At 71.5% G+C, this 56,173-nt stretch carries 49 protein-coding genes and 2 pseudogenes; 22 read left to right on the top strand and 29 right to left on the bottom strand.

The window, feature by feature from the left end:
* The first annotated feature begins 35 nt into the window (after positions 1-35).
* Positions 36-209: a hypothetical protein gene (locus ACFZBP_RS11000; protein WP_391411914.1), complete on the top strand. Its 174-nt coding sequence runs from the start codon at positions 36-38 to the stop codon at positions 207-209.
* Positions 210-254: 45 nt separating this feature from the next.
* On the opposite strand, the pseudogene ACFZBP_RS10995 reads toward ACFZBP_RS11000, so the two are convergent.
* A pseudogene (locus ACFZBP_RS10995) lies at positions 255-1,267 on the bottom strand (zinc-binding dehydrogenase).
* Positions 1,268-1,320: 53 nt separating this feature from the next.
* The gene (locus ACFZBP_RS10990) at positions 1,321-2,145 is read right to left on the bottom strand and encodes an IclR family transcriptional regulator C-terminal domain-containing protein (protein WP_391411912.1); all 825 of its coding nucleotides are present in this window, start codon (positions 2,143-2,145) and stop codon (positions 1,321-1,323) included.
* A 47-nt stretch (positions 2,146-2,192) separates the two neighbouring features.
* On the opposite strand from ACFZBP_RS10990, the gene ACFZBP_RS10985 reads away from it, so the two are divergent.
* Positions 2,193-3,908: a dihydroxy-acid dehydratase gene (locus tag ACFZBP_RS10985; protein WP_391411909.1), complete on the top strand. Its 1,716-nt coding sequence runs from the start codon at positions 2,193-2,195 to the stop codon at positions 3,906-3,908.
* A 105-nt stretch (positions 3,909-4,013) separates the two neighbouring features.
* Here the strand turns inward: ACFZBP_RS10985 and ACFZBP_RS10980 are convergent, their stop codons facing one another.
* The 3 genes from ACFZBP_RS10980 to ACFZBP_RS10970 all read right to left on the bottom strand — a co-directional run bounded on the left by ACFZBP_RS10980 (position 4,014) and on the right by ACFZBP_RS10970 (position 6,664).
* The gene (locus ACFZBP_RS10980) at positions 4,014-4,508 is read right to left on the bottom strand and encodes a peptidylprolyl isomerase (RefSeq protein WP_383443816.1); all 495 of its coding nucleotides are present in this window, start codon (positions 4,506-4,508) and stop codon (positions 4,014-4,016) included.
* Positions 4,509-4,590: 82 nt separating this feature from the next.
* Positions 4,591-5,580 (bottom strand): esterase/lipase family protein, encoded by a 990-nt coding sequence (locus tag ACFZBP_RS10975; protein ID WP_383443819.1) that lies wholly within the window; start codon positions 5,578-5,580, stop codon positions 4,591-4,593.
* Positions 5,581-5,920: 340 nt separating this feature from the next.
* On the bottom strand, positions 5,921-6,664 hold the full coding sequence (locus ACFZBP_RS10970; protein ID WP_391411906.1) for an HAD-IA family hydrolase: 744 nt from the start codon (positions 6,662-6,664) through the stop codon (positions 5,921-5,923).
* Between the two features lie 246 nt (positions 6,665-6,910).
* On the opposite strand from ACFZBP_RS10970, the gene ACFZBP_RS10965 reads away from it, so the two are divergent.
* On the top strand, positions 6,911-7,858 hold the full coding sequence (locus ACFZBP_RS10965; protein ID WP_391411904.1) for a HEAT repeat domain-containing protein: 948 nt from the start codon (positions 6,911-6,913) through the stop codon (positions 7,856-7,858).
* 16 nt (positions 7,859-7,874) lie between these two features.
* Here the strand turns inward: ACFZBP_RS10965 and ACFZBP_RS10960 are convergent, their stop codons facing one another.
* The 4 genes from ACFZBP_RS10960 to ACFZBP_RS10945 all read right to left on the bottom strand — a co-directional run bounded on the left by ACFZBP_RS10960 (position 7,875) and on the right by ACFZBP_RS10945 (position 13,511).
* Positions 7,875-9,341, bottom strand: a complete 1,467-nt coding sequence (locus tag ACFZBP_RS10960; protein ID WP_391411902.1) for an amino acid permease — start codon at positions 9,339-9,341, stop codon at positions 7,875-7,877.
* Positions 9,338-10,909 carry a GMC oxidoreductase gene (locus ACFZBP_RS10955; protein WP_391411900.1) on the bottom strand — a complete coding sequence of 524 codons (1,572 nt, stop codon included), beginning with the start codon at positions 10,907-10,909 and terminating at the stop codon, positions 9,338-9,340. The genes ACFZBP_RS10960 and ACFZBP_RS10955 overlap by 4 nt, the downstream gene beginning before the upstream one ends.
* Positions 10,910-10,983: 74 nt before the next feature.
* Positions 10,984-12,450: an aldehyde dehydrogenase family protein gene (locus ACFZBP_RS10950; RefSeq protein ID WP_391411897.1), complete on the bottom strand. Its 1,467-nt coding sequence runs from the start codon at positions 12,448-12,450 to the stop codon at positions 10,984-10,986.
* Between the two features lie 164 nt (positions 12,451-12,614).
* Entirely contained in the window at positions 12,615-13,511 is an 897-nt protein-coding gene (locus ACFZBP_RS10945) for a DMT family transporter (protein ID WP_391411896.1), read from the bottom strand.
* A 212-nt stretch (positions 13,512-13,723) separates the two neighbouring features.
* Between ACFZBP_RS10945 and ACFZBP_RS10940 the strand changes: the two genes are divergently transcribed.
* Positions 13,724-15,886 (top strand): FUSC family protein, encoded by a 2,163-nt coding sequence (locus tag ACFZBP_RS10940; RefSeq protein WP_391411894.1) that lies wholly within the window; start codon positions 13,724-13,726, stop codon positions 15,884-15,886.
* Positions 15,887-15,897: 11 nt separating this feature from the next.
* On the opposite strand, the gene ACFZBP_RS10935 is transcribed toward ACFZBP_RS10940, so the two are convergent.
* The 3 genes from ACFZBP_RS10935 to ACFZBP_RS10925 form a co-directional block, all read right to left on the bottom strand.
* Positions 15,898-16,356 carry a nuclear transport factor 2 family protein gene (locus tag ACFZBP_RS10935; protein ID WP_383443842.1) on the bottom strand — a complete coding sequence of 153 codons (459 nt, stop codon included), beginning with the start codon at positions 16,354-16,356 and terminating at the stop codon, positions 15,898-15,900.
* Between the two features lie 151 nt (positions 16,357-16,507).
* Positions 16,508-17,101 carry a DUF4291 family protein gene (locus ACFZBP_RS10930; protein WP_391411892.1) on the bottom strand — a complete coding sequence of 198 codons (594 nt, stop codon included), beginning with the start codon at positions 17,099-17,101 and terminating at the stop codon, positions 16,508-16,510.
* A 180-nt stretch (positions 17,102-17,281) separates the two neighbouring features.
* Positions 17,282-17,641: a hypothetical protein gene (locus ACFZBP_RS10925; RefSeq protein WP_383443848.1), complete on the bottom strand. Its 360-nt coding sequence runs from the start codon at positions 17,639-17,641 to the stop codon at positions 17,282-17,284.
* Positions 17,642-17,940: 299 nt separating this feature from the next.
* Here ACFZBP_RS10925 and ACFZBP_RS10920 point away from each other — a divergent pair, with 299 nt between their 5' ends.
* Entirely contained in the window at positions 17,941-19,122 is a 1,182-nt protein-coding gene (locus tag ACFZBP_RS10920; protein WP_391411889.1) for a SpoIIE family protein phosphatase, read from the top strand.
* 211 nt (positions 19,123-19,333) lie between these two features.
* Here ACFZBP_RS10920 and ACFZBP_RS10915 read toward each other — a convergent pair whose 3' ends face one another.
* Positions 19,334-20,017, bottom strand: coding sequence for an AraC family transcriptional regulator (locus ACFZBP_RS10915; protein ID WP_391411888.1), 684 nt, complete (start codon positions 20,015-20,017; stop codon positions 19,334-19,336).
* A gap of 145 nt (positions 20,018-20,162) precedes the next feature.
* On the opposite strand from ACFZBP_RS10915, the gene ACFZBP_RS10910 reads away from it, so the two are divergent.
* Entirely contained in the window at positions 20,163-21,488 is a 1,326-nt protein-coding gene (locus ACFZBP_RS10910; protein WP_391411886.1) for a DUF418 domain-containing protein, read from the top strand.
* Between the two features lie 55 nt (positions 21,489-21,543).
* On the opposite strand, the gene ACFZBP_RS10905 is transcribed toward ACFZBP_RS10910, so the two are convergent.
* The 3 genes from ACFZBP_RS10905 to ACFZBP_RS10895 all read right to left on the bottom strand — a co-directional run bounded on the left by ACFZBP_RS10905 (position 21,544) and on the right by ACFZBP_RS10895 (position 24,914).
* On the bottom strand, positions 21,544-21,993 hold the full coding sequence (locus tag ACFZBP_RS10905) for a hypothetical protein (protein WP_391411884.1): 450 nt from the start codon (positions 21,991-21,993) through the stop codon (positions 21,544-21,546).
* Positions 21,994-22,110: 117 nt separating this feature from the next.
* A complete protein-coding gene (locus tag ACFZBP_RS10900) occupies positions 22,111-24,156 on the bottom strand; it encodes a spermidine synthase (RefSeq protein WP_391411883.1) in 2,046 nt (681 codons plus the stop codon).
* A 140-nt stretch (positions 24,157-24,296) separates the two neighbouring features.
* Positions 24,297-24,914, bottom strand: coding sequence for a TOPRIM nucleotidyl transferase/hydrolase domain-containing protein (locus tag ACFZBP_RS10895; protein ID WP_383443862.1), 618 nt, complete (start codon positions 24,912-24,914; stop codon positions 24,297-24,299).
* 323 nt (positions 24,915-25,237) lie between these two features.
* Here ACFZBP_RS10895 and ACFZBP_RS10890 point away from each other — a divergent pair, with 323 nt between their 5' ends.
* From ACFZBP_RS10890 to ACFZBP_RS10875, 4 genes are all read left to right on the top strand, one after another.
* Positions 25,238-25,906 (top strand): hypothetical protein, encoded by a 669-nt coding sequence (locus ACFZBP_RS10890; RefSeq protein WP_391411880.1) that lies wholly within the window; start codon positions 25,238-25,240, stop codon positions 25,904-25,906.
* Positions 25,907-26,038: 132 nt separating this feature from the next.
* Entirely contained in the window at positions 26,039-26,833 is a 795-nt protein-coding gene (locus ACFZBP_RS10885; protein WP_391411878.1) for an SDR family oxidoreductase, read from the top strand.
* A gap of 123 nt (positions 26,834-26,956) precedes the next feature.
* On the top strand, positions 26,957-28,051 hold the full coding sequence (locus tag ACFZBP_RS10880; protein WP_391411876.1) for a glutamate--cysteine ligase: 1,095 nt from the start codon (positions 26,957-26,959) through the stop codon (positions 28,049-28,051).
* A 130-nt stretch (positions 28,052-28,181) separates the two neighbouring features.
* Positions 28,182-29,300 carry an AI-2E family transporter gene (locus tag ACFZBP_RS10875; protein WP_391411874.1) on the top strand — a complete coding sequence of 373 codons (1,119 nt, stop codon included), beginning with the start codon at positions 28,182-28,184 and terminating at the stop codon, positions 29,298-29,300.
* Between the two features lie 47 nt (positions 29,301-29,347).
* Here ACFZBP_RS10875 and ACFZBP_RS10870 read toward each other — a convergent pair whose 3' ends face one another.
* Together ACFZBP_RS10870 and ACFZBP_RS10865 are read right to left on the bottom strand one after the other, a co-directional pair.
* A complete protein-coding gene (locus tag ACFZBP_RS10870) occupies positions 29,348-29,740 on the bottom strand; it encodes a VOC family protein (protein ID WP_383443877.1) in 393 nt (130 codons plus the stop codon).
* Positions 29,737-30,084 (bottom strand): ArsR/SmtB family transcription factor, encoded by a 348-nt coding sequence (locus ACFZBP_RS10865; protein WP_383443881.1) that lies wholly within the window; start codon positions 30,082-30,084, stop codon positions 29,737-29,739. The genes ACFZBP_RS10870 and ACFZBP_RS10865 overlap by 4 nt, the downstream gene beginning before the upstream one ends.
* Before the next feature lie 219 nt (positions 30,085-30,303).
* On the opposite strand from ACFZBP_RS10865, the gene ACFZBP_RS10860 reads away from it, so the two are divergent.
* From ACFZBP_RS10860 to ACFZBP_RS10835, 6 genes are all read left to right on the top strand, one after another.
* Positions 30,304-31,011, top strand: a complete 708-nt coding sequence (locus ACFZBP_RS10860) for an FAD binding domain-containing protein (protein ID WP_391412987.1) — start codon at positions 30,304-30,306, stop codon at positions 31,009-31,011.
* A 145-nt stretch (positions 31,012-31,156) separates the two neighbouring features.
* The gene (locus ACFZBP_RS10855; protein ID WP_391411871.1) at positions 31,157-31,666 is read left to right on the top strand and encodes an SRPBCC family protein; all 510 of its coding nucleotides are present in this window, start codon (positions 31,157-31,159) and stop codon (positions 31,664-31,666) included.
* Positions 31,659-33,278, top strand: a complete 1,620-nt coding sequence (locus ACFZBP_RS10850) for an FAD-dependent oxidoreductase (RefSeq protein ID WP_391411869.1) — start codon at positions 31,659-31,661, stop codon at positions 33,276-33,278. Before ACFZBP_RS10855 ends, ACFZBP_RS10850 begins: the two co-directional genes overlap by 8 nt.
* An 83-nt stretch (positions 33,279-33,361) precedes the next feature.
* Complete coding sequence (locus tag ACFZBP_RS10845; protein WP_391411867.1) at positions 33,362-34,243, top strand: short-chain dehydrogenase/reductase; 882 nt, start codon at positions 33,362-33,364, stop codon at positions 34,241-34,243.
* Between the two features lie 28 nt (positions 34,244-34,271).
* Positions 34,272-34,760, top strand: coding sequence for an MSMEG_6728 family protein (locus ACFZBP_RS10840; protein WP_391411865.1), 489 nt, complete (start codon positions 34,272-34,274; stop codon positions 34,758-34,760).
* A gap of 33 nt (positions 34,761-34,793) precedes the next feature.
* Positions 34,794-35,669, top strand: a complete 876-nt coding sequence (locus tag ACFZBP_RS10835) for an oxygenase MpaB family protein (RefSeq protein WP_391411863.1) — start codon at positions 34,794-34,796, stop codon at positions 35,667-35,669.
* 60 nt (positions 35,670-35,729) lie between these two features.
* Here ACFZBP_RS10835 and katG read toward each other — a convergent pair whose 3' ends face one another.
* The 4 genes from katG to ACFZBP_RS10815 form a co-directional block, all read right to left on the bottom strand.
* Positions 35,730-37,919, bottom strand: coding sequence for a catalase/peroxidase HPI (gene katG / locus ACFZBP_RS10830; protein WP_391411861.1), 2,190 nt, complete (start codon positions 37,917-37,919; stop codon positions 35,730-35,732).
* 326 nt (positions 37,920-38,245) lie between these two features.
* On the bottom strand, positions 38,246-38,692 hold the full coding sequence (locus ACFZBP_RS10825) for a DUF2267 domain-containing protein (RefSeq protein ID WP_391411859.1): 447 nt from the start codon (positions 38,690-38,692) through the stop codon (positions 38,246-38,248).
* A gap of 94 nt (positions 38,693-38,786) precedes the next feature.
* The gene (locus tag ACFZBP_RS10820) at positions 38,787-39,182 is read right to left on the bottom strand and encodes a DUF2267 domain-containing protein (RefSeq protein WP_383443907.1); all 396 of its coding nucleotides are present in this window, start codon (positions 39,180-39,182) and stop codon (positions 38,787-38,789) included.
* A 105-nt stretch (positions 39,183-39,287) separates the two neighbouring features.
* On the bottom strand, positions 39,288-39,719 hold the full coding sequence (locus ACFZBP_RS10815) for an Hsp20/alpha crystallin family protein (protein WP_383443910.1): 432 nt from the start codon (positions 39,717-39,719) through the stop codon (positions 39,288-39,290).
* A gap of 128 nt (positions 39,720-39,847) precedes the next feature.
* Between ACFZBP_RS10815 and ACFZBP_RS10810 the strand changes: the two genes are divergently transcribed.
* The 3 genes from ACFZBP_RS10810 to ACFZBP_RS10800 all read left to right on the top strand — a co-directional run bounded on the left by ACFZBP_RS10810 (position 39,848) and on the right by ACFZBP_RS10800 (position 42,385).
* Positions 39,848-40,492, top strand: a complete 645-nt coding sequence (locus tag ACFZBP_RS10810) for a type III effector protein (protein WP_391411856.1) — start codon at positions 39,848-39,850, stop codon at positions 40,490-40,492.
* A 94-nt stretch (positions 40,493-40,586) separates the two neighbouring features.
* A complete protein-coding gene (locus ACFZBP_RS10805; RefSeq protein WP_383443916.1) occupies positions 40,587-41,045 on the top strand; it encodes an SRPBCC family protein in 459 nt (152 codons plus the stop codon).
* Positions 41,046-41,278: 233 nt separating this feature from the next.
* Entirely contained in the window at positions 41,279-42,385 is a 1,107-nt protein-coding gene (locus ACFZBP_RS10800; RefSeq protein WP_391411854.1) for a hypothetical protein, read from the top strand.
* A gap of 168 nt (positions 42,386-42,553) precedes the next feature.
* Here the strand turns inward: ACFZBP_RS10800 and ACFZBP_RS10795 are convergent, their stop codons facing one another.
* Positions 42,554-44,320 (bottom strand): NlpC/P60 family protein, encoded by a 1,767-nt coding sequence (locus tag ACFZBP_RS10795; protein ID WP_391411852.1) that lies wholly within the window; start codon positions 44,318-44,320, stop codon positions 42,554-42,556.
* A 434-nt stretch (positions 44,321-44,754) separates the two neighbouring features.
* Between ACFZBP_RS10795 and ACFZBP_RS10790 the strand changes: the two genes are divergently transcribed.
* A complete protein-coding gene (locus tag ACFZBP_RS10790; protein WP_383443925.1) occupies positions 44,755-45,138 on the top strand; it encodes a hypothetical protein in 384 nt (127 codons plus the stop codon).
* Between the two features lie 309 nt (positions 45,139-45,447).
* Here the strand turns inward: ACFZBP_RS10790 and ACFZBP_RS10785 are convergent, their stop codons facing one another.
* Together ACFZBP_RS10785 and ACFZBP_RS10780 are read right to left on the bottom strand one after the other, a co-directional pair.
* Positions 45,448-46,674: an FAD-dependent oxidoreductase gene (locus ACFZBP_RS10785; protein ID WP_391411849.1), complete on the bottom strand. Its 1,227-nt coding sequence runs from the start codon at positions 46,672-46,674 to the stop codon at positions 45,448-45,450.
* A 226-nt stretch (positions 46,675-46,900) separates the two neighbouring features.
* Positions 46,901-47,845, bottom strand: a complete 945-nt coding sequence (locus tag ACFZBP_RS10780; protein ID WP_391411847.1) for an RNA polymerase sigma-70 factor — start codon at positions 47,843-47,845, stop codon at positions 46,901-46,903.
* 94 nt (positions 47,846-47,939) lie between these two features.
* Between ACFZBP_RS10780 and ACFZBP_RS10775 the strand changes: the two genes are divergently transcribed.
* The gene (locus tag ACFZBP_RS10775) at positions 47,940-48,503 is read left to right on the top strand and encodes a hypothetical protein (RefSeq protein WP_391411845.1); all 564 of its coding nucleotides are present in this window, start codon (positions 47,940-47,942) and stop codon (positions 48,501-48,503) included.
* Between the two features lie 430 nt (positions 48,504-48,933).
* Here ACFZBP_RS10775 and ACFZBP_RS10770 read toward each other — a convergent pair whose 3' ends face one another.
* The 4 genes and pseudogenes from ACFZBP_RS10770 to ACFZBP_RS10755 form a co-directional block, all read right to left on the bottom strand.
* The gene (locus ACFZBP_RS10770; RefSeq protein ID WP_391411843.1) at positions 48,934-51,954 is read right to left on the bottom strand and encodes an NACHT domain-containing protein; all 3,021 of its coding nucleotides are present in this window, start codon (positions 51,952-51,954) and stop codon (positions 48,934-48,936) included.
* Positions 51,955-52,199: 245 nt separating this feature from the next.
* Positions 52,200-52,769 (bottom strand): annotated as a pseudogene (locus ACFZBP_RS10765) (hypothetical protein); the annotation flags it as partial.
* 112 nt (positions 52,770-52,881) lie between these two features.
* Positions 52,882-53,664 carry a phosphotransferase gene (locus tag ACFZBP_RS10760; protein ID WP_391411841.1) on the bottom strand — a complete coding sequence of 261 codons (783 nt, stop codon included), beginning with the start codon at positions 53,662-53,664 and terminating at the stop codon, positions 52,882-52,884.
* 581 nt (positions 53,665-54,245) lie between these two features.
* Positions 54,246-55,520 (bottom strand): ArgE/DapE family deacylase, encoded by a 1,275-nt coding sequence (locus ACFZBP_RS10755; protein ID WP_391411839.1) that lies wholly within the window; start codon positions 55,518-55,520, stop codon positions 54,246-54,248.
* 169 nt (positions 55,521-55,689) lie between these two features.
* On the opposite strand from ACFZBP_RS10755, the gene ACFZBP_RS10750 reads away from it, so the two are divergent.
* Positions 55,690-56,127, top strand: coding sequence for an Lrp/AsnC ligand binding domain-containing protein (locus tag ACFZBP_RS10750; protein WP_391411837.1), 438 nt, complete (start codon positions 55,690-55,692; stop codon positions 56,125-56,127).
* The last annotated feature ends 46 nt before the right edge of the window (positions 56,128-56,173 follow it).

Below are 56,173 nucleotides of genomic sequence, written 5' to 3'. Positions count from 1 at the left end.
GCCCGCTGGTCCGCCCGCTGCCCTCGTACGGAGCCATGCAGACCGGCACCGCCGCGGGCTTCTCCACCACCGTTCCGCTCCAGGACCTGGCGGTCCAGCTGACCTGGTTCGCGGGCGCGACCCTCGCCGGCCTGCTCGTGTTCCGCCACCGCGTCCGCTCCCGGGTGGGGCCGGGGGCGCTGCGGACGCCCGCTGAGTCCGTCCGCTGACGTCCACCGCCACGTACCGGACTCCCGGCGGCGGGAGGCGGGCCTTCACAGCCGGGGGTCCACGTGGATCTTGGGCCCGGGACCGGCGCCTCGTGGCCGCGCGCCCGCGAGGACGGGGCCGACCTCGTCGAGGCCGACGGTGGCCGCGACGAGAGGCCGGGGGTCGACCGTTGCGGAGGCGTAGGCCTGGATGGTGGCGTCCAGACCGGGGGAGGCGGAGAGGACACCCACCGCCGTCATGTCCTTCAACACGAGCGTACGGGTGTCGAGACGGCTCGGCTCGCCGGCCAGCCCGATGTAGACGAGACGGCCGCACGGCTCGACCAACTCCAGGGCCCGCTCCGGCAGATGGGCCGCGTTCGAGGCGTCGACGACGGCGTCGAAGGGCAACTCCGGAAGGGAACGCTCGTCCCACACGCGCTCGAAGCCGAGTGCCCGGGCGAACGCCGGGGAGGCGTTGGCACGGTCCAGGAGGTGGACCTCCGCGCCCGCGGCCCGCAGGAACATCGCGACCAGGAGGCCGATGGTCCCCGGCCCCAGGACGAGAGCACGGTCCCCGGCCCCGGCGGCGGCCGCCCGCGCCGCACGCAGGGCGTTGCCGCCCGGCTCCACGAGCGCCCCGAGCACGGCGTCGACCGAGTCGGGCAGGGCGTGCAACGACCAAGCCGGTACGGCGAGTTGCTCCGCGAGAGCCCCGGCCCGCGCCCCGCGGATCCCGACCTCCTCGCGCTGCTCGCACACGTGCTGACGGCCCCGGACGCAGCGTCGGCAGCCGCCGCAGCCCAGCATCGTGTCACCCATGACACGGCGTCCGATCCAGCCGGGGTCGACACCGTCACCGACGGCCGCCACCCGCCCGGCCCACTCGTGCCCCGGCCGCATCGGATAGTGGGAGTGCCCCTGACGGAGGTAGGCCATGGCACCGGTGAAGAACTCCATGTCGGTGCCGCACACGCCGACCCGCTCGCGTCGACGACGACCTCACCGGGCGCGGCCACCGGCGCCGGAAGCTCCTGGACCTCGTACGTGCCGGGGGCGGTCAGGACGAACGCGCGCATGAGACGACCTCCGCGGTACGGCGTATGAAGGACACGACGGCAGCTCCCCGACGTCAGGAATCGGGTGCGCCGAGCGGGCCGAGTACGGCCCGTATCTCGTCACGGGCGTCGACGAGAACGTCCAGCGGGGTCCGGTACGCCAGCGCGCTGACGCTCACGGCGCCCGCCGGGACGGTGGGCGAGGTCGGATAGACGGCGAGCGCGAGGCAGTTGACGCCGGTCTCGTTCTCCTGGTCGTCGATGCCGTAGCCCCGCTCGCGCGTGGCCGTCAGCTCGTGGTGCAGCGCGGCGGCCGTGCCCAGGGAGCGTGCCGTACGACGCTCCAGCGGGCAGTCGCCGATCCACGCCTCGACCTCCGCCACGGTGCCGAGCCGCCGGGCGAGCAGCAGTTTGCCGACGGCTGTGGTGTGCGCCGGGTTGCGCCCGCCGATCGTCGACGTCAGCCGGACGGCACCGGTGGGCGGGTCGACCTTGGCGCGGTAGACGACCTCGCGGCCGTCGAGCACCGCGTAGTGCGCGGTCTCGCCGAACCGCCGTGCCAGCGCGTCGAGTACGGGCCGCAGCCGGACCTGCTCGGGGCGCGCCTCGTGGTGGGCGAACGCCATCCGCAGGAACTCGTCCCCCAGCACATAGCGGCCCCGGGCGTCCTGCTCGGCCAGCCCGGCCCGGCGCAGCGCGCCCAGCGCCCGGTGCACGGTCGGCTTGGGGCTGGCGACGGCCCGCGTCAGCTCCTCCAGCCCCACACCGGCGGGATACCGGGCGAGCACCTTGAGGACGGCGAGCACCCGGTCCGAGCCCACGAGACGGTTGCCGCCCACGGCAGTTGGCGGGTCGGCGCCGGGGTCTGTCGAACCGCCGCGCGGCTGCGTATGCTCCATGGCGTTCCAGACTGTAGACCTCCGTACCGACTGTTGGAAGAGGTCCCATGGTGAGGCTGCGCAGCGCACACTGGTACGAGGGTCAGGACCGCAATGCCTACATCCACCGCGCGTGGATGCGCAGAGGCGTTCCGGGCGACGCCTTCACCGGCCGGCCGCAGATCGCCATCGCCAACACGGCCTCGGACCTGACCCCTTGCAACGCCCATCTCGACGAGGTCGCCTCCTCGGTCCGCGACGGCGTGTACGAGGCGGGCGGCATCCCGCTGGACCTGCCCGTGGTCTCGCTCGGCGAGACGAACGTGCGGCCCACCGCCATGCTCTGGCGCAACATGGCCGCGATGGCCACGGAGGAGATGCTGCGGGCCAACCCCATCGACGGTGTCGTCCTGCTGGGCGGCTGCGACAAGACCATTCCGTCGCTGCTGATGGCCGCCGCGTCGGTCGACCTGCCGGCCGTGGTCGTGCCCGGCGGGCCGATGCTGACCGGGACGTTCCGCGGAACGCCCCTCGGGTGCGGCACCGACGTGTGGCGGCTGTCGGAGGAGGTCCGCGCGGGCACCCTCTCGCAGGAGCAGTTCACCCGCTCCGAGTCGGCGATGATCCGCAGCCGCGGCCACTGCAACACCATGGGCACCGCCTCCACGATGGCCCTGGTCGCCGAGGCCCTCGGTACGGTCGTCCCCGGCGTGGCCGGGACCCCGGCCCCCGACAGCCGGCTGCTGGAGGCGGCGCACCACACCGGCCGTCTGGCCGTCGACATGGTGGGCGCGGACCGGCGGCCCGGCTCCTTCCTCACCAAGGCGTCCTTCCACAACGCGATCGTCGCCCTGGCGGCCGTCGGCGGCTCCACCAACGCCGTCGTCCACCTCCTGGCCATCGCCGGCCGGCTCGGCATCGACCTCTGCCTCGACGACTTCGACCGCATCGGCTCCCGCGTCCCGGTCCTGGTCGACCTCCAGCCGGCCGGCCGCTTCCTGATGGAGGACTTCCACCGTGCCGGAGGCCTCCTCGCCGTCCTGCGCGAGGTCCGCGACCTGCTCGACCCCGACGCCCTCACCGTCACCGGCAAACCCCTGGTCGACGCGCTCGACGACGCCCCGATCTGGGACACCGACGTCATCCGCACCTGCGCCGAACCCCTGGTCGCCGAGGGCGGTATCGCCGTCCTGCGCGGCAACCTCGCCCCCGACGGCGCGATCGTCAAACCGGCCGCCGCCTCCCCGCACCTGCTGCGCCACCGGGGCCGGGCCGTCGTCTTCGACTCCATCGAGGACTTCCACGCCCGCATCGACGACCCGGACCTGGACGTCGACGCCGACTCCGTCCTCGTCCTGCGCGGCTGCGGCCCCAAGGGCTACCCGGGCATGCCCGAGGTCTCCAACATGCCCCTGCCGAAGAAGCTCCTCGAACAGGGCGTCCGCGACATGGTCCGCGTCTGCGACGGCCGGATGAGCGGCACGGCGTACGGCACGGTCGTCCTGCACGTGGCGCCGGAAGCGGCGGCGGGCGGGCCGCTGGCCCTCGTCCGCACCGGGGACTTCGTCGCCCTGGACGTCGCGGCCCGCCGTATCGACGTCGACGTACCCGCCGACGAACTCGCCCGCAGAAGCCCGAGCGCGGCCACGGTCGACGCCTACGCCCACCCGCGGCGCGGCTGGGAGCGCCTCTACGTCGACCACGTCCTCCAGGCCGACACCGGCGCCGACCTCGACTTCCTGCTCGGATCCAGCGGTTCGGAGGTGAGCCGCGAGTCGCACTGACCGCGGACGGCCCGCTGACGGCCGGGAAACGGAACAGGTCCATCAGGCCCCGTGGTGCGGGCCTGATGGACCTGAGTGGAATCCGGATATGCGGTTACGGTCGGGTCAGGCGACGATGCCGCAGTCGTCGATGACGATCTTCTCGCTCGTCGAGCCGGAGCGGCTGCCCAGCGCCTCGACGGCCTTGACCACGTCCTCGCCCTCGACGACCTCGCCGAAGACGACGTGCTTGCCGTCCAGCCACGGCGTCACCACGGTGGTGATGAAGAACTGCGAGCCGTTGGTGCCCGGGCCCGCGTTGGCCATGCTGAGCAGGAACGGCCGGTCGTGCTTCAGCTGGAAGTTCTCGTCCGCGAACTTCTCACCGTAGATGCTCTTGCCACCGGTGCCGTTGCCGTTGGTGAAGTCACCGCCCTGCAGCATGAACTCGGGGATGACCCGGTGGAAGGGGGAACCCTTGTACCCGAAGCCGTGCTGACCGGTCGCCAGCTCGCGGAAGTTGCGTGCCGTCTTGGGCACCACGTCGTCGAACAGCCGGAAGACAATGCGGCCGAGATCCTTGCCACCAGCCGAAACCTTGAAGAACACGTTCTCGCTCATGACCTTGATTCTCCACAAGAGGGGGGCCCAGGTCGAACCGGCGGGGTGTCGCGCGTCGCGAACCGGGCCATCGGCCGACGTTTCAGCCGCCGAGCAGCGGCGCCGAGACACGGCAGTCCACGGGCTCGGCGTGCGCGGGGTCCAGGGCGTTGAGGACGAGCTGCATGGCGTTGGAGTCGTAGGCGATCGAGATGTGCTCGGAGAGGTCCAGAGGACAGACGTCCTGGACGGTGATGTTGCGCACCTTCGCACCCTTCCCCGCCGTGAGGAACTGGTTGGTGTACGGCGTGACCACCTCGTCGTACCGGGTCGCGATGACCGTGTAGTCGACGCCCGGCTGGGTGTCGCCGCCCCGGTCCAGTCTCCTGTTCACCTCGGACCCCACCATCTGGTCCGCGTACGCCTGCCCCGCCAGGGCGGACACGGTCTGGTTGAGGCCGAGCGCGGTGGTGAGGGTGCCCAGGCCGGACACGGAGGCGCCGTGGTTGGAGGGGGCCAGTCCGACGAGTCTGCGCACCTTGTTGCGCGACGGCTTCGCCGGGTTCGTGCCCCCTTCGAAGCGCAGGTACCAGCGGGGCAGCACACCGCCGCCCTGGGAGTGCCCCACCAGGTCGACCTTCCGGGCACCGGTCGCCTTGAGTACCCGGTCGACGAAGCGGGAGACCTCGCGGGCCGAGTCGGGGATATGGCCGGTCGCCTTGAACGGGACTCCTGGCTTCCCGCCGTAGTTCGGCGCGAAGACGCAGTACCCCTCGTCCTTCAGCCGGGGTGACAGCATGCCCCAGTTCATGTGGGCGTTCGTCAGGGTCGCGTGCAGCAGGACGACGGGGCGGGGGTGCGCGGCGGTCGGCCGGCACGTCCAGTCGTTGGCTCCCGGCGGCGGGGCGTCCGGCTGGAGGGTTCCGCGGATCAGGGCCGCGGGGGCGGCGACGGCCCCCGCTGGCGGGGGTGGGCCGTCGGCCGCGCTCGCGGGGGCCGGTAGGCCGAGTGCCAGGGCCGTGACGGTGCCGATCGTCGCCCACCAGGTGAACAGGCGGGAACGCGGCACGGGCCGGGCAGGGCGATGGGACATACTTTCCGCTCCTCGTCAGGGTCGGTCACGAAGGACGACCAAGATCTTCGAGGAGCGACAGCCGACGCCGTGGCCGAACCGCACCCGAGACCCCCGTCCGAGTAGCGGCTTTCATTCGTGCGGCTCTGCCGCGGGCGTCGTCAGCGGCCATCCGCGGGCAATGCCTCGCCCGGCCCGCGTGAAACCCTTGAGGCTGGGGACTTGGCGGGTAGGCCGGGCCGAGCTGCGTTCCCCTTGGGGGCCGGCCCGACCAGGCTCCTCTGGTTCAGACCACGAGCCGGGGGAGCCGCTCGCCGAGGGTCAGGACAGGCTGCCGTCCTGACAGATCTGCCGGGCGACCTCACGGAGCTTGACGTGGGGTTCCTGCGAGTACCGGCGCAGATGTCACGCAAGCCTCCGACCGGCGCCCGAGCGGCCCAGCCCCTTCGCCCAGCCCCTTCGCCCAGGCCAGCAGCTCGGGCTCGGCCAGGTCGGTGCCCAGCCAGTCGTGGTCGAGGTCCGTGCCGGGGAGGGAGGGGACTACGGCCACATGGAGGCCGGCGGCTCGGGCGGAGGCGATGCCGGTGGCCGAGTCCTCGAAGGCGACGGAGCGATTCGGGGCGGCGCCGAGTGCGGCACATGCCGTGAGGTAGAGGTCCGGTGCGGGCTTGGGGGAGCGCACCTCGTCGGCGGCGAAGGTGCGGGTGAAGCAGTCGCCGAGCCCGGCCGATTCCAGGGCGATGTCCAGGAGTTCGCGTGGGCTGTTGCTGGCCACGGCCATGGGGACGCGCGCTCGGCAGGCGCGCACCAACTCCACTGCTCCGGGGAGGGCCGTGGCTCCCCGGGCCAGTTCGCCGCGGACCGTTTCGAGGAGTTCGGCACAGAGTTCGGCGGCGGCGCCGGGCCGCCCGAAGTGCTCGGCCATGGCCTGTCCCGCGGCTTCCAAGGTGCGGCCGATGACCAGGGCCTTCTGCGCGGGGCCGAAGGGCAGGCCGTGTGCGGCGAAGAGTGCCGTTTCCGCCACGGTCCAGCTGTCTTCGGTGTTGACCAGGAGCCCGTCACAGTCGAAGACCACGGCCTCCGCGTCAGTCGGAAGCGAGCGCATGTCCTGCCCCTTTCACCGGGCGATACCGAAGCGGCCCACCCGGACGACGGGGCGCCGGAGCGGGATGATCACGCGCGATCACCCTAGGTCTCCGCGACAAGGAGAATCCACATTCCTGCCCGAAATCGGGCAGGAACCTCGAGTTCAAGGCCCAGTTCTCAGGTCGACGTGCCCACGGCTGGGCCCCGTTCGCCGTCGGCCGTACAACCTCCGGCCGACTCGCCGGTCCAACTCATCGGGGTGTGCATGGGATCGGAACAGCAGATCGCCTTCTTCCTGCGGGAGTTGAAGGACGGCGACGCCTGGCGGCGGGCGGCCGCGACGAAAGGCCTCGGCGGGGTCGGCCGGGACGAGCACGCGTGGATGCTCGTCGCAGCGGCCGGCGACCGTGCGCCCGAGGTGCGGGGAGCCGTGGCCGCGGGACTCGGCCGACTCGGGGTCGCCGAGGCGGGCCGTACGGTGCTGCCCGCCCTCATGGGCGACGACGATCCCTGGGTACGGAGCCGGGCCTCGCGCGCCGCGATCCGGCTCGGGCTCGACGGCCCCGCGGCCGTGGACGCCTACGCACGCCTGCTCCGCGACCCTGACCGGCACCTGCGGATCAACGCCCTCGACGGCCTGGGTGCCCTGGGCGTGCCGGGGCACGCTCCCGCGCTGGTGGCCCTGCTGCGCGACCCGGACCCAGCCGTGTGGGGACGCGCCCGCGCCCTGCTGTACCGCCTCCGGCGCGACCCGGCCGTCAGCGCCGAGGTGGTGCGTACGGCCGAGCAGGGCGCGGACGACGCTCGCGTACGGGCGCTCCAACTGCTGCCCGGGGAATGGACCGAGCGCCTCCGCGACGCGCTGGTCACGGGGCTGCGGGATGCGTCCGCCGAGGTGCGGATCGCGGTGGCCGCCCGGTTGTCCGACGTCGAGGCCACGCGGACGCGGGACGCCCTGGTCGGGGCGCTGGAGACGGAACGGGACGCCGACGTCGCCGCCTCACTGCTGCGCGGGCTCGGCCGGCGCAGCGAGGAACGCGTCACCGGGCCCGCGACACGATGGCTCGGCGATGCCGTCGCCGGGCCCTCGGCCGCGTACGCGCTGGAGCCGCCGGGGCACCGGCCGCCACCGTGGTACTGCGCACCGCCGTCAACGACCCCGCGCGCGGCGGCCGACGACGCCCTGCGGGCGCTGGACGGGGGCCGGCCCTGAGCAAGGGGCGTGACTCTCAGCTCTCCGGCACGGCGTCGCCCGACGGCGCGTTGCCACGGCCGTAGTGGTGCGTGGTGAACATGTAGAGCAGGCCCGTGCCCAGCACCACCGCGCCGCACAGCAGGACGATCCAGTTCTCCCACCACGGCTTCTCCGGGGTGCGGGCCCAGCAGATGTTGACGATCGCGAAGATGCCGTAGGCCAGCGCCCCGATGTTCACCGCGAGCCCCCAGCGGCCCAGCGTGAACTCCCCTGCCGGACGCCAGCCCTTGAGCCGGGCCCGCAGCGCCGCCAGGACCACCATCTGGAACGAGGCGTAGATGCCGAGGATCGCGAACGACACGATGTTGGTCAGGGCGTCCTCGGAGAACAGTGAGGCGAACGCGATGAGCAGCGGCACCGCGGCGGCCACCAGCAGCGCGTAGCCGGGGACCGCGCGGGCGTGCGCGAACCTCCGCAGCAACTGGTGCCCGACGATCATCTCGTCCCGGGCGTACGAGTAGATGAGCCGCCCCGCCGCCGCCTGGAGGCTGATCGTGCAGGACAGGAAGGAGATCAGCACCACCGCCATCACCAGCCGGGCCCCGGTCTCGCCCATGGCGTCGTAGAGCACGTCCACCACCGGGTCGGCCTGCTCGCCCGAGATGACCGCGCCGTAGTCCGTGACCGACAGCAGCAGCGACATACAGGTGAACGTGGCCGCCGCGCCGCCGATGTAGATGGTGCGGCGCATCGCCCTCGGGATGACACGGCCCGGGTGGGCGACCTCCTCGGCGGTGTCGCCGCAGGCCTCGAAACCGTAGTACTGGTAGAAGCCGATGATGGCCGCGGCGAGGAACACCGGCAGGTAGGAGCCGTCACCCTCGGTGCCGTAGGTGTCGAAGATGACGCCGAGGCCGTGGTGGCGGTGGGTGGACAGCAGGTAGATGCCGACGACCAGGGCGCCGATGAGTTCGCCGACGAAGCCGATCACGGCCGCCGCCGACAGCGCCTTGGTGCCCATGTAGTTGATGAGGACGGCGACGACGATGAGCACCGCCGTGCACAGCACGGTGTTGTGCACGGAGGTCTTGAAGCCGAAGAGGATGGCGATGTAGGGGCCGGCGCCGTACGCGACGGAGGTGATGGTCACCAGCAGCGCCCACATGTACACCCAACCGGTCATCCACGCCCAGCGTTTGCCCCACAGCCGCCGGGCCCACGGGTAGACGCCACCGGCGATGGGGTACTGCGCGACGACCTCGCCGAAGATGAGCGCGACCAGGAACTGGCCGCAGCCCGCGAGCACGAACGCCCAGATCATCGGAGGTCCGCCCTCGGCGAGCGCGGTCCCGAAGAGCGTGTAGGTGCTCACCACCGGGGAGAGGTAGGTGAAACCGAGGGCGAAGTTCGCCCACGGCCCCATGTCCTTGCGGAACTCCGAGCCGGGCTCGCCACCGGGGGCGTCGGACGACGCGGCGGGCGGCCGCTCCGGGCCCGTCACTGCCCGGCCCCGCGTGCCGTCGGTCCGGGACGGCCGGTGATCAGGTCGGCGGCGCGTTCCGCGGCGAGCAGGACCGTCACCATCGGGTTGATGGTGGGCATCGTCGGGAACACCGACGCGTCCACGATGCGTACGCCCTCGAAGCCGCGCAGTCTCAGCTCCGGGTCGCAGACGGCCCAACGGTCGTCCGGGGCGCCCATACGGCACGTGCCCGCCGGATGGTAGACCGTGTGCGCGGCGCGACGCCCGTACTCCGACAGGTCGGCGTCGGAGACGACGTCCGGGCCGGGCGCGACCTCCCGGACCAGCCAGTCGCGCAACGGGTCGGTCGCGGCGACATCGCGGGCCACGCGCAGACCGTCCACGATCGTGCGCTCGTCGTGGCCCTCGGGATCGGTGAAGTACCGGAAGTCCAGGGCGGGTTGCTCGTCCGGGTCGGCGCTGCGCAGCCACATCCGGCCGGTGGAGCGGGCCCGCGGCACGTTCGGCGTCATACACACGCCGTACCGCGGCACGGGGTAGCCCAGCCGTTCGGTGTTGACGGTGAACGGCACCTGGTAGAAGTGGAACATCAGGTCCGGGCGCGGCTGGCCCTTGTCGCGGCGCAGGAACAGGCCGGCGTCCGAGTCCATCGCGGAGTTGGGCGGCAGCGGACCCGCGGTCTCCCAGACGATCACGGACTCGGGGTGGTCCAGCAGGTTCTCGCCCACGCCGGGCAGGTCGGCGCGTACGTCGATGTCCAGGGCGCGCAGCTCGTCGGCCGGACCGATGCCGGAGAGCAGCAGCAGACGCGGGGTGTCCACGGCCCCCGCGCACAGCAGGAGTTCCCGCTCGGCCCGCACGGTGGCCGGCCGGCCGTCGGCGTCGCGGACGGCGACCCGGGTGAGCCGCCCCGCCTCGTCCGTGAGCAACCGGTGCGCCCAGGTCTCCAGCAGCAGCGTCAGGTTGGGCCGGTCCAGGACGGGGTGGAGGTAGGCGACCGACGCGGAGGACCGCAGATTGCCCTCCGGCTGGTAGGCCAGCGAGAAGAAGCCGGCGCCGTCGGCGAAGGGTTCGGCGTTGAAGTCGTCGACGACGGGCACGTCGAGCGCGCGGGCGGCCGCGGTGACGAAGTCCTTGGCGATGGGGTTACGGTCCGCCTCGGCGACCGGGACGATGTCGGTGAGCAGCCGGTCGCGGTAGGGCAGGATCGTCGCCGGGTCCCAGCCGGAGCAGCCCCGGCCCACCCAGTCGTCGAGGTCCTGCGGCAGCGGCAGAAAGCTGATCAGCGTGTTGTGCGAGGAGCAGCCGCCCAGCACGCGCGCGCGTGAGTGCAGGATGTGGGAGTTGCCGCGCGGCTGCTCGACGGTGGTGTAGCCGTAGTCGAACTCCGAGCCCAGCAGGTTGATCCAGTTGCGCAGACGCAGGATGCGTTCGTCGCCGACATCGCTGGGGCCGCCCTCGACGACACAGACGCGGCAGTCGGGGTCCTCGCTCAGCCGGGCGGCGAGCACACAGCCGGCGGTGCCGCCGCCGACGACGACGTAGTCGTAGGCGGACTCTGCGCCGTGCGCGGGAGTGGTGGCCATGCGGTGCCTTTCTTCGGTGGCCGGTGCGCCACGGGTTCGTCCGCGCCGCCGCGGCGGACGGCGGGGTTGTCCGGTCAGCCCTTGAACCAGCCGGAGGGGGCGGGGGAGAGGTTCTGGTAGATGTGCTTGGCCTCCTGGTACTCCCGCAGCCCCGTCGGGCCGAGCTCGCGCCCGACGCCGGAGCGGCCGAAGCCGCCCCACTCGGCCTGCGGGACGTAGGGGTGGAAGTCGTTGATCCACACGGTGCCGTGCCGCAGCCGCTGGGCGACCCGCTGGGCACGGCCCGCGTCGGACGTCCACACGCCGCCCGCCAGGCCGTAACGGGTGTCGTTGGCCAGCTCCACCGCCTCGTCCTCGGAGCGGAAACGCTCGACGGTGACCACCGGCCCGAAGACCTCCTCCTGGACGATGCGCATGGACCGGTCGCAGTCGGCGAAGATCGTCGGCAGCAGGAAGAAGCCACGGCTGAGCGCCGGGTCGTCGGGCCGGGCGCCGCCGGTGACGAGCCGGGCGCCCTCCTCCCGGCCGATGGCGATGTACCGCTCGACCTTCTCGCGGTGCTCGGCGGAGCTGAGCGGACCGCTCTCCGTGCCCTCCTCCAGACCGTTGCCGAGCCGGATCGCCCGGGCGCGGTCGGCGTACGCCTCGACGAACCGGTCGTGCAGCGAGTCCTCGACGAGCAGCCGCGAACCGGCCGAGCAGACCTGCCCCGAATGCAGGAACGCGGCGTCCAGCGCGTAGTCCACGGCGGCCTCGAAGTCGGCGTCCGCGAACACGATGTTGGGGTTCTTCCCGCCGAGTTCCAGGGCGATGTTCCGCGGCCCCTCCGCGGCGCTGGCCATGATGGCGCGACCGGTGTTCAGACCGCCGGTGAACGACACCAGGTCGACGTCGGGGTGAGCGGTCAGGGCCGCGCCGACGGTCGCCCCGGAGCCCAGCACCAGGTTGGCGACGCCGGGCGGCGCGCCGGCCTCCTCGATCAGCCGGATCATGGCGATCGTGGTGAGCGGGGTGGTCTCGCTCGGCTTGAGGACGAAGGTGTTGCCGGCCGCGAGCGCCGGGGCGACCTTCCAGGAGGCCTGCAGCAGCGGGTAGTTCCAGGGCGCGATGAGCGCGCAGACGCCGACCGGCTGGTAGACGACCCGGCTGAGCACGTCCGGCCCGACGTCCACGACCCGGCCGCCGTCCTTGCCCGCGAGCTCGGCGAAGTAGCGGAAGGCGTTCGCCACGTCCTCCACGTCGATACGCGCCTCGGTCAGCGTCTTGCCGGTGTCGAGGGTCTCGGTGCGGGCGATGTCCTCCTTGTCCCGCAGCAGCAGGTCCCGGACGCGCAGCAGAAGGTCGGCACGGCGACGGGAAGGGGCGTTCGCCCAGTCCTCCTCGACGAACGCACGCCGGGCGGCGCGCACCGCGCGGTCCACGTCGGCGGCGTCGGCCTCGTCGACGCCGGTGACCACCGAAGCGTCGTACGGGTTGACCACCTCCCGCCGCCCACCCGCCGCCGCCTGCGTCCACTCGCCGTCGATGTACAGCTCACCCACCGCGGGGCCTCCTTCGCATCCGCCCGGTGCCGATCGGCTCGACGGTCAGCAACATGGCCCATCGAACGGGCAGCGGCCACGGGACGCACCGCCGCAACGGTGTCCGGGCGGTGCAGAGGACCCGGGTGGGCTAGGGACGTCGCGTCACGCCACTTCGGGATCCGCTACCCGGTCCGGGGCTCCTCCTCCGGCGCCACCAGCGACCGGGTCAGCGGGATCCGCGCCAGGGCCAGCAACCCGGCGGCGATCAGCGCGACACCGAACAGCTGGGGCAGCAGCCACCACCCCGAGCGGATCTCCTCCTCGTACAGGCTGATGCCGAGGGCGAGGCTCACCAGCGCGTCGCCCAGGGTGAGCGCGGGCTGCGAGGCGACCAGCGGGCCGGCCTGCATCGCGTTCTCCAGCAGGAACAGCGCGCACACCCCGGTCGCGGCGAACGCGTACGTCTGCCACGCGGAGAAGAAGCCCGCGACTCCCTGCTCCTCCAGGATGTGCGTGGCGGCCTTCATCAGCGCCGCGGTCACCGCGTAACTGATCGCCGTCGCGGCACCCAGACACGCCGCCCGGGCGCGTCCCTCCGGTCGCCGCAGGGCGGCCACGGCGAGGGCTACGACGAGCCCCATGCACACGGCGAGCGCGGGGACCCAGCGGTCCAGCGCCACATGGGTGCGGTTACCGGTGGGGGAGGCGGCGAAGAGCGCGACCGCCAGCCCCGCCACCACCACCGCCACGGCCAGCCAGCCCTTGCCCGGCAGCCGCCGGTTCATCAGCAGCGAGGCGACGACGAGGGTGAGCGGCAGCTCCAGCACGAACAGCGGCTGCACGATCGTCAGCGGCCCGTTGGCGAGCGCCAGCGCCTGGCAGACGGCGGCGGCGATCACCGCGAGGATGCCGGCCAGCCAGACGGGCCGGCGCAGCAGGTCGAGCATCAGCCCGGCCCGCAGTCCCTCCGAGCGCGGCACGGTGAGCGCCGCCTTGCGCTGGAGCACCGTCGCGACGGCGTTGCTGAGGGCCGCGCAGAGCGCGAAGACGACGGAGAGCGGGGTGTGCAGCGGGGCCACCTCCCCGGGCGGCGGACGGGTGCGAAGGGACGCGGGTGCGCCAGAGGAGCCGGGCAGCGCTCCCTGTCACCGTACGGCCAGGCCACGCACGACGCCGCCATGGCTCGCGGAGCTGCCGCAGGCCTGCGGAGCTGCCACCGCCCTGCGGCTGCGGACAATGGAAGGACGGCCGTGGGATGCTCCCCGGGGCGGGGCCGCGGGAGAGGAGCACCATGCCGCACCGGCCCTCGTCACCGGACCATGTGCAGGCCGCGCGCCGTGCGGTACGGATCACCGTGGCGGCCGGCGTCGGCTTCTACCCGGCCGTGTACGTCCTGGACGAGCCCGCCGTGGCGTTGTACGCCCTCTTCACCCCGATCTCGCTCGGCATCCTCTCCCCGCTGCCCGGCTCGGGCCGGGACCGCGCACGCGTCGTCCTGCGCGCCCTTCCGGTCGCCATGGCCCTGACCGCGCTCGGCACCGCCCTCGCCGTGGCCACCGCGCCCGCGGTCGCCGGGATGGTCCTGGTGGGCTTCGTGATGTCCTTCGGCGCGGCCTGCGGCCCGGCCCCGGCCGGCGCCGCCCCCGGACTCCAGCTGTTCTACATCCTGGCCTGCTTCCCGCCGTACGCGCCCGACACCCTCCACGAACGGCTGGCCGGCCTGCTCGTCGGGGGCACGCTCCTGATGCTCTGCGAACTGCTGGTGCTGCCCGCGCCCGAGGACGTCTCCTACCGCGAGCGGCTCGCCTCGGCCCTGGAGGTGGCGGCCCGCGCGGCGCGCGCCGCGGTGCACGGCCACCCGGCCGACCCCGGTCGCGCCCGCGAACTGCGGGCCGCCGGCCAGTCCCTGCGACTGTCGCGGCTGCCGCCCGCCGTACGCCCCGCCGGAGCGGGCCGCACCGACCGCGCCCTGGCACACACGGGCGGCGCCACCCGACGCCTCCTCGACCAGCTGGCCCGCGCAGCAGAACACTCCGCGAGCGCATCCGAGGCCGCGCCCACGAAGTCCCCCGTGGATCCCGTGTCGGCGCCACTGCTGGCCGCGATCGCGGCGGAGTGCCTCACCATGGCGGAGAACCTGCGCGGCCGGCGCCCCGTCGCGGGCCCCGAGGCACTGGAGGAGATGGTCGAGCAGTTCCTCACCACTCGCACTCGCGCCACGCTCGCCCGCGATCCACCGTCGTCCCGCACCCTGCGCCGCCAGTCGGCCGTCCTCGCCGAGGCGGCCTCGGCCGTGACCGCGCGGGCGGCCCTGTCCATCGCGATCGGCGGCAGACGCGCCGTCCGCGGCCTGCCGAGCGAACAGCTCTGGTACGCCGAGCCGCCGGCCGTCGTCCTGTGGCTGCGGCGGCTCACCGGGAACCTGACGCTGCGCTCGGTCGTGTTCCAGAACGCCGTCCGCACGGCCCTCGGACTGGGCGTCGCACGCCTCGTCGCCGGCTCGCTGGACCTCTCCCACGGCTTCTGGGTGCTGCTCGCCGTGCTGACACTCGGACGTACCACGGCCGGGGCCACCCTGTCCGCGGTGCGCCTCGCGGTGATCGGCACGTTGGCGGGAGCACTGGCAGCGGGAGCCCTGATCCTCTGGGCGGGCGAGACGACCGACGTCTACGCCGCGCTCCTGGCCCCCCTCATGCTGCTGGCCTTCACCGTGGGACCGATCGCCGGCATCGCCTGGGCCCAAGGGCTGTTCACACTCGTCGTCTCCACCGCCTTCGCCCAGCTCGCGCCGGTCACCTGGCGGATCGGCGAGGTCCGGGTCGTGGACGTCCTCACCGGCTCCTGCATCGGCCTGCTCTGCGGCGTCCTGGCCTGGCCGGCCGGAGCGGCCACCGAGGTCCGGCGCGGCATGACCGCCCTGCTCCAGGAGGCCGCGCCTCTCATCCCGGCCACGGTGGCGGCCACGCTGCCCGCCTGCGCCCCGCAGGCTTCATCGGCGCACCCGGAGGGCCCCGAGGACGGCGAGCGGACCCGTTGGGAGACACGGCACCGGTTGCGGCTCGCCGAGGCGGCGTACGCCCAGTACCGCAGCGAACCGGCGACCCGTCACGAGCACGCCCCCGACTGGCCGGCCGCCCTCAACTTCGCGATCCACACCCTGGTCGGCGCCAACTGGCTGCCCCGCCTCGCGGCGCGCGACCCCGACCGCCAGGTGCCCGACGCCCTGGTCGGCTGGGCCCGCGAGGCGGCCGAGTCGACGGCCACCGCAGCCACCCGCGCGGCGGACTTCCCGGCCGGCGGCACCCGGGTGCCGCCACCGCCCATCCCGTACCCGTCCGCCACCTCCCCGGACGCCCCGGCCCCGCCGCTGCCGCCCGCCCTCGCGGACGTCGAGAACTGGCTCGTCACCCTGCGGGCGGACCTGCGAGCGATGAACGACGGCACGTCACCCTGAGCCGCGCGCCGTCACGGGGCGCAGGCCTGGGCGATCGACAGGCTGTTCTCGTACAGATGATGCCGGGTGATCCGGCCGTCCTCGACGGTGAGGTGCAGCGCGAACGGCCCCTCGAAGCCCTTGCCCGTGGCCCGTACGGTCCCGGACAGGTGCCCCATCAGCACGGCGTCGGTGCCGTCGACGACAAAGGTGTCCACGCAGGCGCGCGCGTCCTCGGGGACGGTGTGTTCCGTCAACTCCGTGAACTGGGCGGCGCATTCAGCGGCGGTGGAACGTGGCCGGATCCACGGGACGCCGGGGTTCTCCGCGAGCAGCCAGTCGACCTCGTCGGCGAAGAGCGCGACGAGCCGCCCGGTGTCACCGGCCAGTCGGGCGGCGACGAACTCCTGCACGACGGACCGCGTGACCTCGGCGACGGACGTCGTCGCGGAAGCCGAACCGGCCGTGGACGGGGTGGACTTGACGGGCATGGCGCTCTCCTCGGGGCTGCGGGCGGATTCCGGGGCATTCCGTACCGCTTCGGTGTCGGGTCCGGCGTCGGTGCGGTGTGCTCGATCCTGCCCGGGAGAGGGGAGAGGCGTCGATTACCTCCGAGGTCATGGCGTCCCCGGGGGGAGGGGCTCATGGGCGCAGGTGGTCCAAGAGCCCGTCGGGCGTGGGGTAGGCGGACTCCCGGGGGAGAAGCCGCTGGGCGGCGTCCAGCTCCCCGGCCCGCACATGCCGGTGGATCTCGTGCGCGAGGGGCGTGACGTCGGTGATGGAGACCGTCCACTCGTCCGCGTAGCGGCGCGCGGCCTCGCCGGAGAGCCCGAGCTGCAGGGAGCGGTGGTGAAGGGGCCGCAGACGCATGTCGCGCTCGGGGTCCCATTGGACACGGGCCGGGGCCTGCCGCATCCGGCGCTTCCACTCGGCCTGGTCGGAGTGCAGTCCGCGCTCGTAGTGGGACAGGCACGCCTGCCGCAACGCCCACTCGAAGCCCTCGCGGGCGATCTCGACCGCGAGGACGGTCTCCTGGCCCTCCTTGGTGGCCCACCCGCAGCGGTACATCATCCAGAGGAACGACGGCTTGATCCACGTCATCCGGTCACGCTTCCAGGCCGCCGGGAACCGGCCCTCGGCGGCCGCGGGCAGGCCGATCCCCGGGGCGTAGGCCTGGTAGACGGTGATCGTGGAGTCGGTGTGGCGGGCGCGCACCTGGTACTTGGGTTCTGACACAGGCACAGCCTGGGGCTTGGGATCGGCACGCGCCAACGGATTATCCGAGCCGGCAAGCGGCTTGACCGAGCCGGGAGGCGACCGCCCGCCCGGTCGAGCTAGGGGGTGTCCCGGAAGCCCCGCACAGCACCCACGGCGTCCGGCGGGCTCGGGCACCGCACGGGACTTCCGAAACACCCCCTAGCTGCCCGGCAAGTGGCCGGGCCCCCGCCGTACCTCCCAGAACGTGAAGATGTGCAGCGCCGCCTCGATCCGTGCCACCGTGCGGCTGTCGGGCTGGCCGGCGAACCGGACGAAGACGACAGACGACCCCGGATCGTCGGCGACGTACAGGGTCAGCGGCACCCGGCCCATGAGCGGGTAGTCGTACCAGACGGACCGCTCGACATCGGTCGTCGGCAACGCCGTTTCGACGGCCTGCCAGTCCGAGTCGTCGAAGTCGTAGTCCACGAACGCAGCGACCGACTCGCACAGCGCCCGTAGATTCGTGTCGAGGATCCAGTCGTCGACGACGACGCCGTCAGGTTCCGGGGTGGTCATCGTGCACCGTCCGCTCTCGTCCAGGCCTCGTTGCGGACACCGAGAGGGCCACGGAGGGCCACGGAGGACCTCGGGAAGTCCGTGGCGATCATCCGGGCCATCGGACCGTCATGTCCAGCGAGATTCTCGACGGCCGGAGAACCGAACCACCGTCATCCGTACGGCGCAGGCGTCGAGCCCCGTCGAGCCCCGCTGTTCCCCCGCCCGCCCCGGCCGCCGGGCAGGCCACCGGCCCCGGTGTGAGACTGCTGAGCGAGGCGAGGGAACCGTGTCGCACGGTCACGGTGAGAGGAGGCGAGGTGGTGACGTCGGAGCACGGTGACGGTGTGCTGGAGGAGTTCCTCGCCGATCCGGAGAACTCGGCGCTGGACATCACCACCGTGGTGGCCCGCTGCTGCGAGGCGCTCGGGCTTCAGCAGGCGGTGATCTACCTCGCCGACCTGCAGCAGCGCCGGCTGGTCCCGCTGACCGACGTGTCCTCCACACTGCCGATCGACGACTCGCTCGCCGGCTGGACCTATCGCACCCAGTCCCTGCGCGTGGAGGAGTCCGAGGGCGGCGGCCTGACGACGTGGCACCCGCTGCTGGACGGCGCCGAGCGGCTCGGCGTGCTCGCGGTGCACTCGGCCACGCTCACACCGCTCTCGCTGCGCCGCAGCCGTACGCTCGCCGCGCTGCTCGCCATGATGATCACGTCCAGGCGTGCGTACCAGGAGTCGTTCGTACGCCGGACCCGCACCGAACCGATGCAACTGCCCGCCGAGATGCTGCGGGCCTTCCTGCCGCCCCGCACGATCGGCACGACACACGTCGTCTCCACGGCCCTGCTGGAACCCGCGTACGATCTCGGCGGTGACGCCTTCGACCACGCCCTCACCGACACCACCCTGCACGCCGCCGTCCTCGACGCCATGGGCCACAACCTCGCCTCGGGACTGACCACCGCGGTGTCGTTGTCCGCCTGCCGCAACGCGCGGCGCACCGGGGCCGACCTGCCGGAGGTGGTGGAGAGCGTGGACGAGGCACTTTCACGCTGGCTCCCCGACCAGTTCTGCACCGGCGTACTCGCCCAGCTGGACCTGGCGAGCGGAGTGCTGCGCTGGACCAACTGCGGACACCCCGCGCCCCTGCTCATCCGCGACCGGCGGCCGCTCGTCGACGCCCTGGAGCGGGAGCCCGATCCGCCGATGGGCCTGCCGTCCCTGTTGGCCGACTCCTCGCGGCAGACCCACGAGGTCGCCCTCCAACCAGGCGACCGGGTGCTGCTGTACACCGACGGCGTCACCGAGTCCCGCACCCGGGACGGCGGCCTGTTCGGGTTGGAGCACTTCGCCGACTACATCATCCGCGCCACCTCCGCGGGCGAACTGGCGCCGGAGACCCTGCGGCGGCTGATCCACTCGATCCTGGACGCCCAGCCTGGGCGCCTCCGCGACGACGCGACGCTCCTGCTGTTCGAGTGGCGGCCCCCGACCCGATGACCGCGACCCGGTGCCCACGGGACCCCGGCCGGCCTTCCCCCGGCGCGGGCTCCTACGCAGCGGGCCTCGCTTCGAGGAGGGAGAAGGGCTCGGCGTCGGCGAGCGGGGTGCTCGACGTGAGGGTGAGGCCGGCCCGACGTCGCGGTGGAGGTCGGACTGGTCCGTGTAACCGCACGCGAGGGCCACGTCGGTGCGGCGTTGTGACCTGAGCTCAGCGGGCGGCACGGTCGAAGCGGACCAGCATCGTGGCGCGTTTGGGGGTGAGGCCGACCTGGTCCGTGAACCTGGCCCACAGCCGCTTCCGGCTCCAGCCGCAGGACGCGGCGAGGTCGTCGACGCGAACCCGGCCCCGGCGGGCGACGATGGTCTGCCAGGCGGCGGCGACCTCGACCGTCATCGACGGCGCCCGCGCGGCCCGCCCCGCGAGGAACTCGTCGGTCAGCGCGAGGCGTTCCTGCCGGGTCGTGGCCCCGGCGAGCCGCTCGCGCAGCCGCCGCTCCTGGCACCCCCACAGCTCTTCGAGGCCGGTGACGGATCCGTCGAGTTCGCGCGGCGAGACCTCGAGCACCCGGTAGGCCGCCAGTGGCGAGAGACGGATCTCGACGCACTCGACACGCCGGCCACGAATACGGGCCTGACCGGGCGACAACCCGGCGACCAGGCTGTTCAGCGGCTGTCGCTCCACTGCACTGTCCACCCGGAGCGGCTCGTCCCCGAGCCCGACGACCACGGCGGGCTGGGGGAGTACGCGCAGATCCAGTCCGGCGGCGAGCCGGTCGCGGAAACCGGCCATCCGCACGCCCTCCAGCGCCGTACCGCCGAGCGGGCGGGCGACTTCCCAGCCGCTCTCGGCGTCAAGGCCCGTGGGTGCGAGTGCCACGTCGTAGCTGCGCATGCTTCCACGGTCGCCGACGCCGGCGTCTCCTGTCTTGGACGAATGTTCCCCGGACGCCTTCGGCTCGCGGGCTCCATACTTTGGTCGGTCGCGCCGAGACCGAAGGCGGATGTCCCGGCACCGGACGCCTTCCTAGCGTGGCGGTGTGACGACGACCGACTCCGAGACCGCAGACAGCACCGGGGCCCCCGACGGCACGGGAGCCCCCGACGGCGCCGGGCCAGTCGACCGGCCGCCGCGCGGGGCCGTGCGCAATGGGGAACGAGCGCTCGCACCCGATCTGGCGCGGGGCATCATGCTCCTGCTGATCGTCGTGTCGAATACCGCGTTCCACCTCTGGGCGGCTCGCCACGGCCCCTCGGGGTGGCAGCCGGTCGACGGTTCCTGGGTGGACCGGGCGGCGCAGTTCACCATGATCACCGCGCTGGACCTGCGCGTGTACCCGCTCTTCGCGTTCCTCTTCGGCTACGGCATGACGCAGCTCTACCTGCGTCAGGTCGAGGCCGGGGCCACCGGGAGCGCCGCCGTCGGCATCCTGCGCCGCCGCAGCCTGTGGCTGATCGTCATCGGGCTGTCGCACTCCACGCTCCTGATGGCCGGTGACATCGTCGGCTACTACGGCGTACTCAGCCTGGTCCTGGGCTGGCTCTTCGTCAGGCGCAGCGAGCGGGCGCTGAAGTGGTGGATCGGCACAGCGGCCGTACAACTGCTGCTGATCTCGGTGTTGCCCGTCGTCACGGCCCTGCTGCGGGGCGAACTGGGGTCGTTGGGGGACGCGTCGGCGGAGCCGCGCTTCATGGCGTACGCGTCGGGCGAGGAGAGCTTCCTCGCGGCGGTCGGCACCCGGCTGACGTCCGGCCTGTTCGTCACCTTCGTCGCCGCCCCCTTGGCACTCGTCGGCGGCGGCTACCTGGTGTTCCTCCTCGGCTTCTGGGCGGCACGCCGACGCGTCCTGGAAGAGCCCGGACGGCATCTGCGCCTGCTGCGCCGCACCGCGGTCGGCGGGATCACGATCGGCTGGCTGGGCGCGCTGCCCGCAGCGCTCGCCCACGTCGGCGCCCTGGACGTGCCGGAGGACGCACAGAGCGAGGAAGGGGTGCTCACCCTCCTGCGCGATGTCACCGGGAACGCCGGCGGGGTCGGCTACGTCGCTGCCGTAGCCCTGTTCACCCACTGGTGGACCCACCGCGGCCCCGGCAAGGAGAAGCGCTGGGGCGGGAGGACCGTCGTGGCGGTCTCAGCGGTCGGCAAGCGGTCGTTGTCCTGCTACCTCGCCCACTCGCTGATGTTCTCCCCACTCCTCGCGGCCTGGGGCCTCGGCCTCGGCGAGCACCTGACCAGCGCCACCATGGTGCTCTTCGCGGTCGGCGTCTGGCTGGTGACGGTCGCCGGCGCGTACGCGCTGGAACGCGCCGGGCGACAGGGGCCGATGGAGGCGGCCCTGCGACGGCTGGTGTACCGCCGCACCTGACCCGGACGCGGATACGTCAGTCGCGGCGTCCGGGTCGGCGACGGCGTGGGCCCGCTCAGCCCGCGTACACCCGGCCCTCCTTGACGACGAAGTGCGTCGGGTCGGAGCAGCCGAGGGACGGCGTACGCAGCAGACTCACCGTCAGGGGCGCCGGTTCTGTGCTCGCGGTCGAGAACTCGCAGACGGCCCCCGAACCGGTCAGCGGGTACCAGAACCAGCCGTCCACGTCGCCGACCGTCACCCGGTCCGACTCCTTCCAGGCGCCGTTGGACTGCGTGTAGACCTGCAGCCGCACCGAGGCCGCGTACTCGTCCTGCGTCGAACGCAGCGCGGTCAGCGTGACCTTGTAGTCGGTACCGAGCTGGGACGAGGCGATCTGCCGGGTCTGCGGCGCGGCGGTACCGGCGCTGGACGCACCGGCGCCGGCGGCACCGAGACCTGCCACCATCAAGGCGGTGAGAAGCGCCGCAGTGCCGCGACGCCTACGAGTGCTGGCCAAGCTCATGTGTTCCCCCGTGGAACGAGTCGGAAGGGCGCTCTGACGAATGCCCGGTCACCGGTGAAGACACGCGACACGCATTGGGGGTTGTACGGCAGGCCGGTCGGGCGCTCCGCCTGCCGGCTAGCTCTTGACGGCCACCGTCTCGTCCGGCTGGCGCGTGCTCTGCCCGTCCGACCCGCGCCCGGCGAAGCGCATGGCGACGCAGGCCCCCAGGTACAGCAAGGCGACGACCAGCAGCAGCGCCTGATATCCCGTCAGCAGCGCAAGATACTCGAGCGCACCCCCGGTCAGCGCGCCCAGCAGGTTCGCGCCGAACGCGGACGTCGGGTCGGGGGCCAGCGCGAGGCGGTCGGAGAAGATGAGGTTGGCGCAGAAGATGGGGGCGAAGGCCAGGGCGATGGCGGCCGCGAGCCGGCCGGCCGGGGGCAGCGAGAGCACGGCCTGCGTCGGAACGAGCCAGGCCACGGCGAGCGAGCCGAACAGCAGCACCTGCAGGAGCAGTAGGTTGACCCGCCGCAGCCTGCGCCGGACCTCCACCGCGGCGAGGACGGAGAGCAGCACGCCGAAGAAGACCAGGGCGTTGACCAGCCAGGTCGTACCGAAGTACAGCGCGAACCCGATCACGTTCTTCGTTTCGAGCAGCATGAAGGCCGCACCCAGCAGGAACATGTCGGTGTAGCGGAACGTGCTGCGGATACGGACCCCGGTCAGACGCACCGCCAGCAGCGTCACCAGCAGGATCGCGCCCAGGGCGCCCAGATACAGCGTGGGGATGCCCCGGTGCAGCAGATACGGGAAGGGGTGGTCGTCGGTCGCGGACGCCGGGACCGGGCCGCTGGGCTGCCAGATCTGCTGGCAGGACTGGTCGGCGGGCGTCATCCCGGCCACCAGCACGGCCGCGTTCCGTTTGAACGTCGTCATACAGGGGGCGTGGCCGTAGAGGTGGTCGAGCTCACCGGCGAAGCGGTCGACCAGCCAGGCCTTGCGGTAGTAGTTGTACATCGCGAACGCGCCGTCCGGTGCCAGATGATCCCGTGCCGCCTCGAACGCCTCCCGCGTGAACAGATAGCTCTCCAGCCGCAGGTTGCTCGCGCCCGACACCAGCGTCAGTGAGTCCGGAAGCGCCAGGATGATCAGGTCGTACTTGGCGTTCGTCCGCTCCAGGAACGCCCGCCCGTCGTCGATGTGGACGTGCACCCTGGGATCGTCGTACGGCCGCGCCGGATGCAACTGCGCGCCGATCTCCTGGAGGCGGGGGTCGATCTCGACCGCGTCCACCCGCTCCGCGCCGTGCGCCAGCGCGACCGCGACGTCATTGCCGTTGCCTGCCCCGATGACCAGCACGCGCTTGTGTGGGTTGCGGGGCGTCTGCTCGTAGGCCTGCTGATAGGGCGAGTTCTCCCGCATCAGCACCGGCAGCGGCGCGGTGCTCTGGTGCGGGACGCCGTTGGCGGAGATGTAGTACGTCCGGGTGGCGGTCGGCGACGCCTTGAGTTCGATCTTGTAGTACGGCGACCAGGAGACACCGGCCGCCGTCGACTCCAGGAACAGCGCGGCCACCATCGCGGTGAGCGGAATGCCGTACAGCAACGTGTTGCGGCGCCCGCCCAGGACCAGCAGGGCCACGGCGGCGAGGACGCCCCACACGACCGACGGGGCGCGCAGCCAGGACAGTACGGCGAACGACACCGAACCGGTGATGCTGCCGATCAGGTCGTAGCGGTAGGCGTCCAGCGAGGGCAGCTGGCGGAAGAGATCGGCGGTGATCTTCCCGATCCCGGCCATGATCACCGCGGTCAGCAGGAAGATGGCGGGCAGCGTCACCCACTGGGGCAGGCCCGTGGTCTTCACGGCGGTGAAGTAGATGACCTCACTGCTGCTCTGACGCACCTGCACCGGGTACGCCCGTACGAAGATGACGAGCAGGGCGAGCGGAATCGGTGTCCAGCGTTTGAGCCACCGCCCGCGCGTGGCCGGGATCAGGAACCCGATGCCGATGCCGAGGAACGATCCCAGCAGGATGAAGTTCGAGAAGTAGCTGAGGTGGACGACATTGGCGCCCGCCCATCTGATCAGCGCCAGCTCGACGAACAGCATGGTGGTGCTGGCCAGCACGAGCCTCCAGCGCACCGAGAACGCTGATTGCCCCGATTTGGTCATCTTCATGCCGATTTACGGTGCCAGTTTCGGGTCGGCTAGTCGAGATGCCTTGCCGGTGTGCACCCGCGGACATTGAATGCCCTCATGGTCACTGCCGCCGACGGGGCGGACGATCCGTCAGCAGCCGCCGCGTTCCCGCCGTACGGTCACAGGCTCGCCAGCAGACGGTGGAGGGGCACGGGTACCTGGTCCGGTTCGAGGGCCTCGACCAGGAGACGGCCGTAGCGGATCTTGCGGCCCCGCTTCGTGCCGAGGAAGCGCCGCATCTGCTGCTGCGGGGACCGGCCCTGCTGCGCGGGCTGGCGTTCGAAGATCCGCCAGGCCTGGAGGTCGCCCTCGGCCTGGACGATCCTCTCGACCCGTGGCACGCCCAGCGCCCGGATGAGTTCGTCCTCCAGGTCCGTCACACACACGAAGACCTCTTGGCGGGGCGCGCGGGCCCGTTCGAGACCGCGGTCGTAGAAGGGCTGTTCGCGCTCGTCGCACAGTCCGGCCAGGCGCAGCCCCAGCCCGGTCGGCCCGAGCAGGCCGGCGTAGCGGCCGACGCTCATGGCTCCGCCCATGGGCAGCGCGCAGATCCCCTCGGCCGGAAGGTCCCGGCCGTGGCGGGCGGCCAGCGCCTCCACGGCCGCGAGGTCGCTCGGCCCTTCCAGCAGCACCGCGGTGTGCACGCGCAGCCGCGCGGCCAACTCCGTGGCCGGCCCGCCGGAACTGCCCGCCGCCCACCTGGTGACCGCGTCCCGGAACACTCCCATGTCCGCCATGGGGCCGATTCTGCTCCAGCGCGACCGGACGCGGCACGGAGTTTTCGCGGGCCACGTGCGCTGGACGGCCGAGTCCCTGCCACGCAGCCTGCTTGATCGGCGGGCGACGACGGGGACCTCGTCCTCAAGTCGCCTTATCGGCAATGAAATTGATCGTGCATCATTTTTGAAAATCAAATACAACTTTGCGAGTTCTTGGTGTAGCTCCGCCGCCGATTGCGTGAGCCTCATGGGCATCACAAGGTGACTGCGGCCCCACCCGTGACAGCGGGCACGCGCGGTCGCCGAACCCCCCACGTACGTGAGAGGCAACAACGATGACGATGAGCCGCGCACTGCGGTACGGCGGCCGCACGCTGGCGTTGACGGCGTCCGCGCTCGGGACGATCGCGGCGGCAGCCGTGCCCGCGGTGGCCGACGAGCAGCCCACCGCGGAGCAGATCATGGCCGACTGCGCCTCCGGGCAGGGCAAGTGCAGCTTCAACTCCCCGGAGATCGGCCAGGCCTACCTCGGCGAGCCCCGCCAGGTCTCCGAACTGCTCTACAACTGCACGGCCTCGCCCGCCTCCCAGTCGATGGCCTGGGCCGACACCGTGGGCTCCTCCCACTCGGTGGGCGGCTCCGTCACCGTCGGCGGCGGCATCGAGGGCATCATCACCGCCAGCGTGACCGCGACGTACAACTACACCTGGCAGAGCTCACGCACCGAGACCAGCACCTTCACCGTGTCCGTGCAGCCCGGAGAGGTGGGCTGGATCTCCCGCGCCCAGGTCATGCAGCGGATATCCGGCACCTGGCAGACCCACTACGACGACCCCAAGTGGGGCCACTACTACTGGTTCGTGCCCGATGTGGTCACCGGCCCCGCCCCGAACGGCACGGACGGCAAGCACAACGCGGTCGTGGTCAAGTCCCGCAAGATGACGGCCGAGGAGAAGAAGCTCTGCTCCAGCGGCGCCCACCAGGACAGCGTCTTCACCCGCGGCGGCTGATCCGGCCCGGTCGGCGCGGGCCGGGGCGGTCCCGCACGGACCGCCCCCGTAGTTGCGCACTTTCGATCAGCGCGTATGCGCGTGTGCGCGTAATGAGCGTGCGCAACTGAATCCCCTGGGTACCCGGGCTGCATGCAGATCGATCTCAAGGGCCGTACGGCCCTCGTCACCGGTTCCACTCAGGGCATCGGCGCGGCGATAGCCGCAGGGCTGGCCCGTGCCGGGGCCCGGGTGGGCGTCAACGGCCGTAGCCCAGAGCGGGTGGAACGCGGCGTCGCCGAGCTGGCGCAGGAGGTGCCCGGAGCGGCCTGGGTGCCGGTGCCCGCGGACGTGACCACGCAGGAGGGCGCGGCCAAGGTCGCCGAGACGCTGCCGGACGTGGACGTCCTCGTCAACAACCTCGGCGTCTTCGGCGCCGCCGACCCCCTGGAGATCAGCGACGAGGAGTGGCGGCGCTACTTCGAGGTGAACGTGCTGTCGGCCGTCCGCCTGACCCGGCTGCTCCTGCCCGGCATGACCGAACGCGGCTGGGGTCGCGTGCAGTACATCGCCAGCGACTCGGCGCTCGTCACCCCGGCCGAGATGATCCACTACGGCATGTCCAAGACGGCGCTGCTCGCGGTGAGCCGGGGCTTCGCCAAGCAGGCGGCCGGTACGGGCGTGACGGTGAACTCCGTCATCGCCGGGCCCACCCACACGCGCGGCGTGGAGGACTTCGTCCACGAACTCGTGGACAGCGACCTGCCCTGGGACGAGGCCCAGCGCGTCTTCATGCGTGAGCACCGCCCCCAGAGCCTGCTGCAACGGCTGATCGAACCGGAGGAGATCGCCAACATGGTGGTCTACCTCAGCTCCGACCAGGCCTCGGCCACGACCGGCGGCGCGCTGCGCGTGGACGGAGGGTACGTCGACTCCATCCTGCCCTGAGCGGCCGGCGACGGCAGGAGCGGCTGTCGCATGGTTTGTCCTCCCGCGGTTTGTCTTCCCCCGGCCGCGGCACTCGGAGTCCGGATCGTCCCGGCGGAGGACGGGCGGAGCAAAGGGCGGTCGATGACGACGATCGGCGTGGAAGAGGAGTACCTGCTGCTCGACCCGGACACGGGTCTGCCGGTACCCCGGGGGGACGAGGTGCGGGAAGCGGCGGGGCTCGGGCGCCTCGCGGCGGACCGGGAGGTGCAGCACGAGCTGCTCCAGGCGCAGGTCGAGGTCGCCACCCCGGTGTGCGAGACGCTGGAGGAGGCAGGAGGGCATCTGCTGCGTCTGCGGCAGGCCGTCGCCGTGGCCGCCGAGGAGCACGGCTGCCGGATCGCGGCCTGCGGGGCCTCGCCCCTGCGCTGCGCCCGTCCCGTGGCCGTCACCGACGAGGCGCGCTATCGGGCCATGGTCACGAAGGCGCCCCAACTGGTGGCGGAACAGCTGGTCAACGGCATGCACGTCCACGTCGCCGTACCCGGCCGCGAGGAGGGCGTGCAGGCCCTGAACCGCATCCGGGCCTGGCTGCCCGCCCTGACCGCCATGTCCGCGAACTCCCCCCTGTGGGACGGCCAGGACACCGGCTTCGCGAGCTGGCGCACCGTCATCTTCGGCCGCTGGCCGGTCAGCGGCATGCCCCCGTGCTTCCAGGACGCCGCGGACTACGACCGGCGTATCGAGCGACTGCTGGACGCCGGCCTGATCGCCGACATCGGCCAGGTGTACTGGCAGGCCCGGCTGTCGGACCGCTATCCCACCGTCGAGGTGCGGTGCTCGGACGTGCAGCTGAGCGCCGACGAAGCCGTCATGCTCGCCGGGGTCATCCGGGCGCTGGTGAAGACGGCACTGGCGGAAACGGCCGCCGAGGCCCCCCTGCCCGACCACGAACCCGAACTGCTGCGGGCCGCCATGTGGCACGCCGCCCGCCACGGACTCGGCGCCACCCTGGTCGACCCCGGCGGGGCGTCCCGGTGCGCCGGCGACGTGCTGCACCAACTCCTGCGCCACATCGCCCCCGCACTCGAAGCGTCCGACGACACCCGGCAGGTGACGGCCCTGACGGACCGCCTCCTGCGCGACGGGACCGGCGCGGAACGCCAACGCGCCGCCCTCGCCGACGGCGGCATCCGGGCGGTCACCGATCTGATCAGCGTCCGAAGCACGGTGCCCTGACCCCACCTGCCGAGCCCGCATCGAGCGGTGGACGGGCCGACCGCGGGGGTTGGCCCGGTCGGCACCGGCCTTCGAGGGAATTGCGGGCCGGCTGCGTGGCCGTACGGCCACGGCGTGGTACCGGCATGAGATGTCCTCGCCCCCCGATCCACCGCCTGATCCGCCCGCTTCGCCGTCCGGACGCTCCGGCGGCGGCGACGGCGACGTGCGCGTGCCGGGCGGACTGCGGACCGCCGCCGCGTACGCATGGCGGATCATCGCCGTCGGCGTCGTGGTCCGCGTGGTCTTCTCGGTGCTCGGTGAGTTCCACCGGATCGCCGTCGCCGTGTTCCTCGGACTCGTCATCACGGCCGTACTCCGTCCCGTGGCCGGACTCCTGGCGCGTTTCATGCCCCGGCCGCTCGCGGTCGCCGCCGCGCTCATCGGCGGCATCGTCCTGGTCCTCGGAGGGCTCGCCCTGGTGGGGGAGATCGTGGCGGACCAGCGCAGAGGGCTGGAGAACGAGTTCGTGGCGGGCATCGACCGGATCGAGCGCCGCCTGGAGGAGCCGCCGTTCCGGCTGCCACCGGACGCCTTCGACGATCTCCAGTCCCGGATCGGCAAGCTCCTGTCGAGCCACCGCTCCACCCTCATCAGTACGGCACTCAGCGGCGCGAGTCGGCTGGTGGAGGTGCTGACCGTACTCGCTCTGGCCCTGTTCTGCGCGGTCTTCTTCACGCACTCCGGCGACCGCCAGTGGCAGTGGCTGTGCGACCAGCTCCCCGTCGCCGCGCGGCAACGGTGCACGGTCGGCGGCGCGGCCGCCTGGCGGACCTTCACCGGCTACACGCACGGCATCCTGCTGGTGGCGGGTACCAACGCGGTCCTCGTGGGCATCGCGCTCTTCGCTCTCGGGGTGCCCCTGGCCGTGCCGCTCGCGCTGCTGGAGTTCGTGGCCGCCTTCATCCCGCTGATCGGTTCGCCGATCGCCCTCGCCGTCGCGGCCGTCGTCGCGCTGGCGACGAAGGGACCGCTGATCGCTCTGCTGGTCGTCGCCCTGGTCGTGGTCATCGGACAGATCGAGGGCCACCTCCTGCACCCGATCGTGATGAGCTGGGCCGTCCGGCTGCACCCGGTGGTGGTCGCACTGGCGGTCGTCGGCGGCGCGGTCGCGGCCGGGGCCATCGGCGCCGTGGTGGCCGTACCGCTGGTGGCCGTGGCCTGGTCGGTGTACCAGGCACTGCGGAGCCGTACCGCTGACGTGGCGTGAGCCGGCCCGGACCGGGGAGGCGCCGGCTCCCGGCGGTGGGCGACCCTCTACTGCGGCTGGGTCGCGATCTGGATCAGGTTGCCGCAGGTGTCGTCCAAGACGGCGGTGGTCACAGGGCCCATCTCCAGGGGCTCCTGGGTGAAGCGGACGCCCAGGCCGTGCAGCCGCTCGTACTCCGCGTGCACGTCGTCCACGGCGAACTGGGCGAGCGGGATGCCGTCCTCGGTGAGGGCGTCGCGGTAGATCCTGGCCGCCGGGTGGCCCATGGGCTCCAGGAGGAGTTCGGTGCCGCCCGGCTCCTCGGGGGAGACGACGGTCAGCCACCGGTCCTTCTCGCCCACGGGGACGTCGTGCTTCTTCACGAAGCCGAGGATCTCCGTGTAGAAGTGCAGGGCCTTGGCCTGGTCGTCGACGAAGACGCTGGTCAGATGGATCCTCATGGGGTGCTCTCCTCGGGGTGGGACGGGGCTGACGTGTCGGGCGGGTCGGGTGTCTCGGACGGGGCGGATGTCTCGGGCGTGAGCCATCGCTCGGTGATCTGCAGCAACGGCGCCGTGTTCAGATCGTGGAACTTGTAGCGGCCTTCCCGCCTGGTCTCGACGAGCCCCGCGGCTTCCAGCACGGCCAGGTGCTGGGAGACCGCCTGGCGCGAGATGCCGAGCCGGTGCTTCATGCTCAGCCGCGAGCAGATCTCGAACAGTGTCTGCCCGGATTTCTGTGTGAGCTCGTCGAGGATCGTCCGGCGGGTGGAGTCGGCCAGGGCTTTGAACAGGTCATCGGCCACACCCGCAGCATAGGCAAGTGGACGCTTGCCTATCAACCGGGGGTGCCTTGCGTCGGTCCGGCGCCGCTCTCGTGCGCTGGCGGGCGGAGCGCGCAGCACGTGCTTGCGTGAGCCCTGTACGCGCCCCCTGGCGGAGAGATTGTCTTACCGCGGGGCAGGTGGCCGAAACACGCCGCCTGTCGCCGCTATCCGACTCATGAGGAAGGCAGGGTGGTGAGCGTGCTCTTGCGTCTGCCCACGTCTGTGTCCGATGCACAGGAGTGTCTGGCCGAGGGGGCCGTGCCGATCGGCGGGGCGACCCTCCTCTGGGCCACCTGGCAGCGGGACGGTTTCCCCAAGGTCGCCATGTCGCTGCGCGAGCTGCCCGAGGCCAACGTCCTGGAACGCGATGCCGTCGGCGGCGCCGTGGTGCTGCACCGAATAGACGACCGGGTCCCGGACGTCCTGCGCCTGGCCGCCGCCCAGGTGGGCACCGGCGCCGTACGGCGGAGCGCGACGGTCGGTGGCAACCTCGTCGGCAGCACCCTGCGCTGCCTGCTGCCCGCGGCCATCGTGCTGGACGCCAAGGCCAGGGTCCTGGAGGCCGACGGCGTACGCGAGACCGACCTCGGCGAGGTGACCGCCAAGCGTCCGGTCCTGCTCAGCCTCCGCTGGCGCGAACCGATCGCCAGCTCGTTCAGCAAACTGGACGGCGAGGCGGGCGGCCCGCCGCCCCTCGTGGTCGCCGCCGCGCTGCACGCCGACGCCGACGGTCACCGCCGCCTGCGAGTCGCCGTCCGCGACGGTTACGACGTGCTCAGCGGAAGCGCCCCATGCGCCGCCGACGCCGCCCAGACCCTGCACGCGCTGCGCGGCACGGAACTCATCGACCTCTCGTCCGCCGCCTGGGAGGTGATCCGCACGAAGGTCGCCGCCCTGCTGACGTGACCGCCTGGGCGACCACTCGAAGTGATCTCCGACGGCCACCATTCGCGGTGAGGATCGTCCCGATTCTTCCTGGTTCATCCTGTGGCGGACGGGCACTCGGGCGTGGCTGCCGGGCAAACCCGGCCGGGGCACGCCGGAGGTCTCCATGGCCGTACGCCATCGTCTGATCAAGGTCGACCCGGACGCCGTATGGGCCGTCCTCGCCGACGGTGAACGGTACGCGGAGTGGGTGGTGGGCACCTCACGGTCGTCCCCGGTCGACGGCCAGTGGCCCCGCACGGGCGCCGTGATCCGCTACGAGGTCCGGCTCGGCCCCCTGCGACTGGTCAACGAGACGGTCGTCCGCCGCTGCGAGGAAGGCGTGTGCCTGGAACTGGAGGCGCACGCCGGCGTACTGGGCACGGCACGCATCGCGATCGAGCTGCGGCCCTGGGGCGAGCACTGCCTGGTGATCGTGGACGAGCATCCGCTCCAGGGAGCGGGCGGCCGACTGCACAACATGGGCTTCGAGGCGCTGATCCAGCTGCGCCACCGCGCCATGCTCGCCCGGCTCGCCCGACTGTGCGAGAGCGAGGCCCAGGACGCCGTCCGTGGCCCCGCGAGGGCGCCCGTCACCGCGGTGGCGCCCGGCGAGGACGGAGCCGGCCATGCCTGACGCCGTGGTGATCGGCGCGGGCCCCAACGGCCTGGTGGCCGCCAACGTCCTGGCGGACGCCGGCTGGAGCGTCGAGGTCCTGGAGGAGCAGCCGGAACCCGGCGGGGCGGTGCGCCACGACCGGGGCGTCGACCCCGACTTCGTCCACGACGTGTTCAGCTCCTTCTACCCGCTGGCAGCCGCCTCCCCGGTCCTTTCCGCCCTGCGTCTCGAGGACCACGGGCTGCGCTGGAGCCACGCGCCCAGCGTGCTGGCCCACCCCCTCACCGACGGCCGCTGCGCCGTGCTGGACCGCGACGTCGCCGTCACCGCCGCGTCCCTCGACGCCTTCGCACCGGGCGACGGGGCCGCCTGGCAGCAGCTGCACGGCCTGTGGCAGCGGGTGTACCCCGACCTCCTGGACGCCCTGTTCACGCCCTTCCCGCCGGTCCGGGCGGCGGCGCGGCTGGCGCTGCGGCTGAGGGCCGCGGGCGGCCTGCGCATAGCACGCTCCCTGGTCCTGCCGGTGCGCCGCCTGGGGGAGGAGGAGTTCCACGGCCAGGGCGGACGCCTGCTCCTGGCCGGCAACGCCCTGCACGCCGACCTCGCCCCGGAGTCGGCCGGCAGCGGCGGCTTCGGCTGGCTGATGGCCATGCTCGGACAGACGTACGGCTTCCCCGTCCCGCTCGGCGGCTCCGGCGCCCTGACCCAGGCGCTGACCCACCGCCTGGAGACCCGGGGCGGCCAGGTGCGCTGCGGGCAGCGCGTCGAGCGGATCGTCGTCCGGGGCGGGCGGGCCGTCGGCGTGCGCACGGCCGGCGGTGACGGGGTACCGGCCCGCCGGGCGGTGCTGGCGGACGTGTCGGCGCCCGCCCTGTACGGCGAGCTCCTCGACGCCGAGCACGTGCCCGCGCAGCTCCTGGACGACCTGCACCGCTTCCAGTGGGACTTCGCCACGTTCAAGGTGGACTGGGCGCTCGACGGCCCGGTGGCGTGGGAGGCCGAGCAGGCGTCCCGGGCCGGCACCGTGCACCTCGCCGACGGCATGGACGAACTCACCCGCTTCGCCGCTCAGATAGCCATGCGGCAGGTCCCCGACCGCCCCTTCCTGCTGTTCGGCCAGATGACCACCGCCGACGCCTCCCGCTCCCCGCTGGGCACCGAATCGGCCTGGGCCTACACGCATGTTCCCCGCGAGATCGCCGCCGACGCCGCCGACGAGGGCATGACCGGCAGCTGGGACACCAAGGACCAGGAACTCATGGCCGACCGCGTCGAACGGCAGGTCGAACGCTTCGCGCCCGGCTTCCGCTCCCTGGTCCGCGCCCGCCGCATCCTGGCACCGCCCACCCTCGAGGCCCTCGACAGCAACCTGAGCGGCGGAGCCGTCAACGGCGGCACGACCGCCATGCACCAGCAGCTCGTCTTCCGCCCCGTACCCGGCACCGGCCGCCCGGAGACCCCGCTCCCCGGCCTCTTCCTCGCCTCCGCGGGGGCCCACCCGGGCGGCGGCGTACACGGCGCACCGGGAGCCAACGCCGCCCGCGCCGCACTGCACCGCAACCGGCCGCCCGGCCTCGCCCACGCCCAACGACTCCTGGCCCGCCGAGACCGCACGGGAGCCAGGCACTGACCCCCATACCCCCTGCGGCCACCGACCCCGAAAGACGGCACCCGGATCCGAACACCGTCGCCACCCGAGAGGAGGGGCAGCCCGTGCGCACCAGTCCGCTCGCCGACCGCACGGTCGTCGTCACCGGAGCCGCCCGCGGCGTGGGCGCGGCGCTGGCCCACGAACTCGCCCGACGCGGCGCCCGGGTCGCCGTCCTCGGCCACGAGAAGACCTCCCTGGAAGCGGTCGCCGCCTCCCTGCCGGGCCCCGCCCTGGCCGTCGAGGCCGACGTCACCGACCTCCCGGCCCTGACGGCCGCGGCCCACACCGTACGGTCCGCCCTCGGCCGCCCTTCGGCAGTGGTGGCCAACGCCGGCATCGCCGAAGGCGGACCCTTCCTCGCCTCGGACCCGGCCGTCTGGCGCCGCGTCATCGACGTCAACCTCACCGGCAGCGCCCACACGGCCCGCGCGTTCCTGCCCGACCTGTTCGACACGGCCGGCTACTTCCTCCAGATCGGCTCCCTCGCATCGATCGGCGCCGTCCCCCTGATGAGCGCCTACTGCGCCGCCAAGGCGGGAGCCGAGGCCTTCGCCCACTCCCTGCGGGCGGAGGTCGCGCACCGCGGAGTGGCCGTGGGCATCGCCTACCTCAACTGGACGGACACCGACATGATCCGCGACGCCGACCGCTACACCCTCCTGCGCGAACTGCGCACCCACATGCCTCCACCGGCCCACCGGGTGCACACCGTCGACACGGTCGCCGTCCACCTGGCGAAGGGCATGGAACGCCGACGTACGGCCGTGTACGCACCGGCCTGGCTGCGCGTGGTCCAGCCGGTGCGCGCCGCCCTGCCCGCCGTGGTGCTCCGCGTGTCGCGCCACGAGCTGCCCCGCATGCCGGACCCCGAACCCTCCGAGTACACCGGCCCTCTCGGCGCCGGCGGCCTGGCCGACCGTACGGCGTCCGAGCGGCGCGCCTGACACCGCGTACGAACGGAGCCGACGGCGGATGCAGACCTTCCTTCCTCACCCCGACTTCCGGCGGACGGCCCTGCTCCTGGACCCGCGCCGACTCGGCAAGCAGCGGGTCGAGGCCCTGCAGATCCTGCGCGGCCTGACCGTCCCCGGCTACGGATGGCGCCGGCACCCTGCCGTACGGATGTGGACCGGCTACGAGGAGGCACTCGTCCGCTACGGCCTGGAGATCTGCCGCGTCTGGCGGGAACAGGGACACCCGGACACCTGCGCCGCCTCCCTCGTGGCCGATCTGGCCGCACACCGTCCCGGCACCACGGTCCGCGACCAGCCACAGCTGGCCGCCGCCGACGAACTGCCGCCCTGGCTCGGCGACGAGGCCTTCCACGAGAGCCACCGCTCGGCCCTGGTCCGCAAGGACCACGCGACGTACGCCGACCTGTTCCCCGGCGTACCCGATGACCTGCCCTACATCTGGCCGGCATCGGACCGTGAACCACGGCAGACCCCCACCGCCCGGTGAGCCACACTGGCAGCAGGAGAGGGGAGGCCGACCGTGCTGACCGCAGTCCGTGAACAACTGGGCAAGGCCCTGTTCCGGCGCGTCGCAGGACCCGACGGCCCGGCGACACGCGCCCGCATCCACCACACCCCCGGCCCGCGCTGGTTCGGCCCCGACCGCCCGATCGGCACGGTCCACGGGGACACCTCGATGTTCATCGGCGGGCTGAGCGCACTGCTGCTCCAGTCCCTCCACCCGCTCGCCATGGCGGCGGTGGCCGGGCACTCCGGCTATCGCGGCGACCCCTGGGGCCGACTACAGAGAACCAGCACCTTCCTCGCCGTGACGACCTACGGAACCGCTGCCGACGCCCAACGCGCGATCGACCACGTCCGCGCCATCCACGAACACATCCGCGGCACCACCACCGACGGCACGCCCTACCACGCGGCCGACCCGCACCTGCTCGGCTGGGTCCACGCCGCCGAGACCGACAGCTTCCTACGCGCCCACGAACGCTACGGAGCCCACCCGCTGGACGCCGCCGCCTACGACGCCTACGTCGCCGACACCGCGCGGATCGCCGAAGCCCTGGGCGTGCTCGACCCCCCGCGCGACCGCCACGAACTCGCCGAACGGCTCACCGCCTACCGCCCCGAACTGCGCGCCACCCCCGAGGCCCGAGCCGCCGCCCGCTTCCTCCTCTTCCAGCCACCCCTGCCCCTCGCGGCACGCCCCTTCTACGGCGGACTAGCCGCAAACGCCGTCACCCTCCTCCCGCCCTGGGCCCGCGCCATGCTGTGGCTACCGCGCCTTCCGCTCGTCGAGGACCTCACCGTACGCCCCACCGGCCAGGCACTCACCCGGACCATTCGCTGGGCGATGACCCCACAACGCCCTTCCGGCCCGCCCGACCACTTGGACGGGTAAGGGCTGACCCCACGGGCACGCGTGCTGCGGTGCAACACGCGTGCCCGTCAGGGAAACGGCTCAGGACAGGTCGAATCGATCGAGGTTCATCACCTTGGTCCACGCGGTCACGAAGTCACGTACGAACTTGGCCCCCGCGTCCTGGGCCGCGTACACCTCCGCGACGGCTCGGAGCTGGGAGTTCGAGCCGAAGATCAGGTCGACCGCGGTGGCGGTCCACTTGAGTTCACCCGTGGCGCGGTCCCGGCCCTCGAAGACGTTCTCGTCCGAGGTCGACGCCTTCCACTCCGTCCCCATGTCGAGCAGGTTGACGAAGAAGTCGTTCGTCAACGTCTCCGGCCGGTTGGTGAAGACGCCGTGCCGGGAGCCCTTGAAACCGGTGCCGAGAGCCCGCATGCCGCCGATCAGCGCGGTCATCTCCGGAGCGGTCAGCGTCAGCAGATTGGCGCGGTCCAGCAGGAGGGTCTCAGGCGACAGTTTCTCGCCGGCCCGGAGGTAGTTGCGGAACCCGTCCGCCCTGGGTTCGAGTACGGCGAACGACTCCACGTCGGTCTGTTCCTGCGAGGCGTCCGTGCGCCCCGGGGCGAACGGCACGGTGATGTCGTGACCGGCGTTCTTCGCGGCCTGCTCGACGGCCGCGCACCCACCCAGGACGATCAGGTCGGCGAGCGAGACCTTCTTCCCGCCGGCCTGGGAGCGGTTGAAGTCCTGCTGGATCTGCTCCAGTCTCTGCAGCACCTCGGCCACCTCGGGCACACGGTTGACCTCCCAGTCGCGCTGCGGTGCGAGCCGGATCCGTGCCCCGTTCGCCCCGCCGCGCTTGTCGGTGCCGCGGAAGCTCGCCGCCGCCGCCCACGCGGTGGTGACCAGCTGCGAGACGGACAGCCCCGAGGCGACGATCCCGCTCTTGAGGGCGGTGATGTCCTCCTCCGCGACGAGTTCGTGATCGACCGCGGGGACCGGGTCCTGCCACAGCTGCGGCTCGGCGACCCATGGGCCGAGGTAACGCGTGACGGGCCCCATGTCGCGGTGCAGCAGCTTGTACCAGGCCCTGGCGAACGCGTCGGCGAGTCGCTCCGGGTTCTCGTGGAAGCTCTTCGAGATCGGCCCGTACACCGGATCCAGCTTCAGCGCGAGGTCCGTCGTCAGCATCATCGGAGCGTGCCTCTTCGACGGATCGTGAGCGTCGGGCACCGTGTCCCTCGCCGCGGGGTCCGTGGGTGTCCACTGCTTGGCACCCGCGGGGCTCGTCGTCAGCTCCCAGTCGTAGCCGAACAGGGTGTCCAGGTACCCGTTGTCCCACTTGGTCGGTTCGGGAGTCCACGCGCCCTCGAGCCCACTGGTGAGCGCGTCGCCGCCCTTGCCGCTGCCGTACGTGTTCCGCCAGCCGAGGCCCTGCTGCTCGATGGGACAGGCCTCGGGCTCCGGACCGATGTACTCGGGGGCGACGGCGCCATGGCACTTGCCGAAGGTGTGACCGCCGACGATGAGCGCGACCGTCTCCTCGTCGTTCATCGCCATCCGCCCGAACGTCTCGCGAATGTCGCGGGCGGCGGCCAGCGGATCCGGATTGCCGTTCGGCCCTTCGGGATTGACGTAGATCAGCCCCATCTGCACGGCACCGAAGGGAGTGGCGAGTTCCCGGTCGCCGCTGTAGCGCTCGTCTCCGAGCCAGGTGTCCTCGGAACCCCAGAAGATCTCCTCGGGTTCCCAGATGTCCTCTCGCCCGAAGCCGAACCCGAACGTCTTGAATCCCATCGATTCCATGGCACAGTTGCCGGCGAAGACCAGAAGGTCGGCCCAGGAGATCTTCTGGCCGTACTTCTGCTTCACCGGCCAGAGCAGACGGCGCGCCTTGTCGAGGCTCGCGTTGTCCGGCCAGCTGTTGAGCGGAGCGAAACGCTGAGCACCGCTGCCGCCACCACCCCGACCGTCGGCGACCCGGTACGTGCCCGCCGCGTGCCAGCTCATCCGGATGAAGAGCGGCCCGTAGTGCCCGTAGTCGGCAGGCCACCACTCCTGAGACGTCGTCATCACGTCGATGACGTCCCGCTTCAGCGCGTCGACGTCGAGGGTCGCGAACTCGCTCGCGTAGTCGAAGTCCTCGTCCATCGGATTGGAACGGGACGAGTGCTGGTGGAGAACCTGAAGGTCCAGCTGATTCGGCCACCAGTCCCGGTTCGTCCTGGGCCGAGTCGCCGTGGGGGTCGGGGACGCGATTGCTGGGTTTTCGCTTTCGCTGCCGGACACGTACGTCCTTCTTTCTGTTCTGGTGATTCCGCGCGCAATGCCGATGATGGTGAGATGTCTCCGTTGTCCGTATGGTCGCGCACCACAAAGCACACCGCGACGAAACACGCAGAGCACGCCCGCACAACAACCGGGCGGGAAGAGGCTGCTTTTCCGCTCCCGCGTCGGATTACGGCAGCAGCGGAATCCGGACCCAGCGGAACCCGTGCGGAATCCGGAGGGAGCGGAACGCGTGCCGCGCCGAATCCGGGTCAACGCGATCCCGGCGCGCCGAATCCCGGCCAGGGAACTGGCCGGGAACGCAAGCCATCGCTCAACCGGCGGCGTCAGGCAGCTTCCTTGACGGGGTGGGGGAGTTCGGCGCGGCCGAAGAGGAGGGCGTAGCCGGAGGGGAGCCGGCGCAGGATGCGGGTGAGCAGTTCGGGGCCGGCCAGGGCGGCGACGGTGGTCAGGACGGAACCGGTGTCCCAGCGGGTCGTGGCGAGGGAGGCACCGGTGCGGCCGGCGAGGTCCTTGACGAACGCCCAGCCGGTCAGCGGCTCGGTGTCGGGGATCTGCTCGGCCAGGATGCGCGCGGCGTCGTGAGGGAGGCGTGCGGCGAGCTCGACGCGCTCGTCGCCCGTCAGCTGGCGTCCGAGTCCCGCGACGACCAGGCGGACGGCTTCCTCGGCGCGTTCCCGGGTGGGGTAGGCGCCTTCGTAACGGACCTTCTCCAGCATCTGCGCGAACGTGGGCACGGAGGTCTGCTGGAGTGGTGCGTGCCGGTCGGGCATCACTGCGGTGGTCGCCTTTCTGTCGGTCGGGGTGAGGGTGCCCGGCAGGGGCGCGCGGGCACCGGATGCGGTGGGTGGTCAGGGGCAGGGGCGGTCAGCTGGGCCGGGTGCTGCCGAAGAGCAGGTCGTAGCCCGCGGGGAGCTGGAGCAGGATCTGCCCCAGCAGGTCATCGCCGGCGGCGTCGGCGACCGTGCTGAGGACGGCGCCGACGTCCCAGGCCGCGGTCTGGGCGGTAGCTCCCTCGATCCACGCGGCCGTCGCCCGCACGAACCGCTCCGGCGACAGCGGTTCGGCGCTGTGCATCGGGTTGAGCAGGATCAGCGCGTAGTCCTCCGGCAGGCGCGCCGCCAACTGGGCGCGCACCTCGCCGACCAGGTGCGCGCCCAGCAGAGCGAGCACCACACGGGCCGCGCGCTCTGCCTCCTGCCGGCTCTCGTACTCGCCTCGTTCCTGCACATGGTCGAGAAACGCTTCCCGTCGCAGCGTCACGCCGGCCGCCCCCTTTCTCGGGTCGGGCGGGCGCGCAGGACGGGTGAGGACGGGTCCAGGTGCCCGTCCTGCGCCGCCGATCTGTCCGGGCCGTCAACCTCCGGCTCAGCCGGAGATCTCCTTGCGGGAGGACTCCCCGCCGATGGCGATCTTGCGGGGCTTGGCCCGCTCGGCGATCGGGATGCGCAAGGTGAGCACCCCGGCGTCGTAGTCGGCCTTGATGTGTTCGGTGTCGAGGGTGTCGGCCAGCACGAGCTGCCGGGAGAAGACGCCCAGCGGCCGCTCCGACAGTTCCATCTGCACGTCGTCGGCCTTCGCCACGGGCCGCCGCTCGGCCCTGACGGTCAGCATGTTCCGCTCGACGTCGATGTCGATCGCCTCGGTGCTGACGCCGGGGAGGTCGAAGGCCACGACGTACTCGTCACCTTCGCGGTAGGCGTCCATCGCCATGGCGGACGGCCGCGTCCAGGTGCCCGGGCTCATCAGCTGCTGGGTCAGCCGGTCGAGTTCGCGGAAGGGGTCGGTGCGCATCAACATCGCGAAACACCTCCAGAAGGTTCAGGGCAGTACCTGCCAATGCGCCTCGTGAAACCGTTGTAACATGTCATCCAATGGATGACAAACACGATGTCGTCGAAAGGATGACAGACCGGAGAGGAGCGCCCATGGCAGCGTCCGGCCGGCCGACCCAGACCCCGCCCGCCCCCCGCACCGACCCGCAGAACCCGGCCTCCTTCCTCGCGGCCGCGGCGGCCCTGGAAACCATCAACGACGCCCTGAGCGCCGCCCAGCACGAGACGTCCGGCCCCACGCCCGACGCCCAGCCCACCCGGGCCGAGCAGGCGCTGGCCTCTCTCCTGCTGCTGCGGCAGATCCGCGAACAGCTCGCCGGATGGGAAACCGGCCTGATCGAAACCGCCCGCGACGCAGGCGCCAGCTGGGCCGACCTCGCCCACCCCCTCGGCGTCGCCAGCCGCCAGGCCGCCGAACGCCGCTATCTGCGCAACCGGCCGGGCCCCGCCGGCACCACCGGTGAACAGCGAGTCCAGGCCACCCGCGAACGCCGCGCCGCCGACCGCAACCTCGCCGCCTGGGCCCGTGACAACGCCACCGGGCTGCGCCGCATCGCCGGCCAGATCACCGCCCTCACCGACCTGCCCACCGCCGCCCGCCGCCCGCTCGACCAGCTCCACGCGGCCCTCGCCGAGGACGACCCCACGGCCCTCATCCACCCCCTGAACGCCACCCGCCCCCACCTGATGACCGGCCACCCCCATCTCGCCGACCAGATCGACACCCTCCTGGGCTGAGAGCCCTCCCGGGGTGAGCGCTCGGTCCGGTGACCGGCGTCTCTTGTAGAGAGCGGGCTCGTGGGTACTCGCGGCGTTGAAAGGAGGCAACGAGATGAGCACGGTCAAGGAAGCAGTGGAGGTCGAGGTCCCCCTCGGTACCGCCTACAACCAGTGGACGCAGTTCGAGGAGTTCCCGAACTTCATGGAAGGCGTCGAGGAGGTCAGGCAGCTCGACGACCGCCACAATCACTGGACCACCAAGATCGGTGGGATACGGCGTGAGTTCGACACCGAGATCGTCGACCAGCTCCCTGACGAGCGGATCACGTGGCGCACCACCAGCGGTGACACCCGGCAGAAGGGCACGGTCCGTTTCCAGCGAGTGGACGACACCCACACCCGGGTGGAACTCGTGATGGACGTCGAGGCGAGCGGCGCCGCCGAGAAGGCCGCCGATGTGCTGGGGACCATCGACCGGCGCGTCAAGGGCGACATGCGGCGCTTCAAGGACTACATCGAGCACCGAGGGACCGAGAGCGGAAGCTGGCGCGGCCGCGTCACGCCCGGTTGAGCGTGCCGTTGTCCGACCGTCGGGTTGGGGATTCCGCGGAGGCCTCGGCCCTGCGGCCCCCCAACCCGACCGGCCGCAACGGCACGTCCTAGGTCGGCCGCGACGACACGTACTCGGTCGACCTGCATTCGTGTCAGGATGCGGCGATGGTGTGGCTTGGGAAACGCGGGGGACGCCCGGCCGGGCGCGTGGTTGTGGTACCCGTTCAGGTTCCGGTTGCGGTTGTGGTTGCGATGGGGCTTGTGGCGGGTGCGGTGCTGACGCTGACCGCCTGCGGCCCAGCCGATTCGCGCGGCGTCGGGGACGGGGCCGCGGGGGACCGCGAGGCGCGGTACAGACATGTCATCGAGAATCCCCACCCCCGCCCTGCCGATGTCATCGAGGCAGCGGGCGCGCCCACTGGCGTGGCCCGCGCGGACGACGGCTCCCTGCTGTTGACGTACCACGCCGCCAATGTCGAGGACGACGAGGGCCCGGCCGCCACCGCTTGGCGGATCGTGGGCCCCGACGGCCGTACGGTCGCCGAGCAGGCGGAACACGCGAACGCGGAGGCGGCACCGCCCGCGTTCAAGGGCGTGCCCGGCGGCTTCGTGCGGGTGCCACCGGGAGAGGCCGCCGACGGCGCGTTCGCTCTCGACGTACACGGCAAGCGACGCGAAGTCGTGGTCACCAGTGGCCCGTTGACCCCCCGCCCGGGCGACGTCCTCCTCTCCGAGAGGGAACCGTCCCTCATCTACCGCCCCACCGCGCGTACGGTCGCGCCCCCCGCCGCGGTGCCGGAGAACGCCGTCCGCCTCGCCGTGGACGAACGCGGCACGGCGTGGAGTCTGGACCAGCCCCTGACCGAGGACCCCGAGCGCGTCGTCTGGCAGCGCGACGGCCGCACCCTGGGCTCCCGAGCCGTCCCGAAACCGTACGCAGGCGGCACCGTCGTCGCGCGGGGCGGGACCGCCGCGCTGTCCCTCATCCACGGCGAAGCCGTACGCGGCCTGCTGCTGACGACCGACGGCGGCGCGCACTGGCGGACCATCCTCGGTGCCGGCATCCCGTTCCAGGACTTCGAACATGACCCGCAGTCACTGGCCCTTGAACTGCTTACGGACGGACGCCTGCTCGTAGGCGGTGCGGCCGGCCGCTACTGGCTCGCCGCCGACCGCACCAACCGCGCCTTCCACGAGCTGAGGACACCGGCGCCGTTCACCTCGCTGACGGTCGACGGCACGGTGCTCTACGGCATAGCGGACGCGACGACGGCGACGTACGACCTGGTGAAGGGCGAGGGCCTGTGGATCTCTCGCGACGCCGGCCGCGGTTGGCGGCCTCACGAGCGGCTCGGATGACAGCGGCCCGGCGCAGGCCGCCTGGGAGCCCAATGTGACCAGCGACTCCGTCCACTGGAGGATGGAGGCCCGCGGAGATCGCCTCCTCGACCTGGTCTTCGGTCGGCTCTACCAGGTTGCCGGTGCCACCCCTGATGGTGACTTGGTTCGTGGTGGGTGCGGGGTGGGTCAGAGGCGGCGGATGACGCGCAGTGCGTGGGTGTAGAGGTCGTTGGAGGTGCCGTCGATGATGGATTTCGCGCCGATGTCGGCCATGGTGGGGCCGTTGGGTGTCTTGCGGCTGGAGACGAAGCGGTGTTTGCCGTGTTGGTCGGGGCCCATGTAGATGCCGGTGTGGGAGACGGCGCCGTCGTCGGGGTCGTTCCAGAAGAGCAGGTCGCCGATCCGCAGTGCGTCGAGCTGAGGTGGGGTGTCGGTGGCCTGGGCTATGAGGACGCCGGGGCTGGAGGCGGCTTGTGACTGGGCGGTGCGGGGCAGGTAGCGGCGCTGGTTGGTGTCCGGGGCGAGGCTCATGGGAACGCCGAGGTGGTAGCCGTAGACCATGCGGACGAGCCCTGAGCAGTCGAGGTTCTTGAGCCACTTCGGGTCCGGGGTCTGGGTGACGCGCTCGCCGCTGGGGAAGGTCCAGGGGAGTCCCATGTATTCGTGGAAGTCTGCGCCCACTTCGCGCAGTCCGGAGGGCAGAGGCTTGCTGTAGCCGGATTCGCCGAGTACCTGGGTGCCGGGGCGGGCGGGGTCGGTGACGGCGGGTGCGTACGGCCGGTACATCGAGGAGTACGTGAGGGCGTCGGGCGAGGTGTCGCCCGCCCAGGTGCGGATCTGCTGTTCGAGGTCGGCTGTCCAGGTGCCGTCGAAGGGCTGCGGGAGGACCCTCACCCAGGTGTCGTGGGTGACGACCGGCGGGTCGGTCCAAGCCGCGGTGTCGATGCGGAAGTCGTAGACGCGTGCCTGGGGGAGCACGGTGGCACCGGTCGAGGCGAGGGCCCGAACGCCGACCGTGCCCGAGCGGAAGACGGCGTCCGGGGCCTTTTCCGGGTCGCGGACGCTGTGGTGCCACATGTCGGTGGGCTCGTCGTCCACGCCTGTCGTGGCGTGCCGCCAGGCGCGGGCGCGCAGGACGTCGCCGGTCTTCTCGACCCGAACCCACCAGTGGTCGAACGCGGCGAAGCCGGTGCCGACGGTGACGGCCGCGCTCAGGGTGGTTGTGGTGTCGGCGAGTTCCTTCTCCAGGACGAGCTGGACGTCTCCGGCGGGGGTGACGATCAGCCGTGCCCGGTAGTGGTTGTTGACGTCCTTGGCGGCGAAGACGAGGCCGAGGGAGGCGGGCGCCCCGACGGGGAGTTTGTCGAAGGAGAACCGGGCGGCGGTGTACACGTCGCCGATGCCGTGGTCGGGAAGCAGGCTGTAGCGGCTCTTGCCGGCGGCGAGCGTGATGGCGGCCCGGCCGCTGTCGACGAAGTAGTCCGTGTCGGCGCCGTTGTGGTGGGACCAGGTCCCACCGCCGGGGGACATGCCCCAGCCGCCGGTGGGCGGGGTCCGGTCGAACGCGTCGTGGACCGTCTTCTTCTGCTCGGTGAACCAGCGCCGCGCTCCCTTCAGCGTCACCGTCCGCGCCCCTGTGGTGAGCGTCGCGATCACCCCGGTGGCGTCCGAGACCTCCATGCCGCCGGTGATCACACGGGTCGTCAGGGGGCCGACCGGTCGCGGGGCGTAGTGCCAGGGGTCGGCCGGGTCGACCAGGACGGGAACCCGGAAGCCCGGCGGCTGCGCGGCGGACTCGGCCGACGCCACAGCCGGGGCCGCTGCCGCCTGCGTCGGCGTGACTGCCGGGAGGGCGTCCGGGCCGACGGCGCTCGCGGCCGGGGCGGTGGCGAGCGGCAGGGTGCTGCCTGCCGCGGCGCCGGCGAAGGCGGTGAGGGCCGCTCTGCGGCTCATCGGGAATTTCCTTGCGGACATGCGGCGGCCCCCCGGGTGTGGAAACGCGCGATCGGATGATCGTGCGAGGAGTGACCTTACCGATCTCCTCGGCCCATCTTCCTTTACGACCGGGTCCGCTGAGTCCGTCAGGGACGAAGGAGACCTTCCGGCCGGGCTGCTGATCGTCTCTCAGGGGCCGATGTCGGCCGCCGAGGGTAGGCGCGGGTGAGTTCGATCCCGCGGTGGAGGGCGACGACCACAGCAGGAACGCGGTCTCCGGGCTCAGCCTCGGGCCCTCCTGCAGACACGGTGGGCCGGGAGCGGTGGGGTCAACCTCGCACATGTGAGGTTCACGCAGCGCGGGACCGCTTGTGAGGATGCTGCACACGCAATCGGGGCGCGGAAGGGCGACCACCCAGCAGCCGCGTACCCGCCGACCAAGGGGGAAGACGATGCTCAAGAAGATCAAGCGGACCGCCGTGGCCCTGGCTCTGGCCACCGGTACTCTCGCCGCCACCGCTGCGACCGCGCACGCAGGTGAAGTGGGAGCGCGGCAGGGGGACTACGCCGGATGCAAGGTCGGCTATGTCTGCATGTACCAGAACGAGGCCGACTGGAACGCCGGCAAGCCCAGCCACCGCTGGTACGAGTACGGCGCCCACAACCTGAACAACCAGTACGGCACCAAGTGGGTCTTCAACAACCAGCACTCGGGCGCGAAGACCCGCCTGTGCTACGGGTACAACGGCGCCAACTGCACCGGCCTGATCATCAACAGCTACACCGTCGGCGTGGCCGACATCACGCCGATCAACAGCATCAAGCTCTACCAGTAGTAGTCCGCTCCAGCGGTCCGCGAGGGCGGCAGTGACCCTCCGGACCCTCCACAGGCCCCGGGAGAAGACGTCCCCCGGGGCCCGGTGCAGCCGAACTTGACCACCCACCCGTCGCCTTGCCCGGGCTTCGTGCGTCAGCTGCGAGACCTCGCCAGGCGGAGCGTGCGTTCGTCGTCGCAGATCCCCACCGCCAGGCGGACGGCGGGGTGTTCGTCGGTGCCGCGCACGGCAGCAACCGCAGGCATACGGTCCCCGTTTCAAGCCACCGTCTGCGAGAAACATGTCCGGTGCCGCCCCGCGCCGTACGCCTCACACCGCGGTCTTCACCGCCGAGTCCGCCCGCTCCGTCCGGCCCACCTGGTCCGCCCCGTTCGCCGACCGGACCATTCGACGGCGGCGGACCGGCATGCCCACTGTCGGGTGGGCGACGCTCCAAGCCGCGCCCTTGCAGATGGCTTCCTTGTAGAGGGCGGCGAGGCGGCCGGTGAGTGCCTTGGGGACGGCCCGGTCGTCCGCGGTGACCAACTGGATCAGGCCCTCCTTGCGGCCGAGCGAGATGCACTGCTGGAAGTAGCGGATCGGAACCGTCGGGAGCTTTCCGCCGGTCAGGCGGGCCGCGATGGCGTCGGCGGCCTGCCACGCCGTGGGGGTACCAGAGGCGCACGACATCCGCAGCGGCTTGTCGCCGGGGCCTGCCACGAAGGCCGCGTCGCCGACGGCGTACACGTCGGGGTGCGAGACCGAGCGCATGGTCGCGTCGACCACGATCTGGCCCGTGCCGGAGACCTCCAGCGTGCTGGCCGCCGCGATCGGGTGGACGGCGAACCCGGTGGCCCACACGGTGACCGCGGCCCGGACGGACGTGCCGCCGGTGAGGACGTGGTCGACCTCGACGGCGGTGACGGCGGCGTGCTCGTGCACGGTGATGCCGAGCCCGGCGAAGACCTTCCGCAGATGCGCTCGGCCCTTGTCGGAGAGCCAGTCTCCGAAGCCGCCGCGGGCCACGAGGGCGACGTCCAGGTCCGGGCGGGTCTCGGCGATCTCGGTCGCGGCCTCCACGCCGGTGAGACCGCCGCCGACGACCACGACGGGCTGTCCCGCGTCCAGCCGGGCCAGCCGCTCACGCAGCCGGAGCGCTCCGCGGCGGCCGGAGATCTCGTGAGCGTGCTCGGCGGTGCCGGGGACACCCTGGGGGTTCCAGCCGCTGCCGAGGGCGTAGACGAGGGTGTCGTACTCCAGTTCCTGCTGCCCGGCGCCGTGCGCGTCGACGACGGTGACGGTGCTGCGGTCGGCGTCGATACCGGTGACCTCGGCGAGTTTCACCTCGACGCCGGTGCCCGCGAACATCTCGTCGAGGGGGCGGGGCTTGAGCTCCTGGCCGACGGCGAGCTGGTGCATCCGCACGCGTTCGACGAAGTCGGGCTCGGCGTTGACGAGGGTGATGGCGACGTCTGCGCGGTGCAGCCGCTTGGCGAGGCGCCCGGCGGTGATGGCTCCGGTGTAGCCGGCTCCGAGGACGATGATGCGGTGCTGCATTTCCTGCTCCTGTCTGCGCGGGTCCGACGCTTTCCTTGCTCGGTTACGCCCCTTGAACCGGGCAGCCCGCGCTTTCCTGACAGCAGCAGGATGTGAAGCAGGTCACATCTTTGCCGGCAGGTGTGACCAGGTCCTTCGGGCCGTCGGAGGGCCTTGGGGAGCCCGTCGAAAGGTCTGCGGACGGCGTTCGCCAGCAGACTCGAAGACTCAGACAGAGACTCCAGACTCAGAAGGCGTGGAACAGGGGTTTCCCGTGCTCGCTGGCCGCCCACACCTCGGTCGCGCGTTCCAGCTTGTCGGGGTTGACCTGGCTGCGGAACGCGACGATGCCGTCCGCGCCGATCTCCAGGCAGATGACTCCGACGACCCGGCCGTCGACGACCGCCAGGATCGCGGGGCCGCCGTTGGCCGTCGAGATGTGGATCTCGGGTGAGCCGCCGACCATGGCCCGCTTGACCGGGGCCGGCTTGAACAGGCCCCGCATGAACTTCGCGACCGCGAGGGCACCCTCGAACGCCTTGGCGCGGGCCGGGACCTTCCCGCCGCCGTCGCCGACCGCGATGGCATCGGCGGTGAGCAGCTTGACCAGCGGCTCGGTCTTCCCGCTGGTGGCCGCCGCGAGAAACTCCTCGACGATCCGCCGGGCCGCCGCCTCGTCGATCTCCGTACGGGCCTTGCCCGCCGCCACGTGCTTCTTCGCGCGGTGGAAGATCTGCTGGCTGGCGGCCTCGCTGATCTCGAGGATCTCGGCGATCTCCCGGTGCGGGTAGTCGAAGGCCTCCTTCAGCACGTACACGGCCCGCTCGTTGGGGGTGAGGCGCTCGAGCAGGGTGAGGACCGCGTACGAGACGGATTCGCGCTGTTCGGCGGTGTCGGCCGGGCCGAGCATCGGGTCGCCGGCGAGCAGCGGCTCGGGCAGCCACTGGCCCACGTAGGTCTCCCGGCGTGCGCGGGCCGAGGTGAGCTGGTTGAGGCACAGGTTGGTGAGCACCTTCGTCAGCCAGGCGTCGGGCACTTCGATCCGGTCGACGTCGGCCGCCTGCCAGCGCAGGAAGGTCTCCTGCACGGCGTCCTCCGCCTCGCTCGCCGACCCGAGGAGACGGTAGGCGATCGCTTCCAGACGGGGCCTCGTCGCCTCGAACCGGTCCACGTCGTGCGTCGTCAGCGCCATGCCCCGGATCCTAGACGGTCTCTGGATGTCTGGTCCTCACCCGGCCTGCCGGCTCGCTCACGGGACCGGCATGGATGCCGATAACGTCTGTTCCATGATCGACCTCGATGCGCTGATGCGCCTCTGTCCGCCGCCCGCCAACCCGCCACCCCCGGTGGACTGGGCGCAAGCCGAGCGAGCCCTCGGCACGGCTCTGCCCGCCGACTACAAGCGGCTTGTGGAGGCATACGGCGACGGCATCTTCGACGACACGATCTGGCTGCTCGTCCCCGACTCCGCCTACGACGACTGCGACCTGCACGCACAGACAGCGCAGCGGGACGAGATCCTGGCCGACCTGTGGGAGTTCGAGGACAAGCCGGCCGGTCTGCAGGAGGCGGGGGCGAGGGTGCTGCCGTGGGCCTTCGAGGAGGGCACGGGGGCGTTCCTGTACTGGCTGGCGCGGCCCGGCCGGCACCCCGACGAGTGGAGCGTGCTCTACAACGAGGGGCGCGGTCCCCTGTGGGAGCACCACGACATGGGGTGCCTCGCCTTCCTGCTGGCGGTGCTCGCCGGAACGGCCGAAACGGAGTACTTCGGTCACCTCCACCAAGTACTGAAGCCGACAGAGCACCGTTTTGCCACGGCCGACGAAACCCTCGGAGCGGTCGGGCAGTGATGCCGTCGGCCGCACCCGGCAACGTGGCGACCCGGGCACGGTCTGCAGGTCAAGGCGCGTCAGCGGCGAGGCCAGGGCGGGCTCAGTCGTTCGTCGGGCCGTTCCACGCCACGGCGGTGTACCACGGTGCATGCGGCGCGGGTCGGCGACGACGTTTCAGGGACATGCTGCTGCCGCTGCCGTACGGCAGCGGCAGCACCGTCTCTCCTCAAGGACGAGGCCAGTTCGTGGTCCTCAGCCGCCCGACCATGGAAGCCATCGGCCCAGCCGTCATCATCGCCGGGTTTCTACCCGTCCCTCCACCTAGGGACGCCATCGACGGGCCGAGCGATGCCGAACCAGGCCGATCGTTCCGCACACACAGCGCGGCGAGGTCGCGTACGGCGTTGCCGCTGATCTCGACCGGCCCCAGGCATCTACCCGCACCCGACTACTCGCCGTGCGGGACCCCGAATTGGGCGGCTTCCGCGCGTCCTTGGAGCAGCTCACGCAGTTCAGCGGGGGCATGTGCCGACAGCGCCTCGACGAAGTGCCGCGCTTCCTGTCCGGGGAAGCGCTTCAGGTCACGGTCCAGCAGACCGACGAGCACGGGCCGCAGATGCCGCATGAGCACGCCCTCCCGGTCGGAGACGAGGAGCGCGTTGCCGACGCGCCGGTACAGGACCTGCGTCTCCTCCAGAGACATCCCGGTTCCGCCTTGCAGCCACAGCTTCAGCAGATCGTGCAGGACCGAGGTGCCGAGTCTGCTGCCGCCTCCATTGAACGTGGTGAGCAACGGGCCCAATGACTCGAACAGCGGGCGCAGAGCCTGAAGAGCGACACCGTCGTTCGTCCCCGCAGCGAGGTCCATCTTGTGCCAGATCTCTCTCCAGTAGGTGCGCTGCCACCAAACGTCCTCCTGCTCCCGCGGCACCCGGTAGAGCCAATGCGCGTCCGTTGCCTCCGGCTTGGTCAGCTCGTCCTGCCGGAGACGAACCGTCAGATCCCGCCGGGTTCCGTCGCGGGTCCGTCGCAGGCTCAGGGCAAGAGCGAAGTCGGTCCACTGTGTCTCCTCGAAGGAGGAGCGCCAAAGCAGTGCACGGCTGTGCCATGCGTCCCCCGGGTCGTCCGCGGTGGGGAAGAGCGCACCGGCTGTCGTCTCGTCGGTCAGCAGGAGTACGAACATCACCAGGTTCGCGCTGTATATGCCGTGGCGGACCGTGGCACGCAGCCGCTGGGGGAGGTACGTGGCGTACGGCTGGTCGGCCCGCAGCTCACGTTCGCCGAGCACCCGGATGACCAGGCCGGACAGGCGCTCGCGGTCGTCCTCGGTCAGTTGCTCGAGCCGTGCCCGGGCGAAGCGGAGCATCTGCCGCGAGAAGACGGGAGCGAAGGAGAGCAGCGCGAACAGCATGTCGTCGTCGAGCGGTTCACTGCCCATCGAGAAGACAGGACGGTGATCGAGCAGTCGCGTCAACAACTGCACTGCCAGTCGCGCGGTCAGGTACTCCCCGAACGTGGCGTGCAAGAACTCGTAGGTGGACAGTGTGTGTCCGCCTCTGATCGACTGCGCGCGCTGAACGAAGAAGAACCGACCGAGGGTGATCTCGGCCTGTCCCAGAGGTTCCCGGAAGTCGGACGGCTGGTGCGCGTGGCGTCCGAGCAGCGCGGCGAGATCCTCCTCGAGTTCAGCCGTCGACGCCCACTGGCGTCGCCGGTTGAGCATCGCGAAGGCGACGAGCGAGAGCCGTTGAAGCTCCCGCTCCAAGAGGTCGTCGACCTGGGCGTCCCGCAAGGCGTCCCGCGCGTCCTTGGCCACCTCCCGACGGGCGAAGGAACCGAGCAGCGCCTCGTACAGGTCGGCCTCACCCAGTGGACGCTCGTCCGCCCCCTGCAAGTCGTTACCCGCCGCGTGATACAGAGCAAGCATCGTCAACAGCAGCGGCTGGCCGACCAGGGTGCGATACGGTTCGAGAACCTCCCAGGTGAGTGCCGACAGGCGCCGGGCGGTGAAGTGGCGGGCGTTGGAGAGGTTCCACTGCTGTAGCCAAGCCTCGATCTGCTCCCGGCGGAAGGGCTCCAAGCGCATCGCGACAGTCCCCTGCGGATAGCGCACCCGGTCCGCCACCGCGGTCCGGCTCGTCACCAGGGCGACCAGCGGACGTCCTTGTTCCCACTCCCGTTCCTGGAAACGGGCCACCTTCACCAGGAAGTCGTTCTGATGCACTCCGGTGGTCTGTAACAGCTCGTCGAACCCGTCGAGCAGGAGCACGGGCAGGGCGGTGCCGGCGGACCGTACCAGCGCGGGCCAAGTGACCTGCTCGCCGGTGGTGTCACGAACAGCATGTTCGAGCTGATCCTGCAGTTCGTCGTCCGCGCGCACATCGCGCAGCGCCACCCGCACCGGCAGGAATCCGGCCGCCGGCAGTCGGGCCGCGAGGATCCGGGACAGGACCGACTTGCCGGCGCCCGGCTGTCCCAACACCAGCAAGGGAGCGAGAGTGAGTCCCTCCGATGTCAGAGCGCCCGTCAGATACTCGGTGAGGTCACGGCGTACCGGGGCCTCCTCCCACCAGTCCTCGGCGGCAGGGCTGCCCTGCCCGTCGACCGCGCGCACCCGGAAGTCGGGATCCAGATACGCCTCTCCGAGCGTCGGGACATGCATGCCCTCTGGAGCGGTCTCGGTGTCGAGGATGCGGCGGTGCAGGACCGCCTGGTGTGCCCGGGACAGTGCCTGGGCGACGTCCACCGGAGGATCGTGCGGCATGACAGGCACCGACAGCAGCGCTTCCAGCCCCGCGAGGGCTCGCCGTAGTTCGACGCGCGTGGCCTGATGGTCCAACCGGCCCGACCAGTAACGGAATTCGGGCGCCTCGACCACCAGACGGGAGTACAGGCTTTCGTAGCGCTCGACCGCCCGCTCGGGCAGCGAGTCGTGCACCGTGTCCGCGATCTCTGAGCGGATGGACGCGGGCAACTCCTCCCACACGGCCAGCCCCCGCAGGAAGTTGACGACCCGGGAAGCCAGACGGCCGTACCACGCGCGGAGCCCGACAAGGGTGTCCTCGTACGGCAGATGAGGGGCGGGATGTGGAGCGTCCACCTGCATCATGGCCTGCGCGAAGCCATCGTCCCAGGCAGGCCGGCCGCCCGCGACAGTGATCTGTTCACGACGGCTCAGCAGGAGGTCGTTCAAGGACAGGGGCGGATCTTCCTGCACCACCGCTTCGAGGGCTTCCTCGAGGACCTCGAAGAACGCCAGTACGACGATCACGGTGTGCGCGGCGTCCAACAGTTGGGTTCGCTCCGCGCGCCCCTGCGCGCGTCCCAGTCGTGCACTCACACCATGCGCCGCGGCGCGTCCCAGACCGAGAATCCTCCCGCGAGAGTCGAACATGCCGAGCAGCCCACCGCTCAGACCGCCCGTAGCCATGTTGAGCGCTCCCGCGATCGCGCGGTCCAGCGCTGCCATGGCGGGAGGGTCCTCGCCCAGAAGCACCAGCGCGTCCCCGAACGACAGCAGCCTCCGCGGCCCCACAGCGCCCCCAGGATGTGCACTCGCCCAGCATCGCAGCCAGCCTGGCACAGATCCCGTGCGGGACCATCCCCTTCGTCGTCATCAACGAGGGGGATCCTCCAAGTCGAGCCGACTGCTGTGCGTGCGGGACCTGACCCCGAATCTCGCACGACATGTTCGAGAACCTCTGAGCTTGTTCTTTATGGTCTGTGTCGGTTTCGTGCGGCGACGCTCTCGGGTCGTTTCACGGTCCGGCCCACGTCGTAGCGGGTGTCGGGGCGCCGGATCTTCGAGCCAAGTGGCCCTCCGAGTCCGGGAGTTGGGGGTCTGGTGCACGGGCGGGACAGGAAGGTGCGGGCGGAGGTTCCGAAGCCCGGCGGACTCGGGCCGGCGTGAGCCGACCGGGCCTCGGGGGACTACTCCCACGGCCGCTTCAGGTCGGCGGCGGCCCCGCTCAGGAGCCGGAGTTGGGTGTGGACGGCGATGATCAGCCAGGTCCCGCGCTCGCCGGCCTCGGGGACCGCAACCTCGATGGTGTCGAGTTCGCCGGTGTGGTCGATCCACGCGGAACGGGTGGTCAGCCTCGAGTGCATGCGGTTCCCAGGCCATCGCGCGGGCGGTTCCGTATCGGTCGGTGACCTGCACGGTTGCCGCGTCCGGGGCGCCCCCGGGCCTCCGGCTTGGCGAAGCGGAACACCTTGGCCGTGCTTCGGCGGCCGCCCACCCCGGGGACAGGCCTGGGCGTACCAGGCGCCCGTCGGCGGCCCGCGGCATCGGCAGGCCGGCCAGCATCAGTCGCTTCAATGTCCGGCGAATGCCGAGGTGAGTGATCCAGTTGGAGGTGTCGTTCGACGCCGGGAGCCAGACACGGGCACTGATGCCTCAGCCTGCGAGCAGGGCCTGCATCCACTGGTCTTCGCGTTGCTCGATGTATTCGGCGTCGTTTCGCCAGGCGTCACCATGGCCTTCGGCCCACAGCCTTGCCCAGGGCTGGGCTCCTTGGGCTGCCTGGTCGCGCAGGAAGTCGTGCATGGAACGCGTACGGCGCCCCAGCACAGGGACCAACCGACGCCGTTCGGACTCAGCCAGACCGTAGGCGTCGACGAAGACTCGCAGTCGGTCCGCCGCGTCCGGGCTCTGCCAGTCCGGATGCGCGGACAGCGGGATGAACCCGTGAATGGCGTATGCGACATCCCACAGGCGCGAGCCGGGACCTGCAGCGTCCCAGTCGATGAAGGCCCACCGTGCCTCGTCTGCGACCACGAGGTTCCAGGGGGCCAGGTCGTGATGGGCGATGATGTCACTGCCCTCAGCGGGGATCAGCGTCTGCCACCGCGCATCGGACGGCGGCGTGAAGTCCTGCACGGCGTCGTGGAAGTCCCGGATCAGCCGCGCCACGCGAGCCAGTTGTCGAGCGGGTTCCATCAGCGAGAACCGGTCGGGCCAGACCACATCTCCCGGCATGAAGGTCAGGACCTCACGCCCCTGATCGTCGATGCCGAGCGGACGAGGCGCCGCGCCGAATCCCACCTCGTGCAGGTGGGCAAGCAGGGCATGCACAGCGGGAGTCCATGGTCCGGCCGGACGGCGAACGGTGTCCCCGACGCGCACGACACCATCACTGACGTTGCCGCCGGACAAAGGCTGTTCATCATCGTGCCGCATCGAACCAGTGTGTCGGATCAGCTCGTCGTCATCACCCTATTAAGAGGGGAGCGCCAGAGTAGGGACGGAGGTTGAAGAACAAGCCAAGTGCTTGTTTCTCAACCTCCCGGCTACGTGATCTCGTGACTGAGCGCCTGAGTCGGCCCTACGTTCCAGGCACGGGATGGTCGAGCCCTCCGTATGGTTGGGCCGCCCAAGGGCACCGGACACGACCTGGTTGGCTGCCGCCTGTTGCTGCAATGGCTTGGCCGCCCGGCGCCCCACGACGAGCCGGAGCTGAATCGAGACGACGAGTCTTGTCCGTTCTCGGCAGACTGGGGACAGGTCCACCGACGTGAGCGGGATGATCGAGTGCAGACCCCTGGCCCGGATCTGGGGCGAGGACGACGATGACGCGGTCTGGCGCGCAGCCATCGACCTCTTCCCTGCCGATGAGTCGGGTCACGGTAGAGGCCCCTGGGCCGGTGGTCGAGAACTGCCGTACTGTCGCCGCCGCCGGCCACCGCGCCGACCGCCTCCGGCCCGCCGCGGGCAGGCCACTTCGACCGGGTTACGAGCAGCGGGTAGGGGGCTGGCGGCTACTACTTGGTGCCGACCATGCGCAGTGTGGCGAGCACCAGTGCCCGGGTGACGGTGACGACTTCGCTCACGCGGACCTGTTCCTGTGGACCGTGTGCGAGGCGTACGTCACCGGGGCCGTACTGCAGGGTGGGAATGCCCGCCCCGGAGTACAGTCGCAGGTCACTGCCGTAGGGGGCGCCTCGCTCGGAAGGTCGCGGGCCGCTGGTGACGTCGGCGTGCGCGTCGGCGACCTGGGCCGCGAGAGGATGCCCGGCCGGCAGCCGTCCGCTGGCGAACTGTCCGCCGGGCCACGTCACCGTGGCGGGGTGGGAGCGCAGCCAGGGGTCGGCCGCGCAGGCTTCGGCCACGCACGCCTCCAGTTCGGTGCGTGCCTGGGCCGGATCCTCGCCCAGCCGGACGCCCAGTCTTCCTTCGGCCACCAGCAGGTCGGGCACGCTGCTGGCCCAGTCGCCGGAATGGACGGTGCCGACGGACAGCGGGTAGGGGATGGGGTATTCGGACATGAGCGGGTCGGCGTCGGCGTTGCGGCGGGCTTCCAGATGGGCGAGGGCGCGGTGGATGGGCAGGTAGGCGTCGATGGCGCTCACTCCCACGTATCTGGTGCTGCCGTGGGTGGCCCGGCCGGGTACTTGGATACGAAACGTCAGGGCGCCGGCGTTCGCAGTCATGAGCGCGCCGCTGGTCGGTTCGGTGATGATGCAGGCGTCACCGGTGTGGCCCCGTTGGAGGGTGCCGAACGCTCCGAGTCCTCCGTCCTCTTCGCTGACTACGAAGTGCGCGGACACCTGGCCGCGCAGCCTTGCGCCCGCTTCCCGTATCGCGGCCAGGGCGGCGAGTATCGCCACCACCCCCGCCTTCATGTCGCACGCTCCTCGAGCGTGCACCACGTCCCCGGTGACCCGGGGGCGGAAGGGGGCACCCTCCCATTGCGCCAGGTCCCCGGGAGGGACGACGTCGACGTGCCCCTGGAGGACCAGGGTCGGCCCGTCGCCCCGGGGCCGCGCGCCGCCCACCAGGCCCCACGCCTCCGTGCGCGAAGCCTCGCTGCCGGGAAAATGGGGATGGGCACGAAGCTCGGGCAGGTTCATGGACCACAGGTCGACATCGAGGTCCATCCGCTCCAGATGCCGGGCCAGGACGTGCTGAAGCTCGGACTCCGCGGCGCTCCCCGTCACGCTCGGGACAACGAGAAGTTCCAGCAGCAACCGGGCGATGGCCGCCTCGTCCACCGCGGCCAGTGCCGAGGCTTCCACATCGCTCAGGCTTGCGGTCATCTCAACACTGCTCCCGTCACGTGACATCAGGACAAGCCGGAGACTATGTTCGGCGGACAACGCAAGCAATCGCCATTTGCTGCTACCTACTGTCACTTTCTTGCAATGCCAGCGGGTTCACGGCCAATTCTTGCGCTGCGCCGCAGACTCTGACATCTGGAGTGAGGTCATGGACGCCATCGATCAAGCGATCATCCGCTGCGTGCTGCACAACGCACGTGCCACGTATGCCCAGATCGGCAAGGCGGCCGGGCTGTCGGCACCCGCCGCCAAGCGGCGTCTCGACCGCCTGGTGGCCACCGGCGCGATCCGGGGTTTCACCGCTCTCGTCGATCCTCAGGCGTTGGCCTGGCATACCGAGGCTTTCGTCGAGGTCTACTGCACCGGCAATCCCACCCCCGCCGAACTGTGCCAAGCCCTGCAGGACATCCCCGAGGTCGTCGAAGCCTGTACGGTCTCCGGCGCCGCCGACGCCGTCGTCCACATGCTCGCCAGAGACATCCCCCACCTGGAACAGGCCATCCAACGCGTGCGCGCCACCGCTCCCGTCGAACGGACCGAGAGTGCCATCGTGCTCTCCCGGCTGTTGAACCGGCCTCGCGTGTGATCGACACCGTGGGATCACCGCGAGTGCCGAGGCTCGCGTCGTCCGT

Origin of the sequence: Streptomyces sp. NPDC008086 (genome assembly GCF_042957325.1) — a bacterium.
GTDB lineage: Bacteria > Actinomycetota > Actinomycetes > Streptomycetales > Streptomycetaceae > Streptomyces.
The sequence above is the reverse complement of the archived record's forward strand: the minus strand, read 5'-3'. Positions and strand labels throughout refer to the sequence as shown.

Excerpts from the sequence above, each read along its gene's own strand:
- ACFZBP_RS10805 (WP_383443916.1), top strand. The coding sequence starts at position 40,587 with ATGAGCACGGTCAAGGAAGCAGTGGAGGTCGAGGTCCCCCTCGGTACC.
- ACFZBP_RS10985 (WP_391411909.1), top strand. The coding sequence starts at position 2,193 with ATGGTGAGGCTGCGCAGCGCACACTGGTACGAGGGTCAGGACCGCAAT.
- ACFZBP_RS10800 (WP_391411854.1), top strand. The coding sequence starts at position 41,279 with ATGGGGCTTGTGGCGGGTGCGGTGCTGACGCTGACCGCCTGCGGCCCA.
- ACFZBP_RS10790 (WP_383443925.1), top strand. The coding sequence starts at position 44,755 with ATGCTCAAGAAGATCAAGCGGACCGCCGTGGCCCTGGCTCTGGCCACC.
- ACFZBP_RS11000 (WP_391411914.1), top strand. The coding sequence starts at position 36 with ATGCAGACCGGCACCGCCGCGGGCTTCTCCACCACCGTTCCGCTCCAG.
- ACFZBP_RS10750 (WP_391411837.1), top strand. The coding sequence starts at position 55,690 with ATGGACGCCATCGATCAAGCGATCATCCGCTGCGTGCTGCACAACGCA.
- ACFZBP_RS10755 (WP_391411839.1), bottom strand. The coding sequence starts at position 55,520 with ATGACCGCAAGCCTGAGCGATGTGGAAGCCTCGGCACTGGCCGCGGTG.
- ACFZBP_RS10760 (WP_391411841.1), bottom strand. The coding sequence starts at position 53,664 with ATGCGGCACGATGATGAACAGCCTTTGTCCGGCGGCAACGTCAGTGAT.
- ACFZBP_RS10815 (WP_383443910.1), bottom strand. The coding sequence starts at position 39,719 with ATGTTGATGCGCACCGACCCCTTCCGCGAACTCGACCGGCTGACCCAG.
- ACFZBP_RS10775 (WP_391411845.1), top strand. The coding sequence starts at position 47,940 with ATGATCGACCTCGATGCGCTGATGCGCCTCTGTCCGCCGCCCGCCAAC.
- ACFZBP_RS10940 (WP_391411894.1), top strand. The coding sequence starts at position 13,724 with ATGCCGCACCGGCCCTCGTCACCGGACCATGTGCAGGCCGCGCGCCGT.
- ACFZBP_RS10770 (WP_391411843.1), bottom strand. The coding sequence starts at position 51,954 with ATGGCAGCGCTGGACCGCGCGATCGCGGGAGCGCTCAACATGGCTACG.
- ACFZBP_RS10785 (WP_391411849.1), bottom strand. The coding sequence starts at position 46,674 with ATGCAGCACCGCATCATCGTCCTCGGAGCCGGCTACACCGGAGCCATC.
- ACFZBP_RS10780 (WP_391411847.1), bottom strand. The coding sequence starts at position 47,845 with ATGGCGCTGACGACGCACGACGTGGACCGGTTCGAGGCGACGAGGCCC.
- ACFZBP_RS10955 (WP_391411900.1), bottom strand. The coding sequence starts at position 10,909 with ATGGCCACCACTCCCGCGCACGGCGCAGAGTCCGCCTACGACTACGTC.
- ACFZBP_RS10975 (WP_383443819.1), bottom strand. The coding sequence starts at position 5,580 with ATGTCCCATCGCCCTGCCCGGCCCGTGCCGCGTTCCCGCCTGTTCACC.
- ACFZBP_RS10825 (WP_391411859.1), bottom strand. The coding sequence starts at position 38,692 with ATGCCCGACCGGCACGCACCACTCCAGCAGACCTCCGTGCCCACGTTC.
- ACFZBP_RS10870 (WP_383443877.1), bottom strand. The coding sequence starts at position 29,740 with ATGAGGATCCATCTGACCAGCGTCTTCGTCGACGACCAGGCCAAGGCC.
- ACFZBP_RS10840 (WP_391411865.1), top strand. The coding sequence starts at position 34,272 with ATGCAGACCTTCCTTCCTCACCCCGACTTCCGGCGGACGGCCCTGCTC.
- ACFZBP_RS10965 (WP_391411904.1), top strand. The coding sequence starts at position 6,911 with ATGGGATCGGAACAGCAGATCGCCTTCTTCCTGCGGGAGTTGAAGGAC.
- ACFZBP_RS10980 (WP_383443816.1), bottom strand. The coding sequence starts at position 4,508 with ATGAGCGAGAACGTGTTCTTCAAGGTTTCGGCTGGTGGCAAGGATCTC.
- ACFZBP_RS10875 (WP_391411874.1), top strand. The coding sequence starts at position 28,182 with ATGTCCTCGCCCCCCGATCCACCGCCTGATCCGCCCGCTTCGCCGTCC.
- ACFZBP_RS10810 (WP_391411856.1), top strand. The coding sequence starts at position 39,848 with ATGGCAGCGTCCGGCCGGCCGACCCAGACCCCGCCCGCCCCCCGCACC.
- ACFZBP_RS10935 (WP_383443842.1), bottom strand. The coding sequence starts at position 16,356 with ATGCCCGTCAAGTCCACCCCGTCCACGGCCGGTTCGGCTTCCGCGACG.
- ACFZBP_RS10850 (WP_391411869.1), top strand. The coding sequence starts at position 31,659 with ATGCCTGACGCCGTGGTGATCGGCGCGGGCCCCAACGGCCTGGTGGCC.
- ACFZBP_RS10895 (WP_383443862.1), bottom strand. The coding sequence starts at position 24,914 with ATGGCGGACATGGGAGTGTTCCGGGACGCGGTCACCAGGTGGGCGGCG.
- ACFZBP_RS10925 (WP_383443848.1), bottom strand. The coding sequence starts at position 17,641 with ATGACCACCCCGGAACCTGACGGCGTCGTCGTCGACGACTGGATCCTC.
- ACFZBP_RS10990 (WP_391411912.1), bottom strand. The coding sequence starts at position 2,145 with ATGGAGCATACGCAGCCGCGCGGCGGTTCGACAGACCCCGGCGCCGAC.
- ACFZBP_RS10915 (WP_391411888.1), bottom strand. The coding sequence starts at position 20,017 with ATGCGCAGCTACGACGTGGCACTCGCACCCACGGGCCTTGACGCCGAG.
- ACFZBP_RS10970 (WP_391411906.1), bottom strand. The coding sequence starts at position 6,664 with ATGCGCTCGCTTCCGACTGACGCGGAGGCCGTGGTCTTCGACTGTGAC.
- ACFZBP_RS10855 (WP_391411871.1), top strand. The coding sequence starts at position 31,157 with ATGGCCGTACGCCATCGTCTGATCAAGGTCGACCCGGACGCCGTATGG.
- ACFZBP_RS10880 (WP_391411876.1), top strand. The coding sequence starts at position 26,957 with ATGACGACGATCGGCGTGGAAGAGGAGTACCTGCTGCTCGACCCGGAC.
- ACFZBP_RS10905 (WP_391411884.1), bottom strand. The coding sequence starts at position 21,993 with ATGAGCTTGGCCAGCACTCGTAGGCGTCGCGGCACTGCGGCGCTTCTC.
- ACFZBP_RS10795 (WP_391411852.1), bottom strand. The coding sequence starts at position 44,320 with ATGAGCCGCAGAGCGGCCCTCACCGCCTTCGCCGGCGCCGCGGCAGGC.
- ACFZBP_RS10890 (WP_391411880.1), top strand. The coding sequence starts at position 25,238 with ATGAGCCGCGCACTGCGGTACGGCGGCCGCACGCTGGCGTTGACGGCG.
- ACFZBP_RS10885 (WP_391411878.1), top strand. The coding sequence starts at position 26,039 with ATGCAGATCGATCTCAAGGGCCGTACGGCCCTCGTCACCGGTTCCACT.
- ACFZBP_RS10900 (WP_391411883.1), bottom strand. The coding sequence starts at position 24,156 with ATGAAGATGACCAAATCGGGGCAATCAGCGTTCTCGGTGCGCTGGAGG.